The 41,976-nt window shown below is 67.8% G+C and carries 39 protein-coding genes and 1 riboswitch (1 of these 40 only partly in view); of the genes, 18 read left to right on the top strand and 21 right to left on the bottom strand.

Annotated features, from left to right (window positions below; translation table 11 throughout):
• The first annotated feature begins 548 nt into the window (after positions 1 to 548).
• The 3 genes from GLP40_RS19490 to GLP40_RS19480 all read left to right on the top strand — a co-directional run bounded on the left by GLP40_RS19490 (position 549) and on the right by GLP40_RS19480 (position 3,709).
• Positions 549 to 827 (top strand): hypothetical protein, encoded by a 279-nt coding sequence (locus GLP40_RS19490; protein WP_154789330.1) that lies wholly within the window; start codon positions 549 to 551, stop codon positions 825 to 827.
• Positions 828 to 950: 123 nt separating this feature from the next.
• Positions 951 to 2,783, top strand: coding sequence for an ArnT family glycosyltransferase (locus tag GLP40_RS19485; RefSeq protein ID WP_154789329.1), 1,833 nt, complete (start codon positions 951 to 953; stop codon positions 2,781 to 2,783).
• 53 nt (positions 2,784 to 2,836) lie between these two features.
• Complete coding sequence (locus tag GLP40_RS19480) at positions 2,837 to 3,709, top strand: SDR family NAD(P)-dependent oxidoreductase (protein WP_154789328.1); 873 nt, start codon at positions 2,837 to 2,839, stop codon at positions 3,707 to 3,709.
• 134 nt (positions 3,710 to 3,843) lie between these two features.
• Here the strand turns inward: GLP40_RS19480 and groL are convergent, their stop codons facing one another.
• The 9 genes from groL to GLP40_RS19435 all read right to left on the bottom strand — a co-directional run bounded on the left by groL (position 3,844) and on the right by GLP40_RS19435 (position 13,349).
• A complete protein-coding gene (gene groL, locus GLP40_RS19475) occupies positions 3,844 to 5,466 on the bottom strand; it encodes a chaperonin GroEL (RefSeq protein ID WP_154789327.1) in 1,623 nt (540 codons plus the stop codon).
• A 300-nt stretch (positions 5,467 to 5,766) separates the two neighbouring features.
• A complete protein-coding gene (locus GLP40_RS19470; RefSeq protein WP_154789326.1) occupies positions 5,767 to 6,069 on the bottom strand; it encodes a hypothetical protein in 303 nt (100 codons plus the stop codon).
• A gap of 109 nt (positions 6,070 to 6,178) precedes the next feature.
• The gene (locus tag GLP40_RS19465) at positions 6,179 to 6,943 is read right to left on the bottom strand and encodes a Clp protease N-terminal domain-containing protein (protein ID WP_154789325.1); all 765 of its coding nucleotides are present in this window, start codon (positions 6,941 to 6,943) and stop codon (positions 6,179 to 6,181) included.
• A 66-nt stretch (positions 6,944 to 7,009) separates the two neighbouring features.
• Complete coding sequence (locus GLP40_RS19460) at positions 7,010 to 8,095, bottom strand: NAD(P)/FAD-dependent oxidoreductase (protein ID WP_154789324.1); 1,086 nt, start codon at positions 8,093 to 8,095, stop codon at positions 7,010 to 7,012.
• A gap of 116 nt (positions 8,096 to 8,211) precedes the next feature.
• Entirely contained in the window at positions 8,212 to 9,126 is a 915-nt protein-coding gene (locus GLP40_RS19455; RefSeq protein ID WP_154789323.1) for an RNA polymerase sigma-70 factor, read from the bottom strand.
• Between the two features lie 146 nt (positions 9,127 to 9,272).
• Positions 9,273 to 9,704, bottom strand: coding sequence for a hypothetical protein (locus tag GLP40_RS19450; RefSeq protein ID WP_154789322.1), 432 nt, complete (start codon positions 9,702 to 9,704; stop codon positions 9,273 to 9,275).
• 114 nt (positions 9,705 to 9,818) lie between these two features.
• Positions 9,819 to 10,172 (bottom strand): UBP-type zinc finger domain-containing protein, encoded by a 354-nt coding sequence (locus tag GLP40_RS19445; RefSeq protein WP_154789321.1) that lies wholly within the window; start codon positions 10,170 to 10,172, stop codon positions 9,819 to 9,821.
• The gene (locus tag GLP40_RS19440) at positions 10,172 to 11,665 is read right to left on the bottom strand and encodes an ATP-binding protein (RefSeq protein ID WP_154789320.1); all 1,494 of its coding nucleotides are present in this window, start codon (positions 11,663 to 11,665) and stop codon (positions 10,172 to 10,174) included. The genes GLP40_RS19445 and GLP40_RS19440 overlap by 1 nt, the downstream gene beginning before the upstream one ends.
• 10 nt (positions 11,666 to 11,675) lie before the next feature.
• Positions 11,676 to 13,349, bottom strand: a complete 1,674-nt coding sequence (locus GLP40_RS19435; protein WP_328290382.1) for an FAD-dependent oxidoreductase — start codon at positions 13,347 to 13,349, stop codon at positions 11,676 to 11,678.
• 572 nt (positions 13,350 to 13,921) lie between these two features.
• On the opposite strand from GLP40_RS19435, the gene GLP40_RS19430 reads away from it, so the two are divergent.
• Both GLP40_RS19430 and GLP40_RS19425 read left to right on the top strand, forming a co-directional pair.
• Positions 13,922 to 14,380 (top strand): SRPBCC family protein, encoded by a 459-nt coding sequence (locus tag GLP40_RS19430; RefSeq protein WP_154789319.1) that lies wholly within the window; start codon positions 13,922 to 13,924, stop codon positions 14,378 to 14,380.
• A gap of 15 nt (positions 14,381 to 14,395) precedes the next feature.
• Positions 14,396 to 15,100 (top strand): SIMPL domain-containing protein, encoded by a 705-nt coding sequence (locus GLP40_RS19425; protein WP_154789318.1) that lies wholly within the window; start codon positions 14,396 to 14,398, stop codon positions 15,098 to 15,100.
• 16 nt (positions 15,101 to 15,116) lie between these two features.
• Here GLP40_RS19425 and GLP40_RS19420 read toward each other — a convergent pair whose 3' ends face one another.
• Positions 15,117 to 16,145, bottom strand: a complete 1,029-nt coding sequence (locus GLP40_RS19420; RefSeq protein WP_154789317.1) for a beta-ketoacyl-ACP synthase III — start codon at positions 16,143 to 16,145, stop codon at positions 15,117 to 15,119.
• Between the two features lie 291 nt (positions 16,146 to 16,436).
• Here GLP40_RS19420 and GLP40_RS19415 point away from each other — a divergent pair, with 291 nt between their 5' ends.
• From GLP40_RS19415 to GLP40_RS19400, 4 genes are all read left to right on the top strand, one after another.
• Positions 16,437 to 17,153: a phosphatidylserine decarboxylase gene (locus tag GLP40_RS19415; RefSeq protein ID WP_328290393.1), complete on the top strand. Its 717-nt coding sequence runs from the start codon at positions 16,437 to 16,439 to the stop codon at positions 17,151 to 17,153.
• A complete protein-coding gene (gene pssA, locus GLP40_RS19410) occupies positions 17,150 to 18,067 on the top strand; it encodes a CDP-diacylglycerol--serine O-phosphatidyltransferase (protein ID WP_407671625.1) in 918 nt (305 codons plus the stop codon). Before GLP40_RS19415 ends, pssA begins: the two co-directional genes overlap by 4 nt.
• A gap of 68 nt (positions 18,068 to 18,135) precedes the next feature.
• Entirely contained in the window at positions 18,136 to 20,406 is a 2,271-nt protein-coding gene (locus tag GLP40_RS19405; RefSeq protein WP_328290381.1) for an AAA family ATPase, read from the top strand.
• Between the two features lie 85 nt (positions 20,407 to 20,491).
• Positions 20,492 to 21,826, top strand: coding sequence for a hypothetical protein (locus GLP40_RS19400; RefSeq protein WP_154789315.1), 1,335 nt, complete (start codon positions 20,492 to 20,494; stop codon positions 21,824 to 21,826).
• Positions 21,827 to 21,862: 36 nt separating this feature from the next.
• On the opposite strand, the gene GLP40_RS19395 is transcribed toward GLP40_RS19400, so the two are convergent.
• The 5 genes from GLP40_RS19395 to GLP40_RS19375 form a co-directional block, all read right to left on the bottom strand.
• Entirely contained in the window at positions 21,863 to 23,227 is a 1,365-nt protein-coding gene (locus GLP40_RS19395; RefSeq protein WP_154789314.1) for a phosphatase PAP2 family protein, read from the bottom strand.
• Between the two features lie 160 nt (positions 23,228 to 23,387).
• Positions 23,388 to 24,536, bottom strand: coding sequence for a glutamate--cysteine ligase (locus GLP40_RS19390; protein ID WP_154789313.1), 1,149 nt, complete (start codon positions 24,534 to 24,536; stop codon positions 23,388 to 23,390).
• Positions 24,537 to 24,554: 18 nt separating this feature from the next.
• Entirely contained in the window at positions 24,555 to 25,223 is a 669-nt protein-coding gene (gene sodC, locus GLP40_RS19385; protein ID WP_154789312.1) for a superoxide dismutase[Cu-Zn], read from the bottom strand.
• A 129-nt stretch (positions 25,224 to 25,352) separates the two neighbouring features.
• On the bottom strand, positions 25,353 to 25,910 hold the full coding sequence (locus GLP40_RS19380) for a LytR C-terminal domain-containing protein (protein ID WP_328290380.1): 558 nt from the start codon (positions 25,908 to 25,910) through the stop codon (positions 25,353 to 25,355).
• A 91-nt stretch (positions 25,911 to 26,001) separates the two neighbouring features.
• Positions 26,002 to 26,319, bottom strand: a complete 318-nt coding sequence (locus GLP40_RS19375; protein WP_154789311.1) for a DUF3263 domain-containing protein — start codon at positions 26,317 to 26,319, stop codon at positions 26,002 to 26,004.
• A 349-nt stretch (positions 26,320 to 26,668) separates the two neighbouring features.
• Between GLP40_RS19375 and GLP40_RS19370 the strand changes: the two genes are divergently transcribed.
• From GLP40_RS19370 to GLP40_RS19360, 3 genes are read left to right on the top strand one after another with little or no spacing between them, the layout of a single operon-like run.
• Positions 26,669 to 27,292 carry a peptide deformylase gene (locus tag GLP40_RS19370; RefSeq protein ID WP_154789310.1) on the top strand — a complete coding sequence of 208 codons (624 nt, stop codon included), beginning with the start codon at positions 26,669 to 26,671 and terminating at the stop codon, positions 27,290 to 27,292.
• A gap of 6 nt (positions 27,293 to 27,298) precedes the next feature.
• Positions 27,299 to 28,249: an N-acetylglutamate synthase, CG3035 family gene (locus GLP40_RS19365; RefSeq protein ID WP_154789309.1), complete on the top strand. Its 951-nt coding sequence runs from the start codon at positions 27,299 to 27,301 to the stop codon at positions 28,247 to 28,249.
• A 52-nt stretch (positions 28,250 to 28,301) separates the two neighbouring features.
• Entirely contained in the window at positions 28,302 to 29,117 is an 816-nt protein-coding gene (locus tag GLP40_RS19360) for an exodeoxyribonuclease III (RefSeq protein WP_328290379.1), read from the top strand.
• Positions 29,118 to 29,123: 6 nt separating this feature from the next.
• On the opposite strand, the gene GLP40_RS19355 is transcribed toward GLP40_RS19360, so the two are convergent.
• Positions 29,124 to 29,762, bottom strand: a complete 639-nt coding sequence (locus GLP40_RS19355; RefSeq protein WP_154789307.1) for a hypothetical protein — start codon at positions 29,760 to 29,762, stop codon at positions 29,124 to 29,126.
• A 128-nt stretch (positions 29,763 to 29,890) separates the two neighbouring features.
• Positions 29,891 to 30,184, bottom strand: a complete 294-nt coding sequence (locus GLP40_RS19350; protein WP_230329700.1) for a hypothetical protein — start codon at positions 30,182 to 30,184, stop codon at positions 29,891 to 29,893.
• 479 nt (positions 30,185 to 30,663) lie between these two features.
• Here GLP40_RS19350 and GLP40_RS19345 point away from each other — a divergent pair, with 479 nt between their 5' ends.
• Entirely contained in the window at positions 30,664 to 30,954 is a 291-nt protein-coding gene (locus GLP40_RS19345) for a hypothetical protein (RefSeq protein ID WP_154789306.1), read from the top strand.
• 41 nt (positions 30,955 to 30,995) lie between these two features.
• Here the strand turns inward: GLP40_RS19345 and GLP40_RS19340 are convergent, their stop codons facing one another.
• Both GLP40_RS19340 and GLP40_RS19335 read right to left on the bottom strand, forming a co-directional pair.
• The gene (locus GLP40_RS19340; protein WP_154789305.1) at positions 30,996 to 31,145 is read right to left on the bottom strand and encodes a hypothetical protein; all 150 of its coding nucleotides are present in this window, start codon (positions 31,143 to 31,145) and stop codon (positions 30,996 to 30,998) included.
• 69 nt (positions 31,146 to 31,214) lie between these two features.
• A complete protein-coding gene (locus tag GLP40_RS19335) occupies positions 31,215 to 33,038 on the bottom strand; it encodes an acyl-CoA dehydrogenase (RefSeq protein WP_328290378.1) in 1,824 nt (607 codons plus the stop codon).
• A 524-nt stretch (positions 33,039 to 33,562) separates the two neighbouring features.
• On the opposite strand from GLP40_RS19335, the gene GLP40_RS19330 reads away from it, so the two are divergent.
• The 5 genes from GLP40_RS19330 (at position 33,563) to thiC (ending at position 41,234) form a co-directional block, all read left to right on the top strand.
• The gene (locus GLP40_RS19330; protein ID WP_154789414.1) at positions 33,563 to 34,189 is read left to right on the top strand and encodes a TetR/AcrR family transcriptional regulator; all 627 of its coding nucleotides are present in this window, start codon (positions 33,563 to 33,565) and stop codon (positions 34,187 to 34,189) included.
• Positions 34,190 to 34,258: 69 nt separating this feature from the next.
• Positions 34,259 to 35,464, top strand: a complete 1,206-nt coding sequence (locus GLP40_RS19325) for a homogentisate 1,2-dioxygenase (protein WP_154789303.1) — start codon at positions 34,259 to 34,261, stop codon at positions 35,462 to 35,464.
• Between the two features lie 55 nt (positions 35,465 to 35,519).
• Positions 35,520 to 36,695, top strand: coding sequence for a fumarylacetoacetase (fahA, locus tag GLP40_RS19320; RefSeq protein ID WP_154789302.1), 1,176 nt, complete (start codon positions 35,520 to 35,522; stop codon positions 36,693 to 36,695).
• A gap of 155 nt (positions 36,696 to 36,850) precedes the next feature.
• A complete protein-coding gene (locus GLP40_RS19315) occupies positions 36,851 to 39,202 on the top strand; it encodes an MMPL family transporter (protein WP_154789301.1) in 2,352 nt (783 codons plus the stop codon).
• 266 nt (positions 39,203 to 39,468) lie between these two features.
• A riboswitch (TPP riboswitch) is annotated at positions 39,469 to 39,579 on the top strand.
• The gene (thiC, locus tag GLP40_RS19310) at positions 39,573 to 41,234 is read left to right on the top strand and encodes a phosphomethylpyrimidine synthase ThiC (RefSeq protein WP_154789300.1); all 1,662 of its coding nucleotides are present in this window, start codon (positions 39,573 to 39,575) and stop codon (positions 41,232 to 41,234) included. Its footprint overlaps the riboswitch before it by 7 nt.
• Positions 41,235 to 41,332: 98 nt before the next feature.
• Here the strand turns inward: thiC and GLP40_RS19305 are convergent, their stop codons facing one another.
• Together GLP40_RS19305 and GLP40_RS19300 are read right to left on the bottom strand one after the other, a co-directional pair.
• Entirely contained in the window at positions 41,333 to 41,788 is a 456-nt protein-coding gene (locus GLP40_RS19305) for a hypothetical protein (protein ID WP_154789299.1), read from the bottom strand.
• A 65-nt stretch (positions 41,789 to 41,853) separates the two neighbouring features.
• Positions 41,854 to 41,976, bottom strand: the 3' portion of a protein-coding gene (locus GLP40_RS19300) for a TetR/AcrR family transcriptional regulator (RefSeq protein ID WP_154789298.1). Its footprint extends 528 nt past the window's final position; the window shows 123 of its 651 coding nt (coding positions 529–651); the start codon falls outside the window, past its right edge; the stop codon is at positions 41,854 to 41,856.

Below are 41,976 nucleotides of genomic sequence, written 5' to 3'. Positions count from 1 at the left end.
CGTTGAAGACTCTAGATTTACTCCGAAGAGCGAATCAGAAGTATCTCGAACCAGAGTCCGAAAACCTAGCAAAACAAATCGCCAGCCGGAAATTAGCTGACTTCAATGTCCGACCCTCACACGGGGGTGAGAATCGGAACCAAATTACAAAAATTTGGCACTGACATTCATCGACACACTATTGAGTTCTCAAAGAACACACGCACAAGCCATCTCCCGGACAGTGAGCCCGTTCGATCAGCTAAGCAACTTTTCAAGCTTAGCTCGCACCATGCAGCAGAACCAAATCCGCTGGTCAGGCCAAGCCAGTGTGATCATCAGGCGCTCCTCGTCCAACCTCGTTTCCCAGGCCCTCGGGGCTCCGGGTCGGTGTCCGTGTCGCTCTGACCTGGAATAAGTTACGTGTTGCTACGAACAGAAGTCAAATCGGCTGGTCAGAGCCACAATTCGCGCATGCCGACGCATCTGCTCGCCGCATTGTTCTCGGGCTTGCGCGAGTAAGGCCCGAAGTGTTGCATTCGCCTGAGCGGTGCACGACCGTTGGTGGTGTGTACGTCTGCGAGTGGTCGATTACCAGTTCTGTCGTCGACGAGTTCGCGGAACGGCTTCCCGGTCATAAAGAAACCGACTGGCGCGTTAGTTGGCTGCCGGGCCGAGTACTCACCCGCGCCCAGGCGATCGCCGCCATCGAATTGGCCGAGCTTCTCCTCGCCCCGGCCCAGCCCGGCGCCGACATTCACGCCACCATCGCCGCCATCGCCGAACAGCTGGGCATCCGGCCCATCGATGCGGCCGCCACCCTCTCGGCGCGGCACCCCAACCGCTGAGCCGGCATGGCCATCCACCCCGGGTAGGTCCCGATACACCGTGCGGACGATTCACGCCGGAAGCCATCCACCCACGGGTGGAATTCTGTTGACTCGCACCGGGGACGAGCCCAGATTGGGGCTGTGACAGGGGTAATCACACGTCCCGAACGATCCGGAACCGACTGGTCACGGTGGTTGCGCGGGCCGGCCGACCAACCACGCTGGGCCCGGCCCGCACTACTGGGCATCGCCGTCGCCGCCGGAGTCCTCTACGCGTGGGGCATCAGCACGCAGACACCACACCTCTACTACTCGGCCGCCGCCCGCTCGATGAGCATGAGCCCGCACAACTTCTTCTACGCGGCCTTGGACCCGGACGCGACCATCAGCATCGACAAACTGCCGGGAGCGATCTGGATCCAAGCGCTGTCGGCGCGGATCTTCGGGGCGCACACCTGGTCGTATCTCTTGCCACAGGTCCTCGAGGGCGTCCTCACCGTGCTCGTGCTCTATCGGGCGGTGCGGCGACTGTCCGGTCCGTACGCGGCGCTCGTCGGGGCGGCGGTCGCGGCACTCGCACCGGCGGTGGTCGCGCTCGATCGCGGCAATATCTCCGACACCATGCTGATCCTGCTGCTCGTACTGGCCGCGGATCAGGCGGCGGCCACGATCGTCTCCGGAAGGACGCGGAATCTGATCCTGTGCGGACTCTGCATCGGCCTCGCCTTCCAGGCGAAGATGGTGCAGGCCTGGCTGATCGTCCCGGTCGTGGCGGCGGCGATACTGGTCGCCGCGCCGAGAACCGAACTGCGGCAACGCATCACCGGCCTGGGCTGGTTCAGCGCGACCGCGCTGGTGGTGTCGCTGAGCTGGATGTCCCTGGTCAGTCTGCTGCCCGCCGGGCATCGGCCGTACGTGGACGGCAGTCACGACAACTCACTGTTCGAGCAGGTCTTCGTCTACAACGCGGCCAGTCGCGCCAATGACGGATTCAGTGTGGGATCGGCCAACTTCACCACCGGCGGCAAGGGCACAGGATTCCGCGCGGAACTGGTGTTGGGCCCGGACAGCCGGTTCGACCATCTTTTCGGAGGTGGAGGTGGACGGGAAACCGGGTGGTTGATTCCGCTCGCGCTCATCTGCCTGATCGCACTGGCCTGGGCAGCCCGGCGGCGGCCGCGCACTGATCGCGAGACCGCCGCGATCGTGCTGTGGGGCGGCTGGCTCCTCATCCATGTCGCGGTCTTCCTGGTGATCGGGACGGTGAACCCCTACTACCTGGCAGTGCTGGCACCCGCGATCGGGGCCTTGATCGGTATGGGAGCCAAGGCGTACCGGCAGACCGACGATCGCCGGGTGCGCGGGCTGGGGATGGTCGCGGTGGCCGCGACCGCTTGCTACGGCTGGTGGCTGTCGGCGGCCGCGCCGGGCTGGGTGCGGGCCGGGCTCGTGGTCGTCGCCGTGGTGCTGATCATGGTCGCGCTGCGCGCCCGCGAATCTTGGGCAACCGCACTGCTTCTCGGCACGGCGCTCGCCGCGCCCACGACGGCCGCGATATCGGTGGTCGCGGACGGCTACGGACCACTCGACACACCCTATGAATCGGCGCAGGCCCGTCAGGTGACGCGGGGGTTCATGGCCTCCGCCCTCATCTCGGCCCGGGAACTCGACGAACAGATCGCGAAAATGCCCGGCCACGTGAAATATCCGCTGGTCACGTACACCTCGGCGCTGGGCTCGCCGTTCATTCTGTCCAGCGGCAGGCAGGTGCCGACCATCGGCGGCTTCACCGGCGCGGCCCCGGTGCCGACCACTGCCGAGGTCGCCCGCATGGTCGACGACGGCGAGGTCGGCCTGGTGCTGCTGACTCCCACCGATGACGACCGCGTGGTCTGGATCCGGCAGCACTGTCGCGCCCTGCCCGGAGGCAGGGACGGCGCCGCGGTCCTCGCCTATACCTGTGCCCGCCACTGACACGGAATCCGAAACGGCCCCGAATCAATCTGCGGCACTTAGCATCTCTCACCATGCAGGACATCAGCGGGCTGATTCACAAGATCAAGCACGGCCTCGACACCCAGGTGAGCCTCGCGCGGCTGCGGCGACACCGCACGCTCGCGGACGCCGCAGCCGGACGCATCGTCCTGATCACCGGGGCCTCCTCCGGTATCGGACGGGTCGCCGCCGCGAAACTCGGCGCGGTCGGCGCCACCGTGCTCTTGGTCGCACGCCGCGCCGACGAACTCGAGCAGGCCGTCGCCGAGATCGAGGCCCGGGGCGGGAGGGCGGTCGCGTACCCCTGCGACCTCACTGATTTCGACGCCCTCGACGCCATGGCCGCGAAGGTGCTCGCCGACCACGGCCACGTGGACATCCTGGTGAACAATGCCGGCCGCTCCATCCGCCGCACACTCGACCAGTCCTACGACCGCTTCCACGACTACGAGCGCACCATGCGGCTCAACTACTTCGCGGCGGTGCGGCTCATCCTCGCCTTCGCCCCCGCCATGCGCGCCGGCGGCGACGGCCAAATCATCAACATCCTGTCCCTGGCAAACCTCTACGGCGGTCCCGGCTACGCCGCCTACGTCGCCTCCAAGGCCGCACTCGACTCGCTGAGCACCAGCCTCCAAGCCGAAACCCACACCGAGAACCTGCGATTCACCTCCATCTACCTCCCCCTCGTCCGCACCGACATGATCACCGCCAACCCCGTCTACCAGCAGGCCACGGCCAACGCCCTCACTCCGGAAGAAGGCGGCCAGATCATCTGCGACGCCATCATCGACCGTCCCCGCCGCCTCGCCCCGGTCATGGGTCGGGTGACCGCGTTGCTCGACAGCGTGCTGCCCGAACGCGCCGACAGCATCCGCAGCGCGCGCTTCCAGCACGGCATGTGACCGACCCGCGGCCGCCGTCACTCACGGCGACCGCCCACAGCAGCAGTGCGTTCCGGCCCCCATATGGCCGAGGGCCCGGCCACCGTCAGGTGGCCGGGCCCTCGTTGTTCAGATGTGTTGCCGGAAGGCAGGACTCAGAAGTCCATGCCGCCCATGCCGCCGGTCGCGTCGGCCGCGGGGGCGGCCTTCTCCGGCTTGTCGGCGACGACGGCCTCGGTGGTGAGGAACAGGGCCGCGATGGAGGCCGCGTTCTGCAGGGCCGAGCGGGTGACCTTGACCGGGTCGGCAACGCCGGCGGCCAGCAGGTCGACGTACTCGCCGGACTCGGCGTTCAGGCCGTGGCCCGCCGGGAGGTTGGAGACCTTCTCGGCGACAACGCCCGGCTCCAGGCCGGCGTTGAAGGCGATCTGCTTCAGCGGGGCGGACAGCGCGACGCGGACGATGTTCGCGCCGGTGGCCTCGTCACCCGACAGGGACAGGGCCTCCAGGGACGGGGCGGCCTGCAGCAGGGCCACGCCACCACCGGCGACAATGCCCTCTTCGACGGCAGCCTTGGCGTTGCGGACGGCGTCCTCGATGCGGTGCTTGCGCTCCTTGAGCTCGACCTCGGTCGCGGCGCCGGCCTTGATCACCGCGACACCGCCGGCCAGCTTGGCCAGGCGCTCCTGCAGCTTCTCACGGTCGTAGTCGGAGTCCGAGTTCTCGATCTCGGTGCGGATCTGCGCGACACGGCCCTTGATGGCCTCCGCGTCGCCCGCGCCCTCGACGATGGTGGTCTCGTCCTTGGTGACGACGACCTTGCGGGCCTGGCCCAGCAGCTCCAGTCCGGCGGTCTCCAGGGAGAGGCCGACCTCTTCGCTGATGACCTCGCCACCGGTCAGGATGGCGATATCGGCCAGCATGGCCTTGCGGCGGTCACCGAAGCCCGGGGCCTTCACGGCGATGGACTTGAAGGTGCCACGGATCTTGTTCACGACCAGGGTCGACAGGGCCTCGCCCTCGACGTCCTCGGCGATGATCAGCAGCGGCTTGCCGGCCTGGATGACCTTCTCCAGCAGCGGCAGCAGGTCCTTGACGGTCGAGATCTTCGAGCCGACGAGCAGGATGTACGGGTCCTCGAGGACCGCTTCCTGACGCTCCGGGTCGGTCACGAAGTAACCGGAGATGTAGCCCTTGTCGAAGCGCATACCCTCGGTCAGCTCCAGCTGGAGACCGAAGGTGTTGCTCTCCTCGACGGTGATGACGCCTTCCTTGCCGACCTTGTCCATGGCCTCGGCGATGAGCTCACCGATGGACGAGTCGCCCGCCGAGATACCGGCGGTGGCGGCGATCTGCTCCTTGGTCTCGACCTCCTTGGCGGTGTCGAGCAGCTTGGCGGTGACGGCCTCGACGGCCTTCTCGATGCCGCGCTTCAGGCCCAGCGGGTTGGCGCCGGCGGCCACGTTGCGCAGGCCCTCACGGACCAGCGCCTGGGCCAGCACGGTGGCGGTGGTGGTGCCGTCACCCGCGACGTCGTCGGTCTTCTTCGCAACTTCCTTGACGAGCTCCGCGCCGATCTTCTCGTACGGGTCCTCGAGCTCGATTTCCTTGGCGATGGAGACGCCGTCGTTGGTGATGGTGGGGGCGCCCCACTTCTTCTCCAGCACCACGTTGCGGCCCTTGGGGCCCAGGGTCACCTTGACAGCGTCGGCGAGGCTGTTCAGGCCACGCTCGAGTCCGCGGCGAGCCTCTTCGTCGTACGCAATTGTCTTGGCCATTGCGTTGAGATCCTCCAGATCAGGGGATTGGCATGATCTGGTCAGGTTCGGTGCCCGCGACGGACGACCGGAGCTTTCGAATGAAACCCAGCCCGGCCTCACCGTTCCGACCTAGCACTCACCGGTATGGAGTGCCAAAACATTTCTAGCACTCACCCCGGGCGAGTGCAAGGTTGGAGAGAGGGTGTGGACGCCGCACCCGCACGCCCAACGAGAGATGCCAGGAACTCCCACCCGGGACCCTTGAAATGGATGGCTGGCCGCACGAGTCGTCTCGGCGGCCAATCGGCTCCCCCGGGACTACGAGAAGTGGGAACGATCGTCTACGCGGAGCAGAAGGGCGATCAAGGCGTCGGTGCGGCGCTCCTCCGGAGTGCGCGGCTCGCCGTGCTCGACGGTCACGAGTTCGGCGTCTTGCAGGAGGAGTTCGGCTTCGATGCGCATGATGGCCCGGATGAACGGTGGGGCAACCTCGGGTGGGAGGTCTCCGTTCACGATGTAGCCACCGTCCGGGGCGTCCTCGGTGGAGACATAACTGAGCGCGCGCAACAGATCGGCGCGCTTTTCCCCCGCAACTAGGTCGGAACCCTCGTCGCCCGCCATCCCACAATCGTATCCGTCGCATCATGCACACCAGCGGACCCGGTGACGCGGGAGCGGCGGCGAGCCCTACATCACCAGGTCGGCAGCCCGCCGGAACGACACGCGCGGACTACCGCGTATCCCCGCCCGGCGCTCCGCTCGCCTGCGGATCGACGAGCGGCAGGGACTGGAGCAGGTCCGCGATATCGGCGGACACCGATTCCTTGTCCAGGCCGAGCCCGGTCAGGATCCCGGAACCGTTCTCCAGGTCCAGCAGCGCGAGCAGCATGTGTTCGGTGCCGATGTAGTTGTGGCCCAGACGCAGGGCTTCCCGGAAGGTCAACTCGAGGGCCTTGCGAGCCTGCGCGTCGAAGGGGATGAGGGCGGGCACCGGGTCGCCGGTGGCGGCCGGGAGCGCGTTGGTGGCCACCCGGCGCAGCGCCTCGGCCGACACACCCTTGGCCGTGATCACCTGCACCGCAAGCGATTCCGGTTCACTGAGCAGGCCGAGCACCAGATGCTCGGGCCGCGTCTCGAGGTTGCCGACAGCGCGAGCCTCCTCCTGCGCGGCCATCACGACATGTCGGGCACGCGGGGTGAAGCGAGCGAATCCGGCATTGGGGTCGAGGGCGGCAGCCTGGCTCGCATCGGCGGGGGTCTTGGGAACGAAGCGCTTCTGGGCGGCCTGCTTGGTGACGCCCATGCTCTGGCCGATATCGGTCCAGGACGCGCCGGAGCGGCGGGCCTGGTCGACGAAGTGGCCGATCAGGTGGTCGGCCACCTCGCCGATGTGGTTACCGAGAACCACGGCGTCGGAGAGTTGATCCAGGACGTTGTCGGGGCGGGCCTTCTTGATGCCGTCGATGAGGTCGTCGAGGCGGATGGAGTTCGTCATATCGTCAACTTTAGGTTGACCATTGATGGATGGTCAACCATATGTTGACGATGGTCTGAATTCCGCCTACTCCTGAGCCACTTTCCCGACCATGCGCACGATCTGCTCCTTGAACCACGCGGCCGTGCGACCGGTCAGGACCGTCCGGGCATTCGAGTCATCGGCGTGCACGAACTGGATGACACCATCGCGGCGGCCCAGGCTGATGCACTGGAAGACGTAGCGATACTCGCGCGCCGCCGGCTCCTTGCCGCGCAGCCGCGCCGCGATGGCGGTGGCCGCGTACGTGCCCGCCGGAATCGCGGTGGCGCAAGCCATCCGGAGATCACGCCCGTCCGGACCGGCGATGACGGCGGCATCGCCGACCGCGTAGATATCCGGATGCGAGCGCGAGCGCAGCTCGTCGTCGACCAGGACCCGGCCGCGCGGGTCCACCGCGAGCCCGGAGTCGGCCGCCACCCGCGGAACTCCGAAACCGGTTGTCCACAGCACGGTTTCGGCGGGAACGCGCTCACCGTCGACCAGTTCGAGACCATCCGCCGTCACGGCCGCCACCTTGACATCCGCGCGGACCCGCACGCCGAGCCGATCCAGGACCGCGCGAATATGGTTGTGCGCCTTCGCCGAGAGCCAGCCGCCGGGTTCGTCCGCGCTGATCAGCGACACCGGCAGATCCGGTCGCGACTCGGCCAGCTCACTGGCGACCTCGATGCCGGTCGCCCCGCCACCGACCACCGCGATCCGGCCGGACAGCGCGGGCATCCGCCCGATGTCCTCGGGAACGGCCACCGAGTAGGCGAACTCGGTCGCCCCCGGCACCGCCGAACGATCACCGGAGCTGCCGAGGGCATAGACGAGGGTGTCGTAGCAGCGGGTTCCGCCGTCGGCCAGTCGGATCCGGTGCGCGGCGGTGTCGATGCGCTCGACCCGTGCCTGCACGAACTCGATGCCCTTACCCGCCAGCACCTCGCCCAGATCGGCGCGCGGCACCTGCTGTCCCGCCAGCGCCTGGTGCAATCGCACCCGGTCCACGAATTCCGCGCGGGCATCGACGACCGTGACCCGCACGCCCTTGATCTTCGCTGCCCGGCGCGCCGCCGACAGGCCCGCGTATCCCGCGCCCAGCACGACGATCCGATGTTCTGTGGTCATGAGAGGAGTCCTTCCCTGAGGAGGTAGTCGACACCCTCCAGACGGGACGGGCACGCGATTCCTGACAGATTCCGGGTGTGCGCCCTGCCACACACGCGGGACGCGCCAACCGCAGGTCAGGCGGCGGACCCGCCCGTCGACGCTTGCTCGGCGCGCGCGAAGAAGGCCAGCTTGTCGGGATTCAGGACCATGCGCAGCGCGGAGATGCGATCGCCGACGACGTCGATGGTGGCGATCATGAGGACCGCACCCGCGGTCCGGAAGACCACGGCGGGTCCGCCGTTGACCTCGTCGAAGTCGATCGACACATCCGGGAAGCCGGGGAGCAGCCGGGTGACCAGGCCGTGGATGTAGTGCGCCACCCGACCGGCCCCGACGACCGGGCGACGGGCCGCGGTGAACTTGCCGCCGCCGTCGGCCGTGGAGACGATGTCGGCGGTGAACATGGACTCGAGCGCGGCCACATCGCCGGATTGCGCTGCGCCCAGGAACTTCTCGAACAGGGCGCGCACGTGGTCGGGGGTCGCGTCGAAACGCGGCCGCTCCTGGCGGACGTGGCGGGTGGCACGGCGATAGAGCTGCTGGGAGTTGGCCACGGACAGGTCGAGCATGTCGGCGATCTCGCGATGGGCGTATCCGAACGCCTCACGCAGGACGAAGACGGCGCGTTCGGCCGGTGTCAGTCGTTCCAGCATGGTCAGCATCGCCATCGACACCAGCTCGCGCTGTTCGGCGGACTCGAGCGGGCCGAGTTCGCCGTGGCCGGTGCGGACCGGTTCGGGCAGCCAGGGCCCGACGTAGGTTTCGCGCCGGGCGCGGGCCGAATCCAGCCAGGTGCGGCACAGGTTGACCAGGATGGTGGTCAACCAGGCTTCGGCGGAACGGATTTCGGCACGGTCGGTGGCGTCCCAGCGCAGGTAGGTCTCCTGCACGGCGTCCTCGGCCTCGGCGGCGGAGCCGAGCATCCGGTAGGCGAGCGCGAACAAACGCGGCCGGTGCCGTTCGAATTCGACCAACCCATCGGAATCCATAGGTTCATCCGTCCTCGTCGTGCGCGCTCGTCTCGGGACGATACGCCTGCGCCGACGGGCCCCCGGCGGTAACCACCCACACGCCGCCACCGCGAACCCCCCCGACCGACGAGGGGCTTACGGCGGACCGACGATGCAGCTCGAAACTATTTGGGAGCCACCCGGATTGCCACCGCGACCGGTGTATTCGTGTAGCCGGAGGAGAGACAGGCCAGCTTGGCGGTGCCGAGCGCCACATTGGGGCTGCCGTCCAGGAACGAGCCGGGATTGGCGGCCAGGACCTGATCGATGACCTGCTTCTCGGCATCCTCGGTCAGGTCGCGGAAGTCGCCGCAGGTGGTCTGGGCACCGGCGGGCGCGCTGGTTTTCTTGGCGGCGGTGGCCCTGGTGGGGGCCTCGGCGGGTGGCTGCACCGGAGCCGCGACAGTGGTGGAAGCGACCGCACTGGCGGTTCTGGCGGCCGTGGTGGTCCCGGACTGCTTCGGGCCGTTCGCATCACTGGATTTGTCCGAACCGCAACCGGCGAGAGTCAATGCCATCGCACCGGCGGCGAGGGCGACGATCGAAAGACGCTTCATACCCTGCTTTCCGAACTTCCCGTGAGTGCCAGGCGCCGGACCGGCCCGGCGCTCGCAGCAGCGTACCCGCCCCCGGCAACTCCCGGAAGAAGAAGTCCGGCCCCGCCGGTTTCCTCAGTGCAGGTGCTGCTGCCAATCCGCAGGCACCCGGCCGCGCGGACCGGGCACCGGCTGGTCCACCGGATGCGCGTGCGGCGGCGCGAGTTCCGGGCCGCCCTCGTACATCTGCTTGTTCTCGAAGTTGTAGTACCAGTCCTCACCCGGCTCGAAACTCTGGATGAACGGGTGCCCGGTGCTCTCGAAATGCTTGGTGCCGTGCTGGTTCGGCGACATGTCGCAACAGCCGATATGGCCGCACTGCGCGCAACGGCGCAGGTGCACCCACCAGCCGCCCGCGGCATCGCATTCCACACAGCCGGATCCGCTGGGCGGCACGCCGGTGTCGATGCCCTCGATCTGTTCGGTCATCAATTGCCTTCCGTAGTGGCGGACACTGCCTGGACCACCCGCCCCGAGGCGCCATCCACGGGGGCGGCCGCCTCGAGCGGCAGGCGGACGATGAAACGCGTGTTCCCAGGCTCGGATTCGACGCGGATGTCGCCGTGATGCTTGTTCACCACGATCCGGAACGAGATGTCCAGCCCGAGCCCGGTGCCCTCGCCGACCGGTTTGGTGGTGAAGAACGGTTCGAAGATGCGGGTGCGGATCTCGTCCGGGACGCCAGGACCGGTGTCGCCGATCTCCACGGCGGCGCACTCGTTCTCGCGATAGGTGCGGACGGTGAGCGTGCCGCGACCGTCCATGGCGGAGACCGCGTTGTCGATCAGGTTGGTCCACACCTGGTTGAGCTCGGCGGCGTAGCACGGCACCGGCGGCAGCGCGAGATCGTATTCCTTGACCACCGTGATGTTGTCGCCGATCTTGCGGGCCAGCATGACCAGCGTGCTGTCGAGCAGCTCGTGCAGATCCACCACCTGGAACGGGGCTCGGTCCATCTGCGAGTACTGCTTGGCCGCGTTCACCAGCGAGGAGATGCGGTTGGTCGAGTCGGTGATCTCGTTCATCAGCAGCTCGGTCTCGACCGTGTAGTTGAGCCAGCGCATGGCCGCCTCGAAAACATCGGCGCCGCAACCGGACAGGGTGGCGTGCACCTTCTCCATCCAGTCGATGTCGAATCCGGCCTGCACGAAGTTCGGCGCGATGTCCCAGCCGTTGGCGACGCCGTGGTCGTCGAGCCAGTCGCCCAGTTCGTCCTCGCGGTCGGCGGCCTCCAGTGGCGTCAACGTCGGGGCCTTGGCGACCTGCTCGGCCGCCTCCTCCTGTAGCTGCGCCAGCGCCTCGAGGGTCTCGGAGTTGAACTTGCCGTGCGCCATCATCTTCAGCTTGTGCCGCATGCCCGCGACCCGATCGCGCAGCGAGGAGGTGGCGCGCACCGCGGCGGCGGCCGGATTGTTGAGTTCGTGGGTCAAACCCGCCGACAGCGAGCCCAGCGCCAGCAGCCGCTCCCGCTGGCCGATGCGCTCATTGGCATTGCGGTTGCCGAAGAAGACGCCCTCCAGCAGGTGCAGCGCCATCGGAAACCATTCCTGCATCATGCGCGCGAAGGTGCCCGCGTCCAGCACGAAGAATTTCGATGGCCGGGTCACGTAGAACGAGGCGGTGTAGGTCTGTTCGACCTTGTCGCCCATGTAGGCGGTCCACGCGCCCGAGTAGGAGCCGGTGTGCTCGGTGCGGACGAGTTCGATCTCCTCGCCGCCCGACATCTTGGTCAGCCGCACCTCGCCGTCCATGAGGACGTAGAAGCAGGTGGCCGGGTCGCCCTCGCGGAAAACCAGTCCGGGCTCGAACATCTCGACCCGGCCGTCCTTGCAGAGCCAGGCCAGCTGGTCATCGTCGAGCTTCTCGAACAGGAACAGCTGCCGCAGTTCGTTCGGGTCGCAGATCAATCGGGTGTTGCCCATTCACCTACTCCTACTGTTTCGCGAGCCAGCGGTGCACCAGCATGACGGCCATGGCGCCCTCGCCGACCGCCGAGGCCACCCGCTTCGCCGATTCCGACCGCACGTCGCCGGCCACGAACACGCCGGGCACGCTGGTCTCCAGATGCTGTGGGGGGCGCGGCAATTCCCAGCCGGCGGGCCGTTCGCCGTCCACCATGAGGTCCGGTCCGGCCAGCACGTAGCCCGCGTCGTCGCGTTTGACGATGCCGTCGAGCCAGTCGGTTTCCGGCGCGGCGCCGATGAACAGGAACAACCGCTCCGCGTCCACCTTTTCTTCCACGCCGGTCTCGTTGTCGCGCAGCACGATCCGCTGCAGGTGGTCGTCGCCGTCGGCGGCCACCACCTCGGTGCGGGTACGCACCTCGATGTTCGGGATCTGCGCGATCTGCTGGATCAGGTAGTGCGACATGGACGCCTCCAGTGACGCGCCGCGCACCAGGATGTGGACGGCCTTCGCGCGCCGGGACAGGAACACCGCCGCCTGTCCCGCCGAGTTCGCACCGCCGACGATGTAGACGTCCTTGTCGGCGCAGTCGCTGGCCTCGGTCATGGCCGAGCCGTAGTACACGCCGCGGCCGGTGTATTCGTCCACGCCCGGGGCGGGGTGGTGACGGTAGTTGACGCCGGTGGCTATGAGCACCGAATGCGCCGCGACGCTGCCGCCATCGGCGAACCTCACCACGCGTGCGGAACCGCAGGCCTCCAGGCCCACGACCTCCCGCGCGGTGATCAGCTCGGCGCCGAATTTCACGGCCTGCCGCCGGGCCCGGTCGGCCAGCTGCGCGCCGGAGAGACCGTCGGGGAACCCCAGGTAGTTCTCGATGCGGGAGCTCTGACCGGCCTGGCCGCCGGTGGCGGTGCGCTCCACCAGGACCGTGCGCAGCCCCTCCGAAGCGCCGTAAACCGCCGCGCCGAGACCGGCCGGGCCGCCACCGACCACGATCAGGTCGTAGAAGTCGCTGGAGGCGTCGGTGTTCAGACCCACCCCCTCGGCCAATTGCGCGTCGGTCGGCATGATCAGCACGTCGCCGCCTGGGTTGATGATGACCGGGCACTGGTCCTCGGTGGCATTGGCGGCGGTCAGCAACCGCGCTCCCTCCGGCTCGTCCACCTGATACCAGCGATACGGCAACTGATTGCGCGCCAAGAACTCCCGTACCTCCGAGCAGCGGGCCGACCAGCGGTGGCCTACCACCTTGGTCTCGGTCACCGGCTTGTGCTCATCCCCGCGCCAGGCCTCCAGCAGGGCATCGACGACCGGGTAGAGCTTCTCCTCCGGCGGATCCCACGGCTTGAGCAGGTAGTGATCGAGGTCCACCACATTGATGGCCTCGATGGCGGCATTGGTGTCCGCGTACGCGGTCAGCAGCACGCGGCGCGCGTACGGGTGCAGGTCCATGGCCTGCTCGAGGAACTCGACGCCGTTCATGCCGGGCATCCGGTAGTCGGCGATCAGGATCGCGACCGGCTGGCCGCGCAGTTTCATCTCACGAAGCGCCTCGAGCGCATCGGCACCGGACTCCGCCCGCAGAATCCGGTAGTCCGCCCCGTACCGGCGGCGCAGGTCCCGCACGACCGCGCGCGAGACGCCAGGATCGTCGTCGACGCTGAGAATGGCCGGCTTCGCGGCAGCTGGTGAAGTCACCTAACGAGTATGGAATGACGAGGCAAGCCCGCGAAGGCCAGACCGTGCCACGTTCGCGCCGGGCTGAACAGGTCGCCCTTGCTCGCCGCTCCTGGCACCACGCCGCTCAAATCCGATGATGCTGAATGAGATCCATTTCGGTTGGCGTCAGCAATCTCTCGAGTCTCTCCTCGAGGGCGCCGTTGCCGTTGCGCCGAGAGCACTTCGAAGGCTTGCTGGGTTCGGAGGACTCCGCATCGGTACCGGACTCTTCGCCAGGAAGGAGTGGGACCGCCTTGGTCTCGAGATGCAGGAGCGAACGCAGGTTCACGGCCGATCACCTCACGTTTCCCAATCGGAAGCTGGTGGCAGTGTCTGTTGCTTCGTCTATCCCACATTGTGCGCCGCGCATTACATTTCGGACATCGACACCCCCAGAATGTGATCTAGTTGAATTTCAGCTGCGCGATGAACCGGAGCCATGGGCTATACGTGCAGGTGGGGTGGGGTGATCCACGCCACGCAGTCAGGGTGATCCAGGCCACCTGGAACTAGGATGCCTGGGACCGATCATTACGTCACCGGAGGCAACGTTGCCGAAGAATCTCGAAGCCAGCATCGATATCGCGGCCACGCCGGAGCAGGTCTGGAGCGTCGTCGCCGATCTCGAGCGCATTCGCGAATTCAGCCCGCAAACGCTGCGCATGCAGCCGCTGGGACGCAAGGTGCGCACCGGCACCTGGACGGTGAACCTCAACAAGGCCAAGGGCTATGTCTACCCGACCACGTCCCGGGTGGTGCGATTCGAGCCGAATCACGCGATCGCCTTCCGCATGACCGAGAATCGCACGGTCTGGAGCTACACCCTCGAGCCCACCGCGGACGGCGGCACCCGGCTGATTCAGCGGCGCGACGTCCCCGACGGCAAGCTGCCCTGGTGGCTGCAGCGCACCATCGACACCGTCTTCGGCGGCGAGCAGCCCTTCGAAGGCGCTCTCGTGGACGGGATGCACGAAACCCTCGAAAAGATCAAGGAAACCGTGGAGCGCTGAGCGTAGGTTCGGCCCATGCGACGACTGACAGCGATCTGCGCCGCGACCGCCGGTGTCACGCTCCTGCTCACCGGCTGTGGCAGCTCGGACTCCGCGGGCGACCGCACGGTCACCGTCTCCGGTACCGGCAAGGTGCAGGGCACGCCCGACGTGCTCAATGCCGATCTCGGCACCGAGGTGAGCGCCGCCGACGTATCCGCGGCGGTGGACCAGGCCAATGCCAAGGCCAAGGCGATCACCGACGCTATGGTGACCGCCGGGGCCGAACGCGAGGACATCAAGACCAGCGACCTGTCCGTCCATCCCGCCTACGGGACCGACGGGCACACCATCACCGGCTATCGCGCCACCAACACCATGCACGTGGCCGTGCGGGATCTGCCCAAAGCCTCCGGCATCCTGTCCGCCGCGGTGCAGGCGGGCGGCAATGACACCCGCATCAACGCGGTGGCATTCGGGTTGGAGGACAACACCAAACTGTTGTCCGATGCCCGCGCACGGGCCTTCGACGACGCCAAGTCCCGCGCCCAGCAGTACGCGGACCTGTCGGGGCTGAAACTGAAGAAGGTCAAGACCATCAGCGAAAACGGCGGCGGCGCAACGCCCACGCCGACGCCGATGTACCGGGACAACGCTCCCGGCGCCGCTCCGAACATCAACCTCGAGCCAGGCCAGCAGACGGTCACGTTCACCGTGACCGTCGCCTGGGATCTGGGGTAGCCCGAAAGCCGGTGGGCTACTTCCAGTTCGGGAGGTGGACCACCTGCGCCGCGAAGGACAGACCCGCGCCGAAGGCGATGAGCAGCGCGGAGCCGCCGGGTTTGGCGTCGCCGGTGCGCATCAGGGCCTCCATCGCCAAGGGGATGGAGGCGGCCGAGGTATTGCCGGTCTCCTCGATGTCATTGGCGAGGGCGCAGCTCTCGGGGAGCTTCAGCACCCGGGCCATGATCTCGATGATGCGGCCGTTGGCCTGGTGCGGCACCATGGCGTCCAGCTCGTCGGTGGTCAGGCCCGCGCGCTCGATGGCGTCGCGGCAGACCTTCTCCAAAGAGTGTGCGGCCCAGCGGAAGACGGCCGTACCCTCCATGGCGAGGTAGGGGCGGACTGCGTCCAGCCCCCTCTCGTCGATCTCGGCGAAGAACTCCATCCAGTCCTTGTCCTGACGGATGGCGTGATGCTGGGTGCCGTCGGAACCCCAGACGGTCGGGCCGATGCCCGGCTCGTCCGAGGGGCCGATCACCACCGCGCCCGCGCCGTCGGCGAAGAGGAAGGCGGTGCCCCGGTCCTTCGGGTTGACCGTGTCGGTCAGCTTTTCCACGCCGATCGCCAGCACGTGCCGTGCGGTACCGCCCTTGACCAGGTCCGAGGCCAGGGCCACAGCGTGGCAGAAGCCCGCGCATCCGGCCGAGACATCGAAGGCGGCCACATTCTCCAGGCCGAGGGCGGTGGCGATCTGCGGGCCCGCGGCGGGGGTGAGCAGCAGCCAGGTGGATGTCGCGACGATGACGCAATCGATCTGATTCGCGTCGATCTCCGCGGCCTCGATGGCGTCGCGGGCGGCCGCGACGCTCATGCTGACGATCGTCTCCTCGGGGGAGGCGAAGCGTCGCGTGCGAATGCCGGAACGGGTCCGGATCCACTCGTCGCTGGAATCTATGGGCCCCGCCACCTCGTCATTGGTGACGATTCGCTCCGGTCGGTACACGCCGAGCCCGAGCATTGCCGTGTGCTCTGCCCCGGTGATCGAGGCGATTCGAGCAGCCATGGTTCTCTCCTATGCACTGCGTACTGCGCGTCGAACGTGACCTTCATCGGGTTCCTCACCCCCCGCGGACCCACAATGCCGCAGACATGAGGCTCCCTCATCTTAATCGCGAAAGCCTCTCATGGACATGTTTCCGATCACAATCGAGGGCGCACCGCAGCGCGCCGCACAGTCCGGCCGGTGACCGCTGCCGGGGAGTTCGGTCACCGAGAACGCGAGCGTCCAACGCGCTTCCCGTATCGTGTGATCGCGGTCCCTGACCGCACCTACCCGCGCATGAAAGAGGAGCTTGTGGCCCGCCGACCCACCCCGCCCGGCACCCCGGAACAGACCGGACTCGGTCACGTGGCCGACCTGGTCCGATCCGCCATTCCGCCACTGCATCCGGCCGGCCTGCCGTTCGTGGCGGCCCCGCTGGCGGTGGCCGTGCTGGGTTTCCGGCGAAAGTGGGTGCGCCGCACCGGACTTGCCGCCGCGGCGGCCTGCGCCACCTTCTTCCGGCATCCGCACCGGGTGCCGCCGAACCGCCCGGGTGTGGTGGTCGCCCCCGCCGACGGCGAGGTCGCCCTGGTCGACACCGCGGTCCCGCCGGCCGAACTCGGACTCGGCGACGCGCCGTTGCCGCGGGTGAGCATCTTCCTGTCGGTGCTGGACGTGCACGTGCAGCGAGTGCCGGTGAGCGGTCTGGTGGAGCAGATCGCCTACCAGAAGGGCCAGTTCCTCTCCGCCGATCTGCCCGAGGCCAGCGACCGCAACGAGCGCAACAGCATGGTCATCGAGACCGCCTCCGGCCAGCGGGTCGTGGTGGTGCAGATCGCGGGCCTGCTGGCGCGCCGCATCGTGTGCGAGGCCAAGGCCGGCGACAAACTGAGCATCGGCGACACCTACGGCCTGATCCGGTTCGGCTCGCGCGTGGACACCTATTTCCCGGCCGGGACCAGACTGCTGGTCGTCCCCGGGCAGCGCACCATCGGTGCGGAAACGGTGCTGGCCGAACTGGATTCATGATGGAACAACTCGCGCCCGCGCCGAACCCGCGCCGCCGCAACCGCACCATCCGGCTGTTGCCGAGCATGGTGACCATCCTGGGACTGTGCTCCGGCCTGTCGGCGGTGAAGTTCGCCATGGAGGGCACGCTGGGGATCGCGCTGGCGCTGGTCGGCGCGGCCGCGGTCTTCGACATGCTGGACGGGCGCCTCGCCCGCATGTTGGACGCCACCACCAAGATGGGCGCGGAGCTGGATTCGCTGTCGGACGCCATCGCGTTCGGCGTCACGCCCGCCCTGGTGCTGTACGTGACCTTCCTGCACGCCGACAGCATCGGCTGGATCCTGGCGCTGATGTTCGCGGTCTGCATGGTGCTGCGGCTGGCCCGCTTCAACACCCTGATGGACGACGACAACCGCCCGGATTGGCAGCGGGAGTACTTCGTCGGCGTGCCCGCCCCGGCGGGCGCGCTCATCGTGCTGACGCCCATCGCGCTGTCGGAGCAGTTCGGCGACGGCTGGTGGGTGAGCTTCCCCATGGTGTCGGTGTGGACCGTGCTGACCGGTCTGCTGTGCGTGAGCACGCTGCCCACGCTGGCCGTCAAGTCGGTCTCGGTGGCCCCGCGCACCGCGCCCATCCTGCTGGTGCTGGTCGCCCTGGCCGCCGCGCTGCTGCTCACCTACCCGCTCATCCTGATGATGGCGCTGGTCGTGCTGTACCTGGGCCACATCCCGTTCGCGGTGCATTCCGCGCGCTGGGTGGCCGCCCGGCCGGAGACCTGGCACCACAAGCCCGCGGAGCGCCGCGCCCAGCGCAAGGCGCAGCGCCGCGAGCGCCCGCTGGCCGGACGGGTGCCGCGGGTCTCCACGGCGCGGCTGCGGCTGCGTCGCCCCGGCGGTCCGCGCAGCCGCGTAGCCGATCACGCCAACCACTGAAACCAACGGCTGGGCCGCAATTCGCGAGCGGCGGGCCTGAGGGCCGGTTCGCCGGGCAGAATTGACGGGTGCCGGAAATCAAGCTGACCGCGCGCCGGAACTCTTCGGGCGGGGATGCCCGCTGGGGATTGGTGCGGCTGCACCCGGAAGTCCTGATGGCGCTGGGCTTGCGCGCAGGCGACGGTGTCACGCTCACCGGGGGTCGGCGCACCACCGCGGTCGTCGGGCCGTTCAGGCCGACACACGGGTTCACCACCGGCGTCGCACTCCTGGACGAGGTGACCCTGTCCAATGCGAAGGTGAGCGAGGGCGGCGAGGTGACGGTCGCCCCGGCTTCGGTGGCGGATGCCCGCCAGGTGGCGGTGACCGGATCGAGCCTGGCCATGGCCGCCATTCCGGAATCAACGCTGCGGCAGGCGCTGCTGGGCAAGATTGTGACCGTGGGCGACGGCGTGACACTGCTGCCGCGCGATCTGCTGGCGGGCGACAATCCGGCCGCCGCCCGAAAGGCGCTGAAAGGCCTGGGTATCGCCTGGACCTCGGAGGTTCTGCGGGTCACGGCCACGGATCCGCATCCGGGACCGGTCACCATCCGGCCGAGTACCGCGGTGACACTGGGGACGATCATCGGCGGCACCGACACGCCCCACGGCCTGCTCGACGACGCGCCTCTGCCGTCCCCTGCCATCGCGGCGCCCGAGAGACCGTCCTCGACCGCACCGACCTCGGCGGTGGCGGTGGCGGATCTGGCCGGGGTGCAGGCCCAAGCCGCCAAGTTGACCGAATGGCTGAATCTGGCCCTTGACGAGCCCGAGTTGTTGAAAACCCTTGGCGCCAGCTCGCATTTGGGCGTGTTGATCACCGGGCCCGCGGGCGTCGGCAAGGCGACGTTAGCGCGCGCGGTGGTGGGTTCTCGACGGCTGGTCGAACTCGACGGGCCATCGGTCGGCGCGACCGCGAGCGGGGATCGACTGTGCGAAGTCGGCAACAAGGTCAGGGAGATCGGCTCCGGCGCGGGAGGGGTGCTGCTGATCACCGATCTCGACGCGCTGCTGCCCGCCGAGGCCGAACCGGTCGCCACGATGATCCTGGACCAAATACGCCGCGCGGTGGCGCTACCCGCGGTTGCCGTGCTGGCCACCACGTCGAATCCGGTCGGCATCGATGCTCGGCTGCGCAGCCCCGAGCTTTTCGACCGGCAGGTGTCGTTGCCGCTGCCGACCGCCGGGGTGCGAGCCGCGCTCCTCGAGCAGTTGTTGCGCAGAGTTCCGACCGATGGGCTGACATTGGATGGAATTGCTTCGCGGACACCGGGATTCGTGGTATCGGACCTGGCGGCACTGGTGCGGGAGGCGGCGCTGCGGGCGGCGGCGCGGGCCAGCCGGGAGCATCAGGAAACCGGGAGCGAGGTAAGTCCGGTGCTGTTGCAGGAGGATCTACTCGGCGCGTTGGAGGTGATTCGCCCGCTGTCGCGGTCCGGGTCCGAGGAATTGGTCATCGGTAATCTGAGTCTCGACGACGTCGGCGACATGACCGAGACCAAGCAGGCGCTGACCGAGGCGGTGCTGTGGCCGCTGAAGCATCCGGATTCGTTCCGTCGCCTGGGTATCGAGCCGCCGCGCGGGGTGCTGCTGTATGGCCCGCCGGGCTGTGGCAAGACCTTCCTGGTCCGGGCGCTGGCCGGATCGGGCCAGTTGAGCGTGCACGCGGTGAAGGGCGCGGAGCTGATGGACAAGTGGGTCGGCTCCTCGGAGCGGGCGGTGCGCGAGTTGTTCCAGCGCGCACGGGATTCCGCCCCGTCGCTGATCTTCCTGGACGAGGTGGACGCGCTGGCGCCCCGGCGCGGGCAGTCCAGTGACTCGGGCGTCTCGGATCGCGTGGTCGCCGCGCTGCTGACCGAACTGGACGGTGTCGAGCCGCTGCGGGATGTGGTCGTGGTCGGCGCGACCAACCGCCCGGAACTCATCGATCCGGCGCTGGCCCGGCCCGGCCGCCTGGAACGCCTGGTCTTCGTGCCGCCGCCGGATGCGGACGCCCGCGCCGAAATCCTGCGCACCGCGGCCAAATCCGTGCCGCTGGCCAACGAGGTCAGCCTTCGCCTGCTGGCCCGGGACCTGGACGGCTATTCGGCCGCCGACTGCTCGGCCCTGCTGCGCGAGGCCGCCCTCGCCGCCATGCGCCGCGATGTCGAGGCCGGCGAGGTGACCGCCACCGATGTGACTGCCGCCCGCAAGGCGGTGCGGCCCTCACTCGACCCGGTGCAGGTGGAATCGCTGCGGCTGTTCGCGGCCCAGCGGGAAACCTCCCGATCTACCGGCGACCCCTCCGGTTACGTCTGACCAACGCTGCCGGTCGTTCGCTGAATCTGTACAAAGTAGGCGAGTCGGACCGATAGGGCCACCTATCGACGGTAATTTTGCGCTGGTGAGGTCGTATGAGGTAGCCGCCGAGACGATCACGGTACTGGTCGCAGCCACGGTTGCTGGGCTGGCGCTGGCCTTACCCATCGACTTCGGTTGGACCTCACAGACTTCCGCATTGCAGCTGAATCTGCTGGCCTACAGCCTGCCCCGTGCCGTGGCGGCGGGTGTGCTCATCGCCATGATCGTGGCGGTGCTGATCACCACGCTGGGCAGCCCGGGCGCGGCGTGGACGACCACGGTGGGCGGGCTGGTAGTGCTGCTGGCCAATCATGTGATCGGACATGCCGGAAAACCGAATTCCTCGCTGTCCACCATGAATTTCATTGATTCGCTGGCGGGCGGCGTAATCCTGGGTGCGCTGGGCGCGGCCGTGCTGCACCGTCGGCTGCCCGCCTTCGCGTGGACCCTGGGCATCCTGATCAGCCTGCTGCTGGGTGCGGTGAATCCGGTGCCGCGGGTGGGCGGCGGCATCGATGAGACGATCACCGCCCACTGGCGCGCCACCGAGATGCCGCCCGCATGGATGATCGTGCTGGCGTTGGCCATGGCCGGGTTCGGGTTGGCGGCGAATCGGAAGCGCCCGGTCGCGGAACGGCTCACGGCCGAGCTGCCGCTGGCGCCGATTCTGGCGGGCGTGGTGCTGGTGCTGGTCACCCTGGCCAGCGCGGAATGGCTGGCCCGACACGGCGACACCGTGGCGGGGATCTGCCTCGCGGTGGTGACGGCGGTGGGAACGGCCATTGTCGCGGCCATGTTGTTGCCGGGCCGGGACGGTGAGATCGCGCTGCTGGCGGTGGCGCTGAGCGCGGTCGGTTCGGCTACCGTGGCGGCCGAGCTGCCGGCCTGGTCGATTCCGCTGCTGGTGTCGGTGACCGCGTTCGGCATGTGGGCGGGCAGCAGACTCGGCTCGCCGGTGGTGTGCCTGGTGGCGACCGGGGCGCTCGGGATAGCGACCGCGCTCACGGCAGATTCCGAGCGGGCGTGGGTGATCGTGGGCAGCGCGGCGACCGTGTCCTGGCTCATCGGTTACGGGCTGCTCTCGGTCCGGCCCCGCTACGTGCCGAGCCGGGTGCTGGGCACCATGGTGATCTTCGTGCCGTCGGCGGTGCTGGGCATGCGCGACTATGTGTCGCGTGGCCACGACGCGATGCCGGCGCCCGATCACGGGTTCATGTGCACGGTGGGCTCGGGCAGCACCGCCAGCCCTGGATGGACGTCGGCGCTGGTGGTCGGCGGCTGTCTGGTGGGGCTGTTCCTGCTGCGCCGCAGCCGCCCGTTGCCCGCCGTCGAACCCGATTCACCCGAATCCCCGACCGAGTCGGCCGCGTCCGAGTGATACCCGAGCGAAGGGTGACCGCGGGCCGGTGACGGGTCAGGCGCGCACGGCGGCTTCGAGCTGAACGGCCGGAGTCACGGCGCGCTCGCCGAACCAGGTGCGATAGACGGCCGTCGCATAGCCCGCGAACAGGCCGAGCACGATGACGCCCGCCGGCACCGGATGCTCGGCGAAGCCGACCGACAGATACCGGTAGGACAGCAGCAGCCCGGCGAAGAGCGCCGCGCCGGCGGCGACCAGCTGGGTCCGGGTGCGATCCCAGCCAAGTTCCGGTGCGCGCAGGGCGGACTCGATGGTCAGGCACAGCGCCGCGCCCGCCACCAGGTCCGCGCCGTAGTGGTAGCCGAAGCCCAGGGTGGCCGACAGCGTGGCGATGAGCCAGAACGTGCCGCCCCAGCGCAGCCAGGTCGGTGCGGGGGCGCCGGTGAACGGCTCGCGGCGGGAGTGGATGAAGATCGACAGCGCCCACGCGGTGTGCAGCGACGGCATGCAGTTGCGTGGCGTGTAGTGGTCGAAGGCGATCGAGCCCGGCGAGGGGTCGACCGGCGAGACGACATTCGGCCAGTAGTGGCCCAAGGAAAAGGCGTGCCCGTCCGCGCCGAAGGCGAAAATCGGCCCGACGACGGGGAATACGATGTAGAAGATGGGCCCGATCAGGCCGAGCACCAGGAAGGTGCGCACCAGGTAGTGCCGGGGCCACTCACCCGTCTTCACGACATTGCGCAGCTGCCAGATGGTCACGACCATGGCGCCGACCGGCAGTTCGATGTAGACCCAGTGCAGGATGGCGGAGGCGAGCGGGCCCAGCCAGGCCAGCAGCTGCCCCATCAGCCAGGACGGATCACCGAGGGCGTGGTCGACCAGCGCGATGTGCTCGTCGAGTACCCGGGGCCCGGCCAGCACGGTGATGCCCAGCCAGACATCGGCGATCTTGCTGGACAGCACCAGCAGGATGCCCAGCGCGGCGGCGTGCAGCGCGTTGGTGCGGTCCTTGCCCTCCCACTTCCAGTAGGCGAGCACGATGACGGCGAGGAGCACGAGGACCGGGCCGTTGCCCATGGCCAGCGGCCCGCCCGCCATCGATCGAACCGCTTGGTAGGCAACGTCGATGCCGAGGGCCGCGCCGACGGCGATGAGCCGCCGCCGCCAGCTCAGCCCGATGAGCGCGAGCCCGAGCCCGGCCCACGGCACGGTGAAGGATTTGGCATTGCCCGCGAAGTCGTCCTTGATGCTCTCGAGCGGGCCGGTGAAGTGATGGCGCGAGGCGACGATCTGCAAGACGGTGAGCAGCACCGCACCCGTGGTCAGCGCGATGGTCAGACCCACGCGTGGCGACGGCACCCACATTCCTGGTCGGCGTGCCCCACCGCCGATTCGGGAACGCGGATCGTCGAGCAGCATCTAGACATAGTAAACGCCGCGTGAACGCCAGCTCGGTGAGTAGTTGAACGCCGCCCATCTCAGCAGATGAACAGCCCCCGGTCAGCGCGATATCGCTCCTGGCCACGCGTACACCGTATGTATCTCGCCGTAATCGAAATCACAACGGCGAAAGACGTTCTCACTGCGCGAGTTCACGCACCAGCGAGTCCACCACGGCGACCAGATCGCCATGGGTGGCCGCGGCCACCCGGCGCTGCCGCTGATAGGACGCGCCCTTCTTCGGGATATCGGCGACCAGGGCGAGCTCGTTCTCGCAGCCCAGACTCTTGGCGGTCGGCTCGAGCCGGTTGAGCAGTTCCATGAGGTCGTCGGTGACGAGCCGCTCGTTGCTGTCTGCGTCGGTGATGACGATGGCGTCGAGCCCGTATCGCGCTGCGCGCCACTTGTTTTCCTGCACGTGCCAGGGCGGCAGGATGGCCGGCATGGTCTCGCCGGATTCCACCCGGCGGTCGAGATCGACCACCAGGCAATGGATCAGGGCCACGATGGCGGCCAGTTCGGTCTTGGTGGGGGTACCGTCGCAGATGCGGACCTCGATGGTGCCCCACTTGGGCGCGGGCCGGATGTCCCAGTGCATGCCGCCGAGTTGTTCGATCACACCGGTTTTCATCTGGTCGTGTACGAAACCCTCGAACTGGTCCCAGTTTTCGAACTGGAAGGGCAGCCCGGCGGTGGGCAGCTGCTGGAACATGAGCGCCCGGTTGCTGGCATAGCCGGTGTCGACGCCCGCCCACATGGGCGAGGAGGCCGACAGCGCCAGCAGATGCGGATAGGACGGCAGCAGCCCGTTGAGGATGGGGAAGACCTTGTCCGGGTGAGAGATTCCGACGTGCACGTGCACGCCCCAGATGAGCATCTGGCGGCCCCACCACTGGGTGCGCTCGATGAGCTCGTCGTAATGCGCGCTGCGCGTGAGCTGTTGGGTGGACCACTGCGCGAACGGATGGGTGCCGGCGCAGAACAGGTCGACGCCGACCTGGTCGGCGGCGCGGCGCACGGCGTCCTGGGTGGCGCGCAGCTCGTCGACCACCTCGCTCACGGTGTCATGCTTGCCGGAGACCAGCTCGACGGTGTTCTTCAGCAGTTCCTTGGTGATCTGCGGGGTGCCGTCCCAGGCCCGCAGGTCACCACAGGCTTCGAAAACAGCTGCGGCGGTGTTGGACAGGTCGCGCGTGGTCTTGTCGACGAGCGCGATCTCCCATTCCACTCCGAGCGTGGGCCGGGGCGATGAATTGAAGGGGACCTTCGTTCTGCCTGCCCCGGCCATGGCTCACCTCGAGAGTGTTCAGGCGACGACGCCGCAGGCGACCCGTGCGCCCGCGTCGCCGGTCGCGAGGGTTTCCGCATCCGGTGCGGTCGCGTACCGGGTGGGAATGTTGCCGAAGTTGTCGGCGCCTGCGTGGATGATCAGGGCCTTGCCCTTCAGCTCATCCAGGGTGACGGAGTCGGTGGTGGTCACGAGCTTGGCACTGCCGTCCTTGAGCACCTGCAGCGAGGTCAGGTCGCCGCTGGACGGGTGCGCGTTCTGTTCGCCGACCTGGAGGTGGCCGCCGGCGGAGAGGAAGTCGCCGGGGGCGCCACCGGCCGGCGGGGCGGAGTTGGCCTCGCACTTGCCGAACTGGTGGAAGTGCAGGCCGTGGAAGCCGGGCTTGAGGCCGTGCGCCTCGACGGTGATCTCGAGGTGGTTGCCCACCTTCGCGATGGTGGCGGTGCCGACGGTGCCGCCGCTGGGGTCCTTCAGCGTGACGCTGGTGGAGTCCTGCGGGACGGTGCCGCCCTCGGTCCCGTGCGCGGTGCCGGCCGGGGCCGGCGAGCTGGTGAACACCGGCGGGGTCGTCCCCTTGACGTCGGTCGATTCCTGGCCGTTGGAGCAGGCGGTGAGGCCGAGAGCCGCGACCGCGAGCACCGGAGCGACAGTCCACCAGGACGGGCGACGAGTTGTGGACGAGGCCATCGGGGAACTCCTTTACGAGTCCGAGTTTATCGGGAAAGCAGGGTGGGCATAGTTCGTACCGGACAAGATGATGCCAGAGCCGTGCATGTGTCCCGTGGAGGGGCCGCGCGGTTTCTTTCCAGCGGCGATTCAGTTACCGATGACGATGACGATGACACCGGAGGGTGAGTCCGCGATTCCGGGGAAGCGGGGCTCGGCCGAGCAGCCGAGTTCGGCGGCGATGGCCTTGGCCAGCGCCTGCTCCTTGGGCGAACTGCCGTAGTAGACGGTGGTTTTGGGGATGACACCGCTCGGATAGTTGCCCACCTCGGTCACGTTGAAACCGTCGGAGCTGAGCTGGTCGCCGGTCTTCTTGGCCAGACCGGGGACGGTGCCGTTGTTGTAGACCCGCACGGGAATGGTCTTGTCGACGCCCGCGGCCGCGGTGGTGGCGGTGGTGGATGCGGGCGCGGCAGTGGTCGTCGGCGGAACCGACGTGACCGGCGGCGTGGTGCCGGCCTGGGCCGAATTCTGCTGTGCCGCAGTGGTGGTGCTGGGCTGCGAGGTCGAGTCGGCGCTGCTGGTCGAGGAGTCCGAACTCGACAGCGACATCGCGCCCATCCCCGCGAACACGATGGCCAGCGCGATCAGGACCATCGCCAGGGCCCGCAGCGGCGGACCACCGGCCGGCGAATTCGGGTTGCTCACGGCGTCGAGCCTAATGGGTGAAGGGGCGCACGCGCGGAATCAAGCGCGCACGCACGCGGTGTCGAAAGCTGCTTCACATTCCCGGCGCGGTTCACACTTGGAAACCGAGACGGCGTGCGGCCCTGGTCTTCTGACGGCTGGCGCGCAGCCGGCGCAGGCGTTTGACCAGCATGGGGTCGGCGGCGAGCGCCTCCGGCTTGTCGACGACCGCGTTCAGGACCTGGTAGTAGCGGGTGGGCGAGAGGTCGAAGAGTTCGCGGATGGCTTCCTCTTTCGCGCCGGCGTACTTCCACCACTTGCGCTCGAAGTCGAGAATGTCGAGCTCACGGCGGGAAAGGCCGTGAGCGCCATCCTCGTCGGAAGGGCCGTCCTCGCTTGCGGGTATGTCGCGTGCCGCTGCGCTGTCCATAGTGCTCCCTCGCCGAGTGGTCACCAGACGAATATGGTGCTTGTGCGTCGCCGATCATTCAACCACGCGGGTGAGGCTTCCGGATGCGTACCAATCGGCGTGTTCAACGAGGAGGCCCTCGGCGTGTCGTGCTTGTTCCGCCCTGCGCGTCGCTCCGGGGGTCACGGCCACGGCGCAGGTCTACGGAGCCGCGGTCTCGATCCTCCCTCCTCCGCTTCTCCAAGGCGGAGGTCTCTCCAGCCGCAGTGCAGAATCGAACGCTCCGCCCTACCCCCGCTCGGCCGCGAAACCGCGGGCGCGTGTCCAGGGTGTGAGCTCCCGCAAAATGGCCGCCCAGTAGGCTCTCCGCATGGCTATTCTCCCGATTCGCATTGTCGGCGATCCGGTTCTGCACCGCGCGACCACTCCGGTCACGCAGTCCCCGGAGGAGCTGGCCGAGCTGATCGCGGATATGTACGAGACCATGGACGCCGCCCACGGCGTCGGCTTGGCCGCCAACCAGGTCATCATCAAGGACGAGGACGAGGTCTCACCGCGTATCTTCGTCTACGACTGCCCGGAAGACACCGACGGCGCCACGCTGGTGCGCCGCCGCGGCTGCGTGATCAATCCGGTGCTGCAGACCTCCGAGATCCCGGAATCCATGCCGGATCCCGACGAGGACGACGAGGGCTGCCTGTCGGTCCCCGGTGAGCAGTTCCCCACCGGCCGCGCCGACTGGGCGAAGGTCACCGGCACCGACGAGCACGGCCGGCCGGTCGAGATCGAGGGCCGCGGCTTCTTCGCCCGCATGCTCCAGCACGAGACCGGGCACCTGGACGGGTTCCTCTACGTCGACGTTCTGATCGGCCGCAATGCCCGCGCCGCCAAGAAGGCCATCAAGCGAAACGGCTGGGGCAAGCCGGGTTTGAGCTGGGTCCCGGGCACCGTGCCGGACCCCTTCGGACATGACGACGACGATCTCGACGACTGATCGGACATGACCGATTCCGAACTCCCGCCGATCGGTACGCGGATGGTGGTTCGCTACCGTCTGCCCGCGGGCTATCCACAACCGCTGACGGATGTGATCGGCGAACTCACCGCGACCGACCCGCTGACCGTGCGCACCGCCGACGGCCAGGTGGTCTCGATCGCCCGGGATCAGGTGGTGGCCTGGAAGCCGCTCGGGCCCAGGCCCATTCGGACCAGTGAGATCCGCTCCCTGGAGGCGGCGGCCGCCGACGGCTGGCCGGGCCTGCGGCGGTCCTGGATCGGCGGCTGGCTGCTGCGCGCGGGTGACGGGTACACCCATCGCGCGAATTCCGCGGTGCCACTGGGCGGTACGGACGGACCCGCCCTGACCGACACCGAGACTCTGCACCGCATCGGCGAGTGGTACACCGCGCTCGGCCTGCCGTTGCAACTGCAACTGCCCGACCGGCTGGCCACCGCGCCCGCGGACTGGCGCAGCTGGAACGAAACCCAGGTGCTGGCCATCGATATCGAGACCATGGCGCTGCCGCCCGGGCCGCCGATGGTTCGCTTCACCCCGGAGCCGGACGGGGCTTGGCTGTCCATGCACCGCCATCGCGGCGGGGACGTCGAACTCGGGTCGACGCCGCTGGTGGAGGTGTTGACGGCGATCCGCGACGGCGAAGTCGCCTTCGCCACACTGGGTTTGCCGACGCCGCTGGCCATCGGCCGGGCCGCGATCACGACCGCGCCGGACGGCCGCCGCTGGGTGGGCCTGACCTGCGTGGCGGTGGCCGCCGAGCATCGGCGGCACGGGCTGGGCGCGCTGGTGTGCGCGGAGATGATCCGATGGGGGAAATCGCGCGGAGCCACGCACGCCTACGTGCAGGTGTCGCACGACAATGACGCGGCGCTGGCGTTGTATCAGGAGATGGGGTTCGTCGAACACCACCGCTACCGGTACGCCGCGCCCTGATCGCGCGTCCGCCCGGCTTTCGTTGGACACTAGTGCTGAAAGGTTCACAGCCGTGCGCATCGCCACTTGGAACGTCAATTCGATCCGCACCCGGCGGGATCGGGTGCTGGCGTGGCTGGACCGGGCCGATATCGACGTGCTGGCCATGCAGGAAACCAAATGCAAGGACGAGCAGTTCCCGTTCGAGGCCTTCGAGGCTGCCGGGTACGAGGTCGCGCACGTCGGCCACAGCCAGTGGAACGGGACGGCCATCGCCTCGCGGGTGGGAATCGAGGATGTCGAGATCGGCTTCCCGGATCAGCCCGGATTCGACAAGGACGCGGGTGCATCACTGTTGAGCGCGCCTGTGGTCGAGGCCCGCGCCATCGGCGCGACCTGTGGCGGTGTGCGGGTGTGGAGCCTGTACGTGCCCAATGGCCGCGCCCTGGACGACCCGCACTACACCTACAAGCTGGAATGGCTGGCCGCCCTGCGCGCTGCGGGCGGCAAGTGGCTGTCGGAGGATCCGGAGGCGCAGATCGCGCTGGTCGGCGACTGGAATATCGCACCGACCGATCTGGATGTCTGGTCACCGGAGTTCTTCGAGGGCAAGACCCATGTGTCGGAACGGGAGCGGGACGCGTTCGATGCCTTCCACGACGTGGGCTTCTCGGATGTGATGCGGCCCTTCCATCCCGGTCCGGGCGTCTACACCTACTGGGACTACACCCAGCTGCGCTTCCCGCGCAAGGAGGGCATGCGCATCGATTTCATCCTCGCCTCCCCCGCTCTGTCGGCCCGCGTCATCGAAGCGAACGTGGACCGCGAGGAGCGAAAGGGCAAGGGCGCCAGCGATCACGCGCCCGTGGTGGCCGAGCTCGCGGACTAGAGCGGACTAGACGGGCCGGGTCTTGATGGCGTCGCGGGAGATGAAGACGTCGTAGGTTCCGGCGGTGGCGATGACCGCGTTGCCGTAGGCCGAGCGCACGAAAGGTTTTGTGTACCAGGACCGATGCTTCATGTCCTGGAAGAAGTCGGAGTCGCTGCCATTGAGGAAGATCTGGTTTTGTTTGGTGGCGACGCCGTCCAGGCGCTGGCCGTAGAGGCGGGTCACCTTGTAGCCGGAGTTGAAGCCGAGGGCGTTCACCCATGGTTCGAGTTCCACGATATTGGCCTGCAGCACCCACATGTCGCCTTCGACCTGATAGGTCTTGTGCTGGTCACCGTGGTCCTTGTCGCCGTAGATGGTCAGGTCCACGGTCATCATGTGGTCCTGCCCCGCAACGGGTTTGGCCTCGATATGCGCGGCCTTCACCTCCCCGGTGAGCCCCAGGAACGTTTGCAGCAGCGTGGTGATCCACAGAATCACCAGTGCGACGAGCCCGAGCCCGACCGCACCCGCGCCCCGCCCGGCCAGCGCCCGCCAGCCGACCTTGCGCGCCTCGAGAACGGCTGTGACAAGCAATCCGATCGCCGCGATGCCGAGCGCCAGCAGCAGAATCTGGATCCAGCCGAAGCTGACCGGGTAGACCATTCCGTAGTTGTACCCGCTGAATACGACACTTCACCGCGTCGTCACAAATCGAATCTGCGTGTCACATCGGCGAGTCATGAGTCACCGACAAACACACGTGGTCACGAGATCTCCAGGAGCCCTGGAGGTTATCCGTCCTGGCTCTCATCACCGAACAGCGAAATCTGCTCCGACGGCGAACCGGATCGGCCGATCCTGCGCAGGCACCGCGCGCAAGTCACTTCCGCCCGTGTCGGTTCCAGCGCGGTAGGAGACCATCCCGCAACACCGGTGCGGCACAACAATTCCGGTACTTCTTCCGTGCCGACCCACTGCCCGAGCCCGACCGCGTGCACGGTACGCCCGGACCGAACAACCGCGTGCACGCCCGGATCGCCGAACACCGCCCGCGTAGAAGCGGCCAGAGGAGCAATGTCGGTCATACGCCCAACCATAAGGTCATCCGCCGACATATCCGCTCAGGGAACGGCCGCTCCCCTGGCACGGTGCGGCTCCCCGTCACGGTCACGTTGTTCTCGGGCCGGGTGGATCACATTGTCTGCGGGCTGATCCACCCGGCCGTCGAGCAACTTTCCGCGCACGATGCACCGCTCGAGGATGGTGAAGCAGGGCATCTGATTCCGGGGCCGTCGAGCGATGGTCCCGGGAGGGTGATCCGAACCGAGGGTGCGACGAGATAACCATTCCGAGCCACGCCGCGGTTCCCGACTCCGCTCACCCGTATCGGACGGTAGTGAGATCTGGCGCTGGAGCAGCCAGAATTCTGCGCCTATGGCACAAATCGAGAGTATTCACGGCACGGAAAGTCACAGTTTCTCCAAAGTAGCTACGCAAGCGGAGATCTCGTGCAGAATGCCGAACAGGACCGGCTCCGGCCGGTGGCGGACCTCGGAGGGGCGAGATGAACAATCCGACAGGATCGAGTGCGCACAGGCTGCTCGGCGAGATCCTCACGCGCTACGGCAGCCTCGAGGCCTTCAGCGCCCACCTGCACGCCCTACTGGACGCACCGACGGTCGTGCTCCCCATTCCCGTGTCGGCTCCTCCGACACGCGGCCGGCACCGACGACGGGAGCTGCCGACCACGGGCCCGCGAGCCCCGTGGCCTGACACCGCGCGGGCGGTTCACGCCCTACGCGACGGCGTCACCCTGCGCGGCATTTCCGGACCCGCGGCATCATCGGCGTGTTGACATGGCGCCCGGCCGTTGCCGGGAGCCACCACACGATGGTGTCAGAGGTAGTACTCGGTGTCCGAAACGATCTTCGTATTGAGACGCGCCGATTCGGCGAGGAGCTGCGCCCCAGCCTTCTTGGGCGACCAGGAACGCGGAAAGTCCGCCGCGCGCTGAACCGACCCGGCCGAATCCTCCGAAAACGACACGGTCGCCGCAACCTCTGAGTCGAGAGTGTCGCGACGACCGCGTGAACCCGCCGAGGGGATCTCGGAGGGCTAGAAGGCAGCCTCGTCCAGCTTCATGATGTCGTTGTCGAGGTTTTCGACGACCGAGCGAACGCCGCTGATAAGGGGGAGCTTGTTCTTGGCGAACCAGGAGGCGACGGCGACCTTGCCGATGTAGAAGTTCTTGTCCTTGTCGGCGGCGGCGTCGAGGGCGGTCTGGGCGATGGTGGCGTGTTCCAGGAGTCGCCAGGCGATGACGAGATCGCCTACGGCGTAGAGGAATCGGACCGAGCCGAGGCCGACCTTGTAGATCTCGTCGACCTGCTGCTGGGAGGCCATCAGGTAGCCGGTGAGGGCGGCCGCCATGGCCTGCACGTCGGCCAGGGCCGCGCCGAGCAGGCCGCGCTCGACCTTGAACTGGTCCGGGCCGGCGTCGACGAACTTCTGGATCAGGCCGGCGACGTGGGCGAGCGCCACGCCCTTGTCGCGAATGATCTTGCGGAAGAAGAAGTCCTGCGCCTGGATGGCGGTGGTGCCCTCGTACAGGGAGTCGATCTTGGAGTCGCGGATGTACTGCTCGATCGGGTAGTCCTGCAGGAAGCCGGAGCCGCCCAGGGTCTGCAGCGACTCGGTCAGCGTCTCGTAGCCGCGGTCGGAGCCGCAGCCCTTGACGATCGGCAGCAGCAGGTCGTTGACCCGCTCGGCCAGCTCGGCGTCGATGCCGTAATTGGCCTGCGCCACATCGGCGTTCTGATAGGAGGCGCAGTACATGTAGAGCGCGCGCAGGCCCTCCGCGTAGCCCTTCTGCACGGCCAGCGAGCGGCGCACGTCCGGGTGGTGGGTGATGGTGACGCGCGGTGCGGCCTTGTCCGTCATCTGGGTCAGATCGGCGCCCTGCACGCGCTGCTTGGCGTACTCGAGGGCGTTCAGGTAACCGGTGGACAGCGCGCCGGCGGCCTTGGCGCCCACCATCATTCGCGCGTTCTCGATGACCTTGAACATCTGCGCGATGCCGTTGTGCACCCCGCCGACCAGGTAGCCGACGGCCGGCGTGGCGCCACCGAAGGTGATCTCACAGGTGGGCGAGGACTTGATGCCCATCTTGTGCTCGACGCCGGTGACCAGCGCGCCGTTCCTGGCGCCGAGCTCCATTGTCTCGGTGTCGAAGAGGAAGCGCGGCACCACGAACAGCGACAGGCCCTTGGTGCCCGGGCCGGCGCCCTCGGGGCGGGCCAGCACCAGGTGGAAGATATTGGCGGCGGTGTCGCCCACGTCGCCGCCGGAGATGAAGCGCTTCACGCCCTCGATGTGCCAGGTGCCGTCGGCCTGCTCGATGGCCTTGGTACGACCCATGCCGACATCGGAACCGGCGTCGGGCTCGGTCAGCACCATGGTGCCGCCCCAGCGGTTCTCCCAGGCGTGGGTGGCCCAGCGCTTCTGCTGGTCGGTGCCCTCCTCGAAGAGCACCTTGTGCATGAGCGGGCCCATATTGAAGAAGCAGGCCGAATTGTTCGCGGCCACAAGCATTTCCTGGATGGCCCAGATGAGGGCATTGGGTGCGGGTACGCCACCCATCTCCTCGGCCATGCCCAGACCCGAGTACCCGGCCTCGTTGACCGCGGCCACGGTCTTCTTCAGCGATTCGGGCACGATGATGGTGTGCTGGTCCGGGATGAACTCGACCGGGTTGCGATCGGCCTCGACGAACGATTCCGCGACCGGCCCCTCCGCCAGACGCTTCGCCTCGGCGAGCATCTCCCGGGCGGTGTCTCCGTCGAGATCGCCGTAGGCGCCCTGGTCCAGCAGTTCCCCGATGCCCAGAACTTCGAACAAGTTGAACTCGATGTCTCGCAGGTTCGCCTTGTAGTGGGACACGGAAGGGCCTCCTCGGCTGAGTGTGAACTGGTCGAGCGATATCGATGGATCTGATCGAATATCTCGAAGATCAAGGCGAGGTTGCCGTACGCCCGTCCTGTTACGCAAGCGTAGGTAAGCCCCTTCACCCGAAATGCCACATCCGACCGCGGCCGATTCCCAAAAGTTAACCGCGCCGTTATGCGCACGATCAGGGAATCGCGGCTCTATAGCTCCTTGGCCTGCGCCGGAGTGACGGTGACAGGATTCACGGGAACCCAGGCTCGCATATGCGCATCGAGCAGACGGCCCGTCATGGCGCCGATGAAGTTCTTGGCCAGCGCTCGCCCGTGACACCGCGGTCGGTCGGGGTGAACGGCAGGTGATGCATGCCCCGCAGCGTGCACGCTCGGGTCCGTTTCCCACCGCGGGAAACGGCGCTGTAAAGCCGCTGGAGCATGGACGTCACATACCCGGCCGATGACCCGAGTACCGGCCGCGACCTGCCGTTCCCCGCCCGTCGCGCACTGCTATCGTCGGTGCGCATGGGCACCGACTCGGCGATACGACCACGCCAGCGCGCGCGGCACCTGGGTCCCGAACGTCGTCGCCCACAGGTTCTCGACACCGCCCTCGAGATCGCCGTCGCCGACGGCATCGCGGCTGTGACCATCGCCGCGGTGGCCGACCGCATGAAGGTCACCCGCCCGGTCGTCTACGCCTGCTTCGCCGATCGGGTGGAGCTCCTCGAAGCGCTCATCCGCCGCGAGGAGGACTACCTGGTGCAGGGTGTGATGGAGGCATTGCCGCGCCGCCGGGTCGAAGCCGACGAGGCGGTCTTCGTGGAGGGCTTCCGCGCCCTGCTGCACACCGTGTCCCGGCGGCCCGACACCTGGCGCCTGATGTACGGCAATCCCGATCCGGCCGTGGCGGATTCGTTCGGCAAGGGCCGGCTGCTCGCGGTGGAGCGCTGCACCCGCCGGCTGCGCCCGACCTTGAAGGCCTGGGGCACCGCGCAGGCCGAACGCAAGCTTTCGGCCCTGGTCGAGCTGTGGGTCTCGGCAGGCGAGGGCGCGGTGCGCACCCTGCTCACCGATCCGGGCGAGTGGACCCCGGACACGCTGGGCGAGTTCGTCGGCGCGGCGGTGTATCGGGCCCTGCGCCACGCCTGAGAATGCGGGGTCCTCCCGTTATCCGATGGCTACGATGGGAACGGGACCATCGGTCAGCGGGAGGCCGCCATGACGTTCTATCGGCAGGTTGGTTCGGTGCCGCCCAAGCGGCACACGCAGCATCGCGATGAGCGGGGCCGGCTCTATTACGAAGAGCTGATGGGAGAAGAGGGGTTCTCCGGTGATTCCTCGCTGCTCTATCACCGGGGATTGCCTCCGGCCATTGTGGATTCATCGGTATGGGTGCTGCCCGAACAGCGGCTGTACCCGAATCATCCACTGCGGCACCGGCATCTGAAGCTGCACGAGCTGTTCCTGGGCGACAAGCCGGGCGACAGCGATGTGGTGACCGGGCGACGGCTGCTGCTCGGCAATGCCGATGTCCGCATCTCCTACGTGGCGGCACTGCGGGAATCGGCACTGTACCGCAATGCCGTCGGCGATGAGCTGGTCTATATCGAATCCGGTTCGGGACGCGTGGAAACCGTCTTCGGGACCCTGCCCGTGCGGCAGGGGCATCAGGTGCTGCTGCCGCGCGCCACCACGCACCGCTGGGTCCCGGACGGCCCGGAACCGTTGCGCGCCTATATTATCGAGGGCACCGGCCACATCACCGCGCCCAAGCGGTATCTGTCGAAATACGGTCAGTTCCTGGAGAATTCGCCCTTTTGCGAACGGGATCTGCACGGGCCCACGGAACCGGTGCTGGGTGAGGGCGAGAATGTCGAGGTGCTGGTCAAGCATCGGCCCGCCCGTGAGATCGTCGGCACCAGCATGGTTTACGCCACCCACCCCTTCGACGTGGTGGGCTGGGACGGCTGCCTGTATCCGTTCACCTTCGATATCGCCGATTTCGAACCGATCACCGGCCGGGTGCATCAGCCGCCGCCGGTGCACCAGGTCTTCGAGGGCCAGAACTTCGTGATCTGCGATTTCGTGCCGCGCAAGGTCGATTACCACCCGCGCTCGATTCCGGTGCCCTACTACCATTCGAATGTGGACTCCGACGAGATCCTCTTCTATTGCGGTGGAAACTACGAGGCGCGCAAGGGATCCGGGATCGGACAGGGCTCGGTGTCGGTGCATCCGGGCGGATACGCCCACGGTCCGCAGCCGGGGGCCTATGAGGACAGCATCGGGATCGACTTCTTCGACGAGCTGGCGGTCATGGTGGACACCTTCCACCCGTTGCAGCTGGGCGAGGGCGCGCTGGCGTGCGAGGACGCGGGCTACGCCTGGACCTGGTCGGGACGAGGGCCGTCCGAGTGGATCTGAGTCCGAGTGGTTCGACGGTGCAGGGGTTGGTGGCATGGGAGTGGGTGGTGGGGATATGAACAGCCGGGTACACATCGAGGTTCCCGCGGATTCCGGATTCGGCCCGGCGCACCTGCCGTACTGCGTGTTCCGCCCGCTGGGCGAAGCCCCGCGGGTGGGGGCGCGGCTGGGCGATTCGATCATCGATCTGGCGGTGGCGCTGGATGATCCGATGTTCGCCCAGCCCAGCCTCAACGCCTTCATGACCCAGGGGCCGCAGTGCTGGCGGGAGATCCGGGAGCGGGTGCGGGTCGCCGCCGACTCGGAATTGCCTGCGACGGCGGTGCATTCGGTGCGCGCGGTGCGGCTGGACCTGCCGGTGGAGATCGGCGACTACGTCGACTTCTACGCCAGTCTCGACCATGCCACCGCCATGGGACGGATGCTGCGACCGGCCGGTGAACCGCTGCTGCCGAATTGGCGGCACCTCCCGGTGGGATATCACGGTCGCGCGGGCACGGTGGTGGTGTCCGGCACGGATATCATCCGGCCGCAGGGGCAGCGCCGGACAGACTCCGGCACACCGGATTTCGGGCCGAGCCGCCGCCTCGACATCGAGGCCGAGCTGGGGTTCATCGTGGGGGCGGGCTCGGAGCTCGGGAGGCCGATCGAGACCGACGCGTTCGCCGAGCACGTCTTCGGGGTGGCGCTGGTCAATGACTGGTCGGCGCGGGATATTCAGGCATGGGAGGGACAGCCGCTGGGCCCGTTTCTGGGCAAGTCCTTCGCGACCACCCTGTCCGCGTGGGTGACTCCGCTCGACGCGCTGACCGAGGCGCGGATTCCGCTGCCGCCGCAGCATCCCGAGCCGCTGCCGTATCTACGGGACGACGAGTCCTGGGGGCTGGATATCAGGGTGAGAATCGAGTGGAACGGCCAGCTGGTCTCCACTCCCCCGTTCCGGCGAATGTACTGGTCCCCCGCGCAGATGCTCGCCCATATGACGGTCAACGGCACCTCGACCCGCACCGGCGATCTGTTCGCCTCCGGCACCATCTCCGGGGCCGATCGCAGCGAGCGCGGGTCGCTGATGGAAATGAGCTGGGGCGGTACCGAACCCATCGACCTGAACGGGGTCCAACGGACCTTCCTCGATGACGGCGACGAGGTGGTGATCACCGCGTCCGCACCGGCGGTCGGGGGCGGCCACCTGGAGCTGGGTGAGGTGCGAGGGCGCATTGCGAGCGCCTGAGTCTCGCCCGTGCGCGGATGCGGCCCGCACTGCGTCCGCACGATTCACCAGCTATAGCCGTGAACTATGACAATGACCATCGTCACTGACCCTACCGACCGGTAGGTCAGGAACGTTACCGTTCCGAAGGTCTGAAGACTTCGGAGGGTGCGTCGATGTTGACCAGTCTTGCCCGGTTCGCCATGGCGCGCCCGCGCGCGGTCCTGGTGGCCGCGCTGCTGCTGATGCTCATCTGCGGTGGCTTCGGAGCCACCGCGAAATCCCATATGGTCGGCGGGGGCTACCTCACCGACTCGCTGGAGTCGGTGCGCGCCAATGACTTCATCGCACAGAACTTCCCCGGCGGCAATCCGAACCTCATCGTCATGGTCAGCGGTGACGGCGGCGTCAACAGCCCTCAGGTGCGCGCCGAGGCGCAGCGCATCACCGATGAGCTGAGCCAGGACTCGACCGTGAGCGGCGTGCAGTCCTACTGGACCAGCCTGACGACCCGCTCCGATCTGGCCGCCGCGCTGAAGAGCAAGGACGGGCAGCGCGGGCTCATCATGGCCACGGTCACCGGCACCGATACCGAGGTGCAGAACCGGGCCGCCGATCTGTCGAACCAGCTCAATGGCGATCGCGACGGCGTGCGGGTGCGGGTCGGCGGCATGGCCGGTTCTTTCGCCGACATCAATCACCAGGTCGAGAAGGATCTGCTGCTGGCCGAGGCCATCGCGGTGCCGGTGTCGGCGGTGCTGCTGGTCCTGGTGTTCGGCAGTGTGGTCGCGGCGCTGCTGCCGGTGGGCGTGGGGCTGTTCGCGATCGCCGCGACACTCGGCATTCTGCGCGGGCTGACCACGGTCATGGATGTGTCGATCTTCGCGCTGAACATGACCAGCGCGCTGGGTTTGGCGCTGGCCATCGACTACAGCCTGTTCATTGTCAGCCGGTACCGCGAGGAGCTGGCCAATGGCAGCGACACCCGCGCCGCGATTCTGCGGTCGGTGCGGACCGCGGGCCGCACGGTCGTGTTCTCCGGCTTGACCGTCGCCCTGGCCTTGGCGGCACTGGCGGTCTTCCCGCAGCCGTTCTTCAAGTCCTTCGCCTACGCCGGCGTCGCGGTGGTCGCCGCCGCCGTGGGCGCCTCGGTGCTGTTGCTGCCCGCCGCGCTGATGCTGCTCGGCGATCGGGTGAATGCCTGGGATCTGCGGAAGCCGGTGCGCCGCCTGCTCGGTCGCGGCGAGCCCGCGCCCAAGCGGGCCGAGGACACCTTCTGGTACCGGCTGGTCACCGCGGTCATGCGGCGCGCGCTGCCGGTCGCGGTGATCGCGGCGGCGGCGCTGCTGGCGCTCGGATCCCCGTTCCTGAAGGCGCATTTCGGCACACCGGACGATCGGGTGATCGGCGCCTTCGCGTCCAGCCGCCAGGTGGGTGACGCGTTGCGGCAGGACTTCGATGCCGATATGGCCTCCAGCGCGGTGGTCGTGCTGCCCGGATTCCACGGCGACGCGGCGCAAATCGGCGCGTACGCCAAGAGCCTGTCGCAGGTGCCGGGCGTCGCGGCGGTGCTGTCCAGCGAGGGCGTCTACATGGCGCTGCCGTCCGCGGATGGCGCCCCACCGACCGGCAAGCGGGTGGCGGCCGGTATCCCGCAGATGACGGGCCCGAACGGGACCTATCTCTCGGTCGGCACCAAGGTCGCGCCGTACTCCGCCGAGGGCAAGCGACAGCTGGCGGACCTGCGGGCGGTGTCCGCGCCCGGTGATGTGCTGTTCGGCGGCGCGGCCGCGCTCAACGAGGACACCATGAATTCGGTCATCAGCCGAATTCCCTTGGCGGCCGGGCTCATTGCGGTCATAACCCTGATCCTGCTGTTCCTGTTCACCGGCAGCGTGGTGCTCCCGGTGAAGGCGCTGCTGCTGAACATGCTGTCGCTGACCGCCACCTTCGGCGCCATGATCTGGGTCTTCGAGCAGGGCCACCTGTCCGGGCTGCTGGGTTTCACCTCGACCGGCAGCCTCGACCTGTTCATGCCGATCCTCATGTTCTGCCTGGCCTTCGGCATGTCCATGGACTACGAGGTCTTCCTGCTGTCCCGCATTCGCGAGGAGTGGCTGGCCTCCGACCGCGGCCCGGCGGACAATACCCGCTCGGTGGCCCTCGGGGTCGCCCGCACCGGCCGGATCTTCACCGCCGCGGCCGGTTTGATGGCCGTGGTACTGCTGGCCGTGGCCACCTCCGAGGTCGCACCCATGAAGCTGTTCGGCATCGGCCTGGCGCTGGCCGTGGTCTCCGACGCCACCATCATTCGCGGCGTGCTGGCCCCTGCCCTCATGCGCCTGATGTCCACCGGCAACTGGTGGGCGCCGAAACCGCTTGCGGCGCTGCACAAGCGGATCGGGCTGGAGGAGGATTCAGGCGCGGCGGTATCCGAGGGCGAGCGCACCGAGCACCAGCGCACCGATGACGCCGAGGCCGGCACCCATGCCGACGACCGCGTCATGAGCACCACCTCCGGCAGGTGAGGCGTCGCCTATGGCGGCGCGGGGCGGCCAGGATGGTCAACGTCGGTGAGGGCGTAGTGCGTCATATTCCCGCCCCAGTACCGCAGGGCGCGTCCGAGTTCCCCGGCGAGGTCCGGTGATTACCCCGTCGGGGCAGGGCGTCGAGGTCCACTTCCGAGGCGAACTTCTCCCGGCCGCATCCATCCCCCTGAACAGACCGAATCGGATATTCCACTGTCTCGAGGTGTTCGCGTAACGCGGCCCGGTATCGTCGAGTCCGGAAAAGTACGCACGCCAACGGGGGCTCGCACCAGCGGGCTGAGAGGACGGCTAGTGGGCCGTCGACCGTATGAACCTGACCGGGTAATGCCGGCGTAGGGAGGATTCTCATATGTCATCGAGTCGTGTCTCCAGCACATCCGCGCCTGTCGACACCGTGACAACCGGTCCCATCGAGGGCAGCGTCAAGCACTACGAGCAGGTCGAGGCCGACGGCACGACGCTGCGGGTTCCGATGCGACGCATCCATCTCACCAATGGCGAGCACTTCGACGTGTACGACACCTCCGGTCCGTACACCGATGACACCGCCGTCATCGACCTCGAGGGCGGTCTGCCCACGCTGCGCGACACCTGGGCCAAGCCCCAGGTCGACGGCCCGCCGACCCAGCTGAACTGGGCGCGCCAGGGCGTCATCACCAACGAGATGCGCTACATCGCCGCGCGCGAGGGCGTCTCGCCCGAGCTGGTGCGCGACGAGGTGGCCGCCGGTCGCGCGGTGATCCCCGCCAACCACCGCCACCCCGAGTCCGAGCCGATGATCATCGGCAAGAAGTTCGCGGTGAAGATCAATGCGAACATCGGCAATTCGGCCGTGAGTTCCTCCATCGCCGAGGAGGTCGAGAAGATGGTGTGGGCCACCCGATGGGGCGCCGACACCATCATGGACCTGTCCACCGGTAAGAACATTCACGAGACCCGTGAATGGATCCTGCGCAACTCCCCGGTTCCGGTCGGCACCGTGCCGATCTACCAGGCGCTGGAGAAGGTGAACGGCGATCCCACCAAGCTCACCTGGGAGATCTACCGCGACACCGTGATCGAGCAGGCCGAGCAGGGCGTCGACTACATGACGGTGCACGCGGGCGTGCTGCTGCGCTACGTGCCGCTGACCGCCAAGCGCGTCACCGGCATCGTCTCGCGCGGCGGTTCCATCATGGCGGCGTGGTGCCTGGCGCATCACCAGGAATCGTTCCTGTACACCAATTTCGCCGAGCTCTGCGAAATCCTGGCCAAGTACGACATCACCTTCTCCCTCGGTGACGGCCTGCGCCCGGGCTCCATCGCGGACGCCAATGACGAGGCCCAGTTCGCCGAGCTGCGCACCCTGGGCGAGCTCACCAAGATCGCGAAATCCCATGGCGTGCAGGTGATGATCGAGGGCCCGGGCCACGTGCCCATGCACAAGATCGTCGAGAACGTGAAGCTGGAGGAGGAGCTCTGCGAGGAGGCCCCCTTCTACACCCTCGGCCCGCTGGCCACCGATATCGCACCGGCCTACGACCACATCACCTCGGCCATCGGCGCGGCCATCATCGCGCAGGCGGGCACCGCCATGCTCTGTTACGTGACGCCCAAGGAGCATCTGGGCCTGCCCAACCGTGACGACGTGAAGGTCGGCGTGATCACCTACAAGATCGCCGCCCACTCCGCCGACCTGGCCAAGCAGCATCCGCGCGCGCAGGACCGCGACAACGCGCTGTCCAAGGCGCGCTTCGAGTTCCGCTGGACCGACCAGTTCAACCTCTCGCTGGATCCCGACACCGCCCGCGAGTACCACGACGAGACCCTCCCGGCCGAGCCCGCCAAGACCGCCCACTTCTGCTCCATGTGCGGTCCGAAGTTCTGCTCCATGCGCATCTCGCAGGACGTGCGCGACTACGCCGAAAAGCAGGGCCTCACCGACGCGGCCGCCATCGAGGCGGGCATGGCGGAGAAGTCCGCCGAGTTCGCCGCCACCGGCAACCAGGTGTACCTGCCGGTCGTCTCCTAGGACCGAATCCGTTCGGAGCGAATCCGATTCGGGGCGGGCGGCTTTGGGCCACCCGCCCCGAATCGCGTTCCAGCCGCCTCAGGCCCGTTCGAGCGCTGCTATTCCGGCGAGTAGAACGTCCCCTTGCCCGGGAGGTGCAGGAAGTCGGTGTCGATGGTGACCTCGACGCGGCCGGGACCGGTGGGGAGGGTCTCCGGCACCCAGAGGGCGTTGGTCGTCCCGAACGGCGTGGCATCGCCCAGCCAGACCGGCGGGAAACCGCCACTCGCCCCGGTATCCAGATTCCGCCAGCTCAATGTGGCCGTCGCGCTGCACATTCCGGACGGGATGGGCAGGAAGGTGAAATCGGCTCGTACCCAGACTGTTTGCTTGCCGAGGTAGGTGTTCTGGGGGTCGTGGAACGCCTCGATCTGCCCGAAGCAGGGGAACGCGCCCCCGCCCGCGGTGTAGGCGGGGGTGAAGGTGGTGACAGGGTCGGCGGCGGCGGTGCCGGCGGCGGCGAACAGCGCGCCCGCGGCCAGCGGCAGGGCGAGCAGGGGACGGATCCAGCGCATCGCAACTCCTCGAGTCGATTGCGGAGACGAATGAATGTCGGTGTACCCGTGGCGAACGCTACGGTTCACAGGTCGCGGCGCTGCCAGCGCTGCGCGAATTCGCCCGGAACCGGTGGCGGGCCGGGCAGCTCGCCGGTGGCGGACAGGCCGTCGACCAGCAGGGCCAGGACCCGGCGGCGCAGCTGAGC

It is taken from the genome of Nocardia aurantiaca, assembly GCF_009708175.1.
GTDB lineage: Bacteria > Actinomycetota > Actinomycetes > Mycobacteriales > Mycobacteriaceae > Nocardia > Nocardia aurantiaca.
Note: the sequence above shows the minus strand (reverse complement) of the source record. Positions and strands in the feature narration are given on the sequence as shown.

Coding starts and splice junctions, on each gene's coding strand:
- groL (WP_154789327.1), bottom strand. CDS start 5,466: ATGGCCAAGACAATTGCGTACGACGAAGAGGCTCGCCGCGGACTCGAG.
- GLP40_RS19395 (WP_154789314.1), bottom strand. CDS start 23,227: ATGCTGCTCGACGATCCGCGTTCCCGAATCGGCGGTGGGGCACGCCGA.
- GLP40_RS19455 (WP_154789323.1), bottom strand. CDS start 9,126: ATGGATTCCGATGGGTTGGTCGAATTCGAACGGCACCGGCCGCGTTTG.
- GLP40_RS19350 (WP_230329700.1), bottom strand. CDS start 30,184: ATGACCGACATTGCTCCTCTGGCCGCTTCTACGCGGGCGGTGTTCGGC.
- GLP40_RS19440 (WP_154789320.1), bottom strand. CDS start 11,665: ATGGGCAACACCCGATTGATCTGCGACCCGAACGAACTGCGGCAGCTG.
- GLP40_RS19460 (WP_154789324.1), bottom strand. CDS start 8,095: ATGACCACAGAACATCGGATCGTCGTGCTGGGCGCGGGATACGCGGGC.
- GLP40_RS19480 (WP_154789328.1), top strand. CDS start 2,837: ATGCAGGACATCAGCGGGCTGATTCACAAGATCAAGCACGGCCTCGAC.
- pssA (WP_407671625.1), top strand. CDS start 17,150: ATGATGGAACAACTCGCGCCCGCGCCGAACCCGCGCCGCCGCAACCGC.
- GLP40_RS19390 (WP_154789313.1), bottom strand. CDS start 24,536: ATGGCCGGGGCAGGCAGAACGAAGGTCCCCTTCAATTCATCGCCCCGG.
- GLP40_RS19365 (WP_154789309.1), top strand. CDS start 27,299: ATGACCGATTCCGAACTCCCGCCGATCGGTACGCGGATGGTGGTTCGC.
- GLP40_RS19375 (WP_154789311.1), bottom strand. CDS start 26,319: ATGGACAGCGCAGCGGCACGCGACATACCCGCAAGCGAGGACGGCCCT.
- GLP40_RS19370 (WP_154789310.1), top strand. CDS start 26,669: ATGGCTATTCTCCCGATTCGCATTGTCGGCGATCCGGTTCTGCACCGC.
- GLP40_RS19355 (WP_154789307.1), bottom strand. CDS start 29,762: ATGGTCTACCCGGTCAGCTTCGGCTGGATCCAGATTCTGCTGCTGGCG.
- GLP40_RS19425 (WP_154789318.1), top strand. CDS start 14,396: ATGCGACGACTGACAGCGATCTGCGCCGCGACCGCCGGTGTCACGCTC.
- GLP40_RS19420 (WP_154789317.1), bottom strand. CDS start 16,145: ATGGCTGCTCGAATCGCCTCGATCACCGGGGCAGAGCACACGGCAATG.
- fahA (WP_154789302.1), top strand. CDS start 35,520: ATGAACAGCCGGGTACACATCGAGGTTCCCGCGGATTCCGGATTCGGC.
- GLP40_RS19445 (WP_154789321.1), bottom strand. CDS start 10,172: ATGACCGAACAGATCGAGGGCATCGACACCGGCGTGCCGCCCAGCGGA.
- GLP40_RS19330 (WP_154789414.1), top strand. CDS start 33,563: ATGGGCACCGACTCGGCGATACGACCACGCCAGCGCGCGCGGCACCTG.
- GLP40_RS19315 (WP_154789301.1), top strand. CDS start 36,851: ATGTTGACCAGTCTTGCCCGGTTCGCCATGGCGCGCCCGCGCGCGGTC.
- sodC (WP_154789312.1), bottom strand. CDS start 25,223: ATGGCCTCGTCCACAACTCGTCGCCCGTCCTGGTGGACTGTCGCTCCG.
- GLP40_RS19345 (WP_154789306.1), top strand. CDS start 30,664: ATGAACAATCCGACAGGATCGAGTGCGCACAGGCTGCTCGGCGAGATC.
- GLP40_RS19305 (WP_154789299.1), bottom strand. CDS start 41,788: ATGCGCTGGATCCGTCCCCTGCTCGCCCTGCCGCTGGCCGCGGGCGCG.
- GLP40_RS19325 (WP_154789303.1), top strand. CDS start 34,259: ATGACGTTCTATCGGCAGGTTGGTTCGGTGCCGCCCAAGCGGCACACG.
- GLP40_RS19470 (WP_154789326.1), bottom strand. CDS start 6,069: ATGGCGGGCGACGAGGGTTCCGACCTAGTTGCGGGGGAAAAGCGCGCC.
- GLP40_RS19465 (WP_154789325.1), bottom strand. CDS start 6,943: ATGACGAACTCCATCCGCCTCGACGACCTCATCGACGGCATCAAGAAG.
- thiC (WP_154789300.1), top strand. CDS start 39,573: ATGTCATCGAGTCGTGTCTCCAGCACATCCGCGCCTGTCGACACCGTG.
- GLP40_RS19450 (WP_154789322.1), bottom strand. CDS start 9,704: ATGAAGCGTCTTTCGATCGTCGCCCTCGCCGCCGGTGCGATGGCATTG.